This window comes from Pelotomaculum terephthalicicum JT (genome assembly GCF_022410535.1).
GTDB lineage: Bacteria > Bacillota > Desulfotomaculia > Desulfotomaculales > Pelotomaculaceae > Pelotomaculum_D > Pelotomaculum_D terephthalicicum.
This window is the reverse complement of sequence record NZ_JAKNBL010000023.1, coordinates 1-47014: the sequence shown is the minus strand read 5'-3', so window position 1 is coordinate 47014 and position 47014 is coordinate 1. Positions and strand designations below refer to the sequence as shown.

37 protein-coding genes, 1 rRNA gene, 5 pseudogenes and 1 riboswitch are annotated in these 47014 nt (G+C 44.5%); of the genes and pseudogenes, 38 read left to right on the top strand and 5 right to left on the bottom strand.

What is annotated here, in order from left to right:
- Window positions 1-121: 121 nt before the first annotated feature.
- Window positions 122-346 carry a hypothetical protein gene (locus L9W92_RS12790; protein ID WP_240084141.1) on the bottom strand — a complete coding sequence of 75 codons (225 nt, stop codon included), beginning with the start codon at window positions 344-346 and terminating at the stop codon, window positions 122-124.
- A gap of 106 nt (window positions 347-452) precedes the next feature.
- Between L9W92_RS12790 and L9W92_RS12785 the strand changes: the two are divergent.
- From L9W92_RS12785 to fdnG, 24 genes and pseudogenes are all read left to right on the top strand, one after another.
- Window positions 453-1466, top strand: a pseudogene (locus tag L9W92_RS12785) (efflux permease Rv1217c-related protein).
- 708 nt (window positions 1467-2174) lie between these two features.
- Window positions 2175-3533 (top strand): sigma-54 interaction domain-containing protein, encoded by a 1359-nt coding sequence (locus tag L9W92_RS12780; protein WP_240084139.1) that lies wholly within the window; start codon window positions 2175-2177, stop codon window positions 3531-3533.
- Window positions 3534-3780: 247 nt separating this feature from the next.
- Complete coding sequence (gene lpdD / locus L9W92_RS12775) at window positions 3781-4197, top strand: prenylated flavin chaperone LpdD (RefSeq protein ID WP_240084138.1); 417 nt, start codon at window positions 3781-3783, stop codon at window positions 4195-4197.
- Window positions 4198-4532: 335 nt separating this feature from the next.
- The gene (locus tag L9W92_RS12770; protein ID WP_240084137.1) at window positions 4533-5960 is read left to right on the top strand and encodes a UbiD family decarboxylase; all 1428 of its coding nucleotides are present in this window, start codon (window positions 4533-4535) and stop codon (window positions 5958-5960) included.
- A gap of 52 nt (window positions 5961-6012) precedes the next feature.
- Window positions 6013-6303: a hypothetical protein gene (locus tag L9W92_RS12765; RefSeq protein WP_240084136.1), complete on the top strand. Its 291-nt coding sequence runs from the start codon at window positions 6013-6015 to the stop codon at window positions 6301-6303.
- A gap of 31 nt (window positions 6304-6334) precedes the next feature.
- Window positions 6335-7648: a phenylacetate--CoA ligase family protein gene (locus L9W92_RS12760; RefSeq protein WP_240084135.1), complete on the top strand. Its 1314-nt coding sequence runs from the start codon at window positions 6335-6337 to the stop codon at window positions 7646-7648.
- Window positions 7649-7840: 192 nt separating this feature from the next.
- Complete coding sequence (locus tag L9W92_RS12755; protein ID WP_240084134.1) at window positions 7841-9106, top strand: benzoate/H(+) symporter BenE family transporter; 1266 nt, start codon at window positions 7841-7843, stop codon at window positions 9104-9106.
- Between the two features lie 71 nt (window positions 9107-9177).
- Window positions 9178-9804, top strand: a complete 627-nt coding sequence (locus L9W92_RS12750) for a UbiX family flavin prenyltransferase (RefSeq protein ID WP_240084133.1) — start codon at window positions 9178-9180, stop codon at window positions 9802-9804.
- Window positions 9805-9863: 59 nt separating this feature from the next.
- A complete protein-coding gene (locus tag L9W92_RS12745; protein WP_240084132.1) occupies window positions 9864-10391 on the top strand; it encodes a gamma carbonic anhydrase family protein in 528 nt (175 codons plus the stop codon).
- Window positions 10392-10420: 29 nt separating this feature from the next.
- A complete protein-coding gene (locus tag L9W92_RS12740; RefSeq protein ID WP_240084131.1) occupies window positions 10421-12085 on the top strand; it encodes an FAD-binding protein in 1665 nt (554 codons plus the stop codon).
- A 27-nt stretch (window positions 12086-12112) separates the two neighbouring features.
- Window positions 12113-12322, top strand: coding sequence for a hypothetical protein (locus L9W92_RS12735; protein ID WP_240084130.1), 210 nt, complete (start codon window positions 12113-12115; stop codon window positions 12320-12322).
- Between the two features lie 46 nt (window positions 12323-12368).
- Window positions 12369-13215 (top strand): annotated as a pseudogene (locus L9W92_RS12730) (alpha/beta fold hydrolase).
- Between the two features lie 433 nt (window positions 13216-13648).
- Window positions 13649-14479, top strand: coding sequence for an Mrp/NBP35 family ATP-binding protein (locus L9W92_RS12725; protein ID WP_240084129.1), 831 nt, complete (start codon window positions 13649-13651; stop codon window positions 14477-14479).
- 319 nt (window positions 14480-14798) lie between these two features.
- Window positions 14799-16769, top strand: a complete 1971-nt coding sequence (locus L9W92_RS12720; protein ID WP_240084128.1) for an aldehyde ferredoxin oxidoreductase N-terminal domain-containing protein — start codon at window positions 14799-14801, stop codon at window positions 16767-16769.
- Window positions 16756-17295, top strand: coding sequence for a 4Fe-4S dicluster domain-containing protein (locus L9W92_RS12715; RefSeq protein ID WP_240084127.1), 540 nt, complete (start codon window positions 16756-16758; stop codon window positions 17293-17295). The genes L9W92_RS12720 and L9W92_RS12715 overlap by 14 nt, the downstream gene beginning before the upstream one ends.
- A gap of 27 nt (window positions 17296-17322) precedes the next feature.
- Entirely contained in the window at window positions 17323-18474 is a 1152-nt protein-coding gene (locus L9W92_RS19195; protein WP_240084126.1) for a (Fe-S)-binding protein, read from the top strand.
- Between the two features lie 64 nt (window positions 18475-18538).
- Window positions 18539-18697 carry a hypothetical protein gene (locus L9W92_RS12705; protein ID WP_240084125.1) on the top strand — a complete coding sequence of 53 codons (159 nt, stop codon included), beginning with the start codon at window positions 18539-18541 and terminating at the stop codon, window positions 18695-18697.
- Window positions 18698-18741: 44 nt separating this feature from the next.
- Complete coding sequence (locus L9W92_RS12700; RefSeq protein ID WP_240084124.1) at window positions 18742-21840, top strand: FAD-dependent oxidoreductase; 3099 nt, start codon at window positions 18742-18744, stop codon at window positions 21838-21840.
- A gap of 32 nt (window positions 21841-21872) precedes the next feature.
- Window positions 21873-22727 (top strand): hydrogenase iron-sulfur subunit, encoded by an 855-nt coding sequence (locus tag L9W92_RS12695; RefSeq protein WP_240084123.1) that lies wholly within the window; start codon window positions 21873-21875, stop codon window positions 22725-22727.
- A gap of 245 nt (window positions 22728-22972) precedes the next feature.
- A complete protein-coding gene (locus tag L9W92_RS12690; protein WP_240084122.1) occupies window positions 22973-24184 on the top strand; it encodes a molybdopterin molybdotransferase MoeA in 1212 nt (403 codons plus the stop codon).
- 158 nt (window positions 24185-24342) lie between these two features.
- Window positions 24343-25578: a molybdopterin molybdotransferase MoeA gene (locus tag L9W92_RS12685; protein ID WP_240084121.1), complete on the top strand. Its 1236-nt coding sequence runs from the start codon at window positions 24343-24345 to the stop codon at window positions 25576-25578.
- A gap of 772 nt (window positions 25579-26350) precedes the next feature.
- Complete coding sequence (locus tag L9W92_RS12680) at window positions 26351-27475, top strand: radical SAM/SPASM domain-containing protein (RefSeq protein ID WP_240084120.1); 1125 nt, start codon at window positions 26351-26353, stop codon at window positions 27473-27475.
- 806 nt (window positions 27476-28281) lie between these two features.
- On the top strand, window positions 28282-28620 hold the full coding sequence (locus tag L9W92_RS12675; RefSeq protein ID WP_240084119.1) for a hypothetical protein: 339 nt from the start codon (window positions 28282-28284) through the stop codon (window positions 28618-28620).
- 585 nt (window positions 28621-29205) lie between these two features.
- Window positions 29206-32289: a formate dehydrogenase-N subunit alpha gene (fdnG, locus tag L9W92_RS12670; protein ID WP_240084118.1), complete on the top strand. Its 3084-nt coding sequence runs from the start codon at window positions 29206-29208 to the stop codon at window positions 32287-32289.
- Window positions 32290-32463: 174 nt separating this feature from the next.
- Here fdnG and L9W92_RS19190 read toward each other — a convergent pair whose 3' ends face one another.
- A complete protein-coding gene (locus L9W92_RS19190; RefSeq protein WP_286725645.1) occupies window positions 32464-32619 on the bottom strand; it encodes an IS3 family transposase in 156 nt (51 codons plus the stop codon).
- Between the two features lie 63 nt (window positions 32620-32682).
- On the opposite strand from L9W92_RS19190, the gene L9W92_RS12660 reads away from it, so the two are divergent.
- The 4 genes and pseudogenes from L9W92_RS12660 to L9W92_RS12645 all read left to right on the top strand — a co-directional run.
- Window positions 32683-32823, top strand: coding sequence for a hypothetical protein (locus L9W92_RS12660; protein ID WP_240084143.1), 141 nt, complete (start codon window positions 32683-32685; stop codon window positions 32821-32823).
- Window positions 32824-33156: 333 nt separating this feature from the next.
- Window positions 33157-33375, top strand: coding sequence for a spore coat associated protein CotJA (locus tag L9W92_RS12655; protein WP_240084117.1), 219 nt, complete (start codon window positions 33157-33159; stop codon window positions 33373-33375).
- A gap of 17 nt (window positions 33376-33392) precedes the next feature.
- Window positions 33393-33683, top strand: a complete 291-nt coding sequence (locus L9W92_RS12650) for a spore coat protein CotJB (protein WP_240084116.1) — start codon at window positions 33393-33395, stop codon at window positions 33681-33683.
- Between the two features lie 27 nt (window positions 33684-33710).
- A pseudogene (locus tag L9W92_RS12645) lies at window positions 33711-33809 on the top strand (manganese catalase family protein); the annotation flags it as partial.
- Window positions 33810-33905: 96 nt separating this feature from the next.
- On the opposite strand, the gene L9W92_RS12640 reads toward L9W92_RS12645, so the two are convergent.
- Both L9W92_RS12640 and L9W92_RS12635 read right to left on the bottom strand, forming a co-directional pair.
- Window positions 33906-34721, bottom strand: a complete 816-nt coding sequence (locus tag L9W92_RS12640; RefSeq protein ID WP_240084115.1) for an EFR1 family ferrodoxin — start codon at window positions 34719-34721, stop codon at window positions 33906-33908.
- A 202-nt stretch (window positions 34722-34923) separates the two neighbouring features.
- Window positions 34924-35040: riboswitch (molybdenum cofactor riboswitch) on the bottom strand.
- Between the two features lie 146 nt (window positions 35041-35186).
- Window positions 35187-36857 carry a serine hydrolase gene (locus tag L9W92_RS12635; RefSeq protein WP_240084114.1) on the bottom strand — a complete coding sequence of 557 codons (1671 nt, stop codon included), beginning with the start codon at window positions 36855-36857 and terminating at the stop codon, window positions 35187-35189.
- A gap of 220 nt (window positions 36858-37077) precedes the next feature.
- Between L9W92_RS12635 and L9W92_RS12630 the strand changes: the two genes are divergently transcribed.
- The 6 genes and pseudogenes from L9W92_RS12630 (at window position 37078) to L9W92_RS12605 (ending at window position 42766) form a co-directional block, all read left to right on the top strand.
- Window positions 37078-38484, top strand: a complete 1407-nt coding sequence (locus L9W92_RS12630) for an acetate--CoA ligase family protein (protein ID WP_240084113.1) — start codon at window positions 37078-37080, stop codon at window positions 38482-38484.
- Complete coding sequence (locus tag L9W92_RS12625; protein ID WP_240084112.1) at window positions 38474-39166, top strand: acetate--CoA ligase family protein; 693 nt, start codon at window positions 38474-38476, stop codon at window positions 39164-39166. Before L9W92_RS12630 ends, L9W92_RS12625 begins: the two co-directional genes overlap by 11 nt.
- A 331-nt stretch (window positions 39167-39497) precedes the next feature.
- Window positions 39498-39962 (top strand): annotated as a pseudogene (locus L9W92_RS19375) (recombinase family protein); the annotation flags it as partial.
- A gap of 36 nt (window positions 39963-39998) precedes the next feature.
- Window positions 39999-41087 (top strand): recombinase family protein, encoded by a 1089-nt coding sequence (locus L9W92_RS12615; RefSeq protein WP_240084142.1) that lies wholly within the window; start codon window positions 39999-40001, stop codon window positions 41085-41087.
- Between the two features lie 22 nt (window positions 41088-41109).
- A pseudogene (locus tag L9W92_RS12610) lies at window positions 41110-41625 on the top strand (manganese catalase family protein); the annotation flags it as partial.
- A gap of 100 nt (window positions 41626-41725) precedes the next feature.
- Window positions 41726-42766 carry an S-layer homology domain-containing protein gene (locus L9W92_RS12605; RefSeq protein WP_240084110.1) on the top strand — a complete coding sequence of 347 codons (1041 nt, stop codon included), beginning with the start codon at window positions 41726-41728 and terminating at the stop codon, window positions 42764-42766.
- Here L9W92_RS12605 and L9W92_RS12600 read toward each other — a convergent pair.
- Window positions 42745-42921: a hypothetical protein gene (locus L9W92_RS12600; RefSeq protein ID WP_240084109.1), complete on the bottom strand. Its 177-nt coding sequence runs from the start codon at window positions 42919-42921 to the stop codon at window positions 42745-42747. The two genes, L9W92_RS12605 and L9W92_RS12600, sit on opposite strands and share 22 nt — an antisense overlap.
- Window positions 42922-43131: 210 nt before the next feature.
- Here L9W92_RS12600 and L9W92_RS12595 point away from each other — a divergent pair, with 210 nt between their 5' ends.
- The 4 genes from L9W92_RS12595 to L9W92_RS12580 all read left to right on the top strand — a co-directional run.
- A complete protein-coding gene (locus tag L9W92_RS12595) occupies window positions 43132-44310 on the top strand; it encodes a M24 family metallopeptidase (protein ID WP_240084108.1) in 1179 nt (392 codons plus the stop codon).
- A gap of 238 nt (window positions 44311-44548) precedes the next feature.
- On the top strand, window positions 44549-45775 hold the full coding sequence (tyrS, locus tag L9W92_RS12590; protein WP_240084107.1) for a tyrosine--tRNA ligase: 1227 nt from the start codon (window positions 44549-44551) through the stop codon (window positions 45773-45775).
- A 169-nt stretch (window positions 45776-45944) separates the two neighbouring features.
- Window positions 45945-46601 (top strand): sporulation protein YunB, encoded by a 657-nt coding sequence (gene yunB / locus L9W92_RS12585; RefSeq protein ID WP_240084106.1) that lies wholly within the window; start codon window positions 45945-45947, stop codon window positions 46599-46601.
- Between the two features lie 321 nt (window positions 46602-46922).
- Window positions 46923-47014: ribosomal RNA gene (locus L9W92_RS12580) — 16S ribosomal RNA — on the top strand; the annotation flags it as partial.

The window sequence follows — 47014 nt, the reverse complement described above, 5'->3', positions numbered from 1 at the left end:
CCCTTGTAAATGGATTTGTGTCCATGGTAGCACATTTCCATTTCTTCCAGCTGAGTGCTGTATTTGGTGGCCATTTTTGCTGCATTTTTAGTGGCCGTTTTTGCTGCATTTTATTATACCGCTAACAGGCTTTTTCCAATCGGTCAATTTGGGGTAAAATTGTTTTGTTTAAGCCGTTTTTTAAGAGACGTTTAAGGTCATTATCCTTGGTTAGGTTTATAAAAATATCAATTAATTCAGCGGTATCATAACGGGCTATTAATTGCGTCCATAAAGAATATGCTTCCCCAGCATGGATGTCTTGATCTTGCCCTTCATTCGTTATTAAAGTTTTTAGTATCTTCATGTTGATAACCTCCTTAATATAATAGCCTTTGCAATAATTGTGTATTTTATTAACAAAGCCAGGAGTTCTCCGTCGGTAGTGGCTTTTCCATTCCCTCTAGCAGGACATGGGAATAGTTATGGCGATTTTGAATAACTTCGGAGGCGGCTATACCTTATTAAGATGGATTACTCCCATAGCATGGCAGCGGGTAACCCAACCGTTTGCCGGCAATCATGGCTGGGGCCTGCTGTATTGTGCTGTTTTTGCGGCTGTACCCGCCGTTATTGCTTATGTACTTTCTGCCCGCAGAGATCTGGGGGCAGGTGTTTTTTGGGCCCGTTCCGGGCCCCCGGAAGCGGTTTCCCATCTTTCCAGTCCTTTGGCGTTGGCTTGGAGGCTGCATAAGAGAAGTCTTATCGGTTGGCTGGTGGGGACAATATTGTATATTGTTGTGTTTGCGGCCATCTCTCCCGGTTTATCCAATGCCGGTGGAATGAGTGACTGGCTGTCGAATCTGGGCGGCACAAGTTGGTCTGATGAGGTGGGTTTGGGCTATGTCTTTATTAGCATCAGCATTTATCTGATATCACTTTTTGTGGCTGTTTATACCATGACCGCTGTATTGCGTCTGAAAAAAGAAGAAAATGAAGGCAGAGCAGAAATGCTGGTGGATAAGCAGGTCAGTCGGATTCGCTGGATGAGCAGCCATTTAATCGTAGCATCTTTATGTTCTGCTGCATTGCTGCTGGCCGTGGGCATTGCCGGGGGACTGGTTTATGGGCTTGCCGCCGGCGATTTAAACAATGAGTTTTGGCACATTTTTGGTATGAGCGTTTCAAAAATCCCACCTGTATGGATACTGTTAGGTGTAACAGCTCTATTGTATGGGTGATGGCCTCGCATAACAGCACTGGGATGGGTGGTTTGGTTATCGTTTAGTATATTGGAGCTTGCCTGGGAAACGCAGATCATTGATTGGTCACTAATGTGTATTTCTCCCTTCTCTTATGCCCACTATACCATTAATATTACAAATTTGCCGCTGCTTCCGTTGTTTTGGCTGATTTGCCTTTCTGCTGTATTGACGGGTATTGGATTGTTTGGATTTAGGAATAGAGATATTTTGACAAAAGCATAAACGGTTTAAAGCAGCTTATTAATCGTGGTTAACTCAGACTGTTAGGCGAGGCCACAAGTTTTGGTGCCGGTAGGTTCCAGAAAAAAAGGCACGGCAGACTGGGCAGGTGAATGCGGCCTGAACAACCGGGTAATATATTTGTCGAATTATATGGCAATTTGTTTAAAAATTTTTCTAGTGCAATAGAAGGCATACCATAGTAATATGACGAACTATCATAGTTAATATCTGGATGTATAAAATTAAAATAAAACCGGGTTAATATCTTAAATGAGATTGTTTATTTCCAAAGAAATATTGCATTATCGGACTGGTAGAGAACTGGATACATGTCACATCGTTATTTGTTAAAGCTAATTTTTAATGGCGTGGCCTATGGTGGCGGGAAATATGATCAGCCTTGGTAATGCACCTTCTAGCAACAAAAAGTAGTAAATCTTCTGTTAGTCCCGTCAGATAAAACCACAAAGCCTTCTTTTTCTAGATATAGAACTCTTGACTCAATTTGTCTTCTGCAATTACTAGAAACATGAAAAGACTTAATATTGCTTGTTTGCAATTTATGATGAGAGAGCTATGGCTATAATCCACCACACAATTTACGAAATTGTCGGATTAGTGTCAATAATATAAATAATATCAATAATGTGAATATAATATCACCCTGGCCTTGCAATGATGAGGATAATAACTCGGGGAGTGATATTCTTGTTTAATAGCCTTGTAGAAAGTATCGGTATACTGGGGCACGCAGTTTTAGACTCTTCCCCGGAGGGAATTCTTCTTGCTGATCACGAAGGCAATATTGTCTATGCCAATAATTCATACACATTAATTTGCAGAAATGACGGACAGAAAAGAATTGGTCAAAATATATTAAAAACGAACCCGTACGGAGCATTAACAGAGGTTATATTGACTGGTCAACCGGTTTTTGGCAAAAAACATTTACCACCGGGAGCCCAAACTGAAGTCCTTTCCAACGCCTTTCCCATCCACATTGACAACCAGTTTGTTGGGGCAATTGTATTCTTTCGTGGAGTCACGGAAGCGATGAGCATGTTAGATAAGTTAGCTAAAGCCCGAGAAGACATTCGGAGCTCTTCCGATAGGTCTAAGCAAATTGGACAGGCAAGATATGATTTTAATACAATAGCAGGTCAAACTCAATGTTTTAAAGAGGCTATTACTATAGCTCAGCGTGTTTCACAGACAGACTCAACCGTACTATTACGGGGAGAAAGCGGTACGGGAAAGCAGTTGTTTGCTGAAGCCATTCATAATAACAGCATGCGCCGGTATCAGCCGTTTGTTAATGTGAATTGCGCGGCCATTCCGGATAGTCTCTTAGAAAGTGAATTTTTTGGTTATGAAAAAGGTTCTTTTACCGGAGCAGGGCAGCAAAAAATTGGGACTTTCGAAGTAGCTAATCAAGGGACTATTTTTCTGGACGAGATTGGAGATATGGATTTGCGGCTGCAGGCCAAGCTGCTGCAGGTGCTCCAAAACGGAAAGTTCCGTCGTTTGGGGGGCACTAAAGAAATAAAAGTAAATACGCGTGTAATCGCCGCAACCAACCGGAACTTAGAGGAATTAATTGCCAAGGATTTGTTTCGTCTAGATTTATATTACCGGTTGAATGTAGTGAATATAGAAATTCCGCCGCTGCGTAAACGAATTGACGATATTCCCTTAATAGTGCAAAACTTGTTGCCTAAAATTAGTTGCCGGGTTGGTAGAGCGATAAAAGGTTTGGAAGATAAAGCTTTAGGCAAATTGGCAAACCACTGCTGGCCAGGAAATATTCGTGAATTGGAAAATGTTCTAGAAAAAGCTGGCACACTATGTGACAGGGAATGGATCAAGGCGGATGATATTTGCCTGTCACCACTGCCGTCTCAAAAACCTGAATCCATTGTCTCATTAGAGGAACTGGAAAGGTCGATGATAAGCCGTGCACTCGCAAAGTACGGCCCTTCCTTGGCCGGCAAAAAGGAAGCTGCTCAGGCGTTAGGTATCTCTTTAACAACATTATATAATAAATTGCGGAAATTTAAATGTGATTAACCCAAATAAGAACAGCAAAGTATTTAAATGATATAATATTATTATAAAAAATAGAATTATATATACAGGTATGAAATACAGGGTTGGTTTTCTAAAAGGTGACCAACGCTTTTAAGTATTACAAGTCTAAGGATAGAAGAGCGTAACAAAACGCTGAATTTGTTAGAAATAGAAATTGGCATATAAATTGCAATTAATATAATGCGCTTTTTACTTTATCAATCTCTTTTAGAGGGAGGGAATAAATTTGACGGAACAAGTGGTTTATGCCGCGGGTGATGGGAAATATAGAGTTGAATTGATGGTTTCAATTACCGGAGACGGTTTAGTCGCACATCTTTATGGCGGCGATAAGCCGCATGTAGGAGCAGTTGCAATAAGCCTGACTAGGCCAAGCATCTCCGACAATACTAAAGTCAGCTGTAACACGAGCGTGATACCTTTGTTAGGTCATAAAGATGACGAAGTGGCCAAGCCCATTGCGGAAAAAATAGCATTAGCCTTTGGTAAACCTGTAGTTGTGGTTGTAGGTATACACGTGGACAATGCCGGGCCGGAAGAAATTAAAAAAATTATGGAAAATTGTAACTATGTGGCGCAAATATTTATTGATGGACATCGACCAAGCTATTTATTGCCCAATAAAGTATATCTTGATTATTAATCAAAAATTTTTTATTAATTTTTATTAATAATTTATTAATTATAACAATTTAATATATTGTGAAATAAAAGAAAATTATAAATATTGAAATTAAATTTTCAAATATTTGAATTTCCTTGAACAGGTATAAGATACGGGGTTGGTTCTCTCAACAGAAACCAACCCTTTTAAATTCTGCAAGTCTAATGATAGAAGAACGTCACAAAACGGTGGATTTATTGGGAATAGGACTTGGTATATAAATTGCTGGTAATATAATCAGCTTTTACTTTTAAGGCAACCGCGGAGCCGAAGAAAGTCTAATAGCAAAAATAAGGCATGGAGGGGATGAACCAATGAAAGATTTGAGGCATTTTATCGGACAGCTTGAGCAAAATGAGGAATTAGTGCGGATCAAAAAGGAAGTGGATTGGGATATTGAGCTAGGAGCGATCAGCCGCCGGGTATACGACCAATACGGCCCGTGCCTTTGGTTTGAGAAGATCAAAGATTATCCACAGGGATACACCGTTATTAACGGTGAGTGTGGCACTTGGCGGCGGGTGGCCATTGCCATGGGATTGGATGCAAACACGCCGTTGCGGGAGATTTACGAGGAATATGAGAAGCGGATAGAAGGACGGGTTCAACCCAATATCGTTGATCGTAAAGCGGCTCCCTGTAAGGAAAATGTCTTCATCGGGGAACAAGCAGACATCTATAGGCTGCCGGCCCCCCTTATTCACGAGGGAGATGGCGGGCGCTATATCGGTACCTGGGACGCCGTGATAACCAAGGACCCGGAAACAAACTGGACGAACTGGGGCATGTACCGCTTCATGATCCACAATCAGAATTTTCTTGCCGGATGGCCCCAGACCACCAGCCAGTTTGCCATGATGCTGAACGAGAAATACGTGCCCAAGAATCAGCCTATGCCTGTAGCTTTAGTGATTGGCTCACATCCTCTCGATCACATGGTGGCTACCGCGCCTATGCGGCCTGGAGTAAATGAGGCTGAGGTGGCCGGATCTTTAAGAGGAGAGCCGGTCGATCTCGTTAAGTGCGAGACAAGTGAAATCATGGTGCCGGCCAATGCGGAAATCATTATTGAAGGAGAAATTCCCACAGACGCCATTGTACCGGATGGTCCCTTTGGAGAATACCCGGGCTTCCGGAGCGGTACCATGGCAGAAGGCGTGGCTTTCCGGATCAAAGCGATCACACACCGGAATAACCCCATTTTATCAATGACCGCCCTGGGCGCCCCGGTTGATGACAGTTCAATTGCTGCCTCTCTGACTGCGGCCGTGGGAATGAAATTAGGGCTGCAAAGGCGTGGCATCGACGTAACAGATGTATACGTGCCGCCTGAAGGAGTCACTCACCTGGTTATTGTCGGCGTGAGGACAGGCGGGATCGAAGTAACCAAGAAAGTGCTTGACTTCTTTATCGCGCGGCGGGTAATGGTTTCCAAAGTCATCGTGGTAGACAAAGATGTGGATGTCTTTGACATGAAACAGTGGATACATGCTTTTGCCACCAAGTGTCACCCGGGACGGAGTATCGTCGTGGAGCACTTTGTAGGGAAGTCCAATGCCCTCACTCCCTGTTACGATGCGGAAGAACGGCGCATCCTCAAGGGAGCGTTCGCGGCCTTTGACGCTACCTGGCCGTTGGAATGGCCGAAAGAAAACATCCCGCCGAGGGCTACTTTCAAAGAGATTTACTCGCAGGAAACGCAGGATAAAGTGCTGGCCAAATGGCATGAATACGGGTTTTAGAAATCCGGACACTTTTTGATTAATAAATGAATTTAAGGAGGCAGAGATTTATATGCCAAAAGAATATCTTACCTATGTTCGTAAGTATGCGGATCTTTATGAAGGTGAGCGCGACATATTTATTAAGGACCTGACACCGGGTCCGAGAAAATACGATACCAAGCAGGTTAGAGCTTTAGTAGCCCGCTCGGCCGAGAATTTGCCGGGAGCGGACACTCTCTGGGTACGTTCAGAAATGGGTGTGCTTGATCCGAAACCATGGGCGATTAAAATTTTGAAAGAACTGCCTGACTATGTAAAAGGTCGTCCTTATACCGACGTATTTAGCGTCATGAACAAGTAAACGGTTTATACTCCGAGAAAGGTGGGAGGTAATGTTTTACGATCCGGCAATTGAAACAGTTCCTCGTGAAAAAATACGGGACATCCAATGGCAAAGACTACGGGACATGCTGGAGAAGGTATACCAGGGCAACCGGTTTTACCAGGATAGGTTTAAGAAACACGGGGTAGCGCTTGAAGACATCCAAGATCTTAACGACATAACAAAGCTGCCGTTTACGAACAAAAAAGACTTCCAGAAGGATCAGGAAGAGCATCCCGTTTTCGGGACAAACTTAACGGAACCGTTCGAAAACTATGTCCAGTTCCACCAGACTACCGGCACCACAGGCAAACCCTTAAAATGGCTCGATACGAAAGACAGCTGGGCCTGGCGGGCGCGTTGCATGGCCCATTCACTGGCAGCGGCAGGTGTTACAAACAAGGATGTCCTGTTATTGCCATTTAACTTTGGCCCTTATACCGCTTTCTGGGGTGTATACGAAGCGGCGCAGCACTTGGATGTATTGACAATTCCCACCGGGGGGTGGACCACCGAGCAGCGTTTGAACAGCATAGTCGAAAACCAGGCCACCTTAATCATCGGTACACCTACTTATATGCTGCGCCTGGCCGAGGCGGCCCAGGAAGAAGGTATTGACCTGGCTAATTCAGCCATCCGGGTGCTTATCCTGGCCGGGGAGCCGGGAGCAATGATTCCGTCCGTGCGGGAAAAACTCGAAAAAGCCTGGGGTGCGAGAGTATTTGAGTACCCGGGATTAACCGAGACCGGCACCTATGCTTTTATGTGCGAACATGATAACCAGGCTCTGCACATTATTGAGAGCGAGTTTATCGTGGAAGTTTTGGATCCAAAGACCGGGAGAAGCGTTGCGGACGGTGAGACCGGCGAACTGGTGCTCACGAATCTGGGGCGCACGTGCAGCCCGGCCATCCGTTACCGGACCAATGATCTGGTGCGCTTGGAAAAATCGTCTTGCGCTTGTGGCCGGACCTTCGGCAAATTAATCGGAGGGGTCCTGGGGAGACAGGATGAAATGCTGATTATCCGGGGGGTAAACGTCTTCCCGAGCACTATGGGGAATATCGTGGAAGAGTTTCTGGAACTGGGAAACGAATATCAGATTACCGCTTACCGCCGGGGTGACATGGATGAATTAAAAATACAAATCGAGATGACTCCCTCGTCAAAAGATGTAAGTGAGCTCATTGCCACCGAATTAAAAAAACGCCTTAACTTGCGGGTTGATATACAGACAGTGCCCAAGGGGACACTCGCGCGTTCAGATTATAAAGGCAAAAGATTTATCGACGAGCGGAGTAAGCGGTCGAGTAGCGCGGGATAGTCAAATCTCAAAAAATTATACCTGCTAACAAGCTACAGATAAAAATTTGGCACGAAAATTCCGGAAGGGGGCTATATAGCACCGTCCCCTGAGATCTCCCATGGGGGGTGTTAAAAGAACCGCCCCCCCAATTTTTTTTAATTGGGAATTTCCCAAAGGTGGATAGTTCTATAAAAGATAGGAGGGTTTTGCGTGTCTAAGGGTTTACTAGAACGGGGCCCGGGGATTAGAGAATCCTTAAAAGCCCTGCCGCATAGTTTTAATATCAATAATGTCACCGCAGCCTTAATCGCAACAGTTTTTAGCTTGAGCGGGCCGATCATATTATTAATCAATATTGCTAATGAAGCCCATTTAACTGACCAACAGACTGTTACATGGCTTATGTCTATTTATTTTATCAGCGGTGCGTTAATGGTTTTTTTTTCTCTTTATTACCAGCAGCCCATAGCCATTGCCTTTTCTTTGCCTGGCATCATTGTAATAGGCAGTCTCATGAAAGTTTTTTCATTGAACCAAATGGTCGGGGGGTATATTTTTGGAGGGCTGATATTACTTTTTCTTGGCGTTACCGGTTTAATTAAAACTGTAGTTAAATATTTGCCTTTACCAATCATTATGGGAATGATTGCGGGGGCTTTGTTTAGTTACGCAATGGGAATTGTTACATCGGTTCAAAAGGATTATATAGGCGCTGGAATAACATTATTAGCGTTTTTTGTAAGCCGACTTTTTACAAAGAAGATCCCGCCTCAGGCGATCGCGCTGGTAGTTGGCGTAATTGTTAGCATATACCTCATGAAGTCGAAGATGGCAATGGGTGATCTATTTTATGCTCCTCTTTTAATAAAACCCGACTTTGGCTTTGCCGCAATATTATCCATAGGCGTACCACTGGTATTGCTGGGGCTTGCTGACTTTTTGAAAGGTTACGGGATTCTAACAGCCAATAAATTTGATGCGCCTGTTAATGCGATGATTACGTCTACCGGTATTTGCTCAACAATAGGCGCTTTTTTCCTGGCGCACAGTATTACAGTTGCCGGCCCGGTAACTGCGATAACCTCTTGTGATGATGCCGGGCCGAAGGACTACAGGTGGGTCGCGGGATTTTTAAAAGGGATTATTCAAGTTTTTGTTGCATTTATAAGCGGATTGTTAGTACCTTTTTTAAGGTCTTTGCCTGCAACTGTTGCCAACGTTTTAGCGGGGCTGGCAATGGTAAGCTTATTTATCACTGCGTTTGAAGTAGCTTTTAGTAGCAAGAATAAATTTCAAATGGGAGCCTTTTTCGCGTTTATCGTTGCCTACTCCAATTTTTCAATCTACAATATCAGCTCTCCGGTATGGTCATTACTGGTTGGTATAATCGTCTCATTAATTTTTGAGAGGGAAAACGTAAAGTCTTTTCTTCATCCCATTGTCGAAGCGGATGGAATAGCCAGTTCCCGTGGCTAAGTTAACAGGTTTTAGGTTTTTTAGGCTATGTCACAAGAATGATTAAACGATATGAGCAGGAGGGTGCAAACATGAATGTTCAGCGAATTATAGTCGCTATCACGGGGGCTACCGGAGCAATTTACGGTGTTCGGCTGCTTGAGGCTTTACAGGAATGTACGGGTGTAGAAACTCATCTTATCTTGAGCAGTTGGGCTGAAAAAACAATTGCTTTAGAGACAAATTACGATGTTGAGGCGGTGCGCAGAAAGGCCAATTTCTGCCATGAGCTGCGTAATGTGGGAGCAGCGGTTGCCAGCGGTTCTTTCCAAACCAGCGGTATGGCTGTTATCCCCTGCAGCATGAAAACACTGGCGGCAATAGCCCACGGACTGGCTGAAAACCTTATTATCCGTGCTGCCGACGTGATGTTGAAAGAACGAAAGAAGCTTATTTTGGTTCCACGGGAGACTCCTTTAAATGTGATCCATCTTGAAAATATGCTTGCAGTAAACAGGGCGGGGGCGCATCTGGTCCCGCCCATGCCTGCTTTCTACAACCACCCGGCTACCATCGACGATTTGGTTAATCATCTGGTCGGGCGAGTGATGGACCAGTTTGGCTTACCGCATAACCTGACCCGCCGGTGGGGTGAGGTTGCTCTGGTTGACTCGCATCCGGTGAAGTTTAATGAAATGGGTCAGGTGGCTCGTTCTTGAGAAGAGTATTATAGTGAAGAGCTTTAAGAATAAGCTTCATTTAGCCGGGGGGTTAATTTATGGCTTTATACCGTTTTGCCGGGCGAATGCCGATAGTAAGCGCAAAAAGTTACATAGGTGAAACTACTATGCTTATTGGTGATGTTAAAATCGGTGATTGTTGCTATATAGGCCCTGGAGCTATACTCAGGGGTGATCATGGTACTATTGAAGTGGGTTCGGGTACAGCTATTGAAGACGGTGTAATTATTCATGCATTTACTGGTGGTAAATGCCATATTGGGGAAAATGTAACTATTGGACACGGTGCAATAGTCCATGCGGAAGATATTGAAGATTATGCAGTAATTGGAATGGGAGCAATTCTAAGCCTGCATGCCAGAATCGGCTCATGGACTATTGTTGCCGAAGGAAGCGTGGTGAAAAACCGTCAAATTATTCCCGGCGGGGTTGTGGTGGCAGGTAATCCGGCTAATATTGTACGGGACGTAGAAGCTAGGGACCGGGAATTTTGGCTATGGGGTAAGCAACTCTATGTTGATCTTGCGAAAAAATATCTGCAGGATGGAATGGAACAAGTGGAATAAAAGATTTTAAAGAAAAGAGGTGTAAAGACATGGAGGTTTTAGAGATTATAAATACGGACGTTCTGGTTATAGGCGGCGGCGGTGCGGGTTTATGCGCCGCCATTTCATCTAGAAAAGAAGGCGCTGAAGTTTTGCTGATTAGTAAAAGCCGTCCGGGACGCGCAAACAACACCGCTATTTCGGACGGTTCTTTTTCCGCATCTACCGATGAACGTGATACACCTGAGCAGCATCTGTCAGATACACTTGTTGCAGGCAGATGGATTAACCGGCCTGAAATGGTCAGTACTATGACTTTGGGCGCACAAGAACAGGTGGAGAATTTATTGAGTTACGGTGTGCCGCTGCAAAAAAAGGATAACGGTAAATTAAGGATCGTTTCGTTACCCGGTCACTCTGTAGCCAGAAATGTAGTCACAGAAAAAAGTTTTGGAACAGATTTTACGCTTCCATTGTTTAACTTCGCAAAAAATTTGGGTGTTAATTTTCTGGCCGGCGTATTTGTTGTTCACCTTTGCCGCAATAAACATAGTGACATCGCGGGCGCACTGGTTATAGATCCGGCCCGCCAAGGACTTATTTTAATCCAGTCCAAGGCCACGGTGCTTGCCACTGGCGGGGCCGGACAGATCTATTCCCAAACAAACAATGCACCCGGCACAACAGGCGATGGCTATGCGTTGGCATTTCGTTCAGGCATCCCGTTGATAGACATGGAGTTTGTTCAGTACTATCCTACTTTTATGCTTGAACCTTCCCTTGCCAAGACGATGGTTATATACGAAATTTTAGTCTACCGGGGAGGCGCAAGGTTACTCAATAACCTGGGGGAAAATATTGCCCTGCGGCATGGCTTGAAAGATCCTTCGGCTATGACGAGGGACGCCTTAACCCTGGCTATTGCAAAAGAGATCAAAGAAGGCAGGGGGATTAATGGTGGAGTCTGGATGGATCTTTCGACCATCCCGGGGGATAAAATCAAGCGTTTTCAAAAATTTATTCCCAGGGGTTTGAAGAGAAAAAAGCTTTTCCTTGTTGCCCCGGTTGCCCATTTTTTTATGGGAGGCATACTGGTTAATGAGCGGGGAGAGACGGGAATCGAGGGGTTGTATTCAGCAGGTGAAGTAAACGGTGGCGTGCACGGGGCCAACCGGTTGGGTGGGAATGCCTTGACCGAAGCCTGGGTTTATGGTGATACCACCGGCCGGCTCGCTGCTCAGTACACCCGGCGCAAGAAAAAGGTTTTCAGTATTGAAAACCTTCAATCAACAATTAAAGATCTGGAATCTTATACGGAAGGGAAAAAACAGCTTTCAGTGGAAGAAGTGCGTAGTAGGTTACAACATCTGATGTGGAAGAAGGCCGGAATAATCCGGACTCGCGAAGAACTCTCCGGACTGGTTAGTGATATTGAAAAACTGAAAGTAAAGCTTTCTGATACTAAGGCAAGTGATTACAAGGAATTAATTAATAAACTGGAAACCGAAAATATGCTTTTAGTTGGAAAAGCAGTAGCGTTGACGGCTCTCTTAAGAAAAGAAAGCCGGGGTGCTCATTACCGTGAGGACTTTCCTGATGAAGGTGGAGAGCAATGGGTCAAAAATACTTATATTAAAGGCAATGAAGGATTCGAAATGTGCGCATCGATAAATCCGAAAAATAAATCTATAGTTATAGAGCGGTTGGGGCGATAGACGGATCTCCAGCAGGGAGGTGTAGTTTTGGCATCAACGGCTGGAGATCTCCAAAAGTTGTTGGACGTGTCTGCCGGTAGGCGGGAGGCTGATTATTATATTAAGGGTGGTTCGCTGGTAAATGTGCTATCCGGTGAAATATATCCGGCTAATATTGCAATTTGGCGGGACAAAATTGCTTACGTATGCGGAAGCGAAAAAATGGTAGGCACAAGCACCACGATTATTGAAGTTTAGAAAGAGTATAGGTATCACCTATTTATTAGCATTGAATAATTTGCTTATGAAGAAACCTTTACTAGATGGAGGGAACGGTGTGGGAGGATATTATATTAGAGTAGAACCAGACGTAAATATTTATGTGGAAAATCTCAACCCTGGGGGCGGAAAGCAGATCTTATTTTTACATGGTTGGCCGGCAAGCCATAGATTGTTTGAATATCAGTTTGAACAGCTTCCCAATATGGGATATCGATGCATCGGAATGGATATCAGAGGATTCGGCAATTCAGATAAACCTTGGAGAGGTTACGACTACGATCGATTGGCAGACGATGTTCGATTTGTGGTTGAAACACTTCAATTACAAAACTTCACACTCGGGGGCCACTCCATGGGGGGAGCGATTGCCATTCGATACATGGCTCGTCACAAAGGGTATGGGGTATCCAAACTTGCACTTTTTGCCGCTGCTGCTCCCAGCTTTACCAAACGTCCTGATTTCCCTTATGGTTTAGCAAAAGAAGATGTAAATAAGCTTATTCTGGATACGTATAATGACCGTCCTAATATGCTGCAGAAATTTGGAGACATGTTTTTCTTCCAGTATGTTACGGGACCTTTCTCAGACTGGTTCTTTCAATTGGGAATGCAGGCAGCAGGCTGGTCCACCGCAGCAACCGCAGTCTCGCTTAGAGACGAAAACCTGTTTTCTGATTTAGGGGAAATATGCGTTCCTACTTTAATTCTTCATGGTATTCATGACAAAATTTGTCCGTTCCCATTGGCTGAAGCACAAAAAAAAAGGAATTAAAAACTCAAAGCTTGTGCCATTTGAATATAGCGGTCACGGATTGTTCTGGGAGGAGCGAGATAAATTCAACAAGGAATTGACACAATTTATAGGATAGAAGTTATAGTCCTCCTGAATTATTCTGTTGGCTTTCTTTCAGAAAAATGCCGGCGGAGGTAATATTAACGGGGAGCATAGAAAAACGAAGAAAAATAATGAAATCCGGCTGTCCAAAGGTGGTAGTCAGGTATCTATATTCATACATTAATGTTTGATTATTGAAATGGTCTTAAAGGATTTTAATATTAAAAGAAGGATAAATTGAGTCTATGGTAATTATTGCTAATATTGTTTATGAGGTTGCTTAGATGTGAATATTTATAATTACTAAATTTGTTATCATAATATTATTGACATTGATGATTTTGTGTTGTATATATAGTTATGAAATACCGACCATAATATAATTTGGTTTCGCTTGTACTCTGAGTTATGATTATATGGTAATTAATATTTCTATTTGCTGCTGAAACCAAGGAGGAATTAAAATAATGCAGCAAAATTTAAATCATACTAGTAATGTTGAAAAAAACAGCAGATGTAGTCATGAAGGCAATACTGTTATTAAAAAATTGCCTGAAAACGAATCAAGCCATATCAAGAATGTTATCGCTGTAATGAGCGGAAAAGGCGGTGTGGGAAAGTCTTCGGTAACATCTTTGCTTGCAAGCGAATGTAGAAAAAAGGGCTATTCAGTGGGAGTGCTGGATGCGGACATCACCGGTCCAAGCCTGCCAAAGATGTTTGGCATAAAAGGTATGGCAAAAAGTAACGGCGTCGCGATATTACCTTTAAACAGCAATAACGGTATAAGAATCATGTCGCTAAATTTATTGACTCCCAATGAAGATGACCCGGTTATTTGGCGTGGGCCGGTAATTTCCGGTACAGTCAAGCAGTTTTGGACTGATGTCGCCTGGGGTGACCTTGATTACCTTTTTGTTGATTTACCGCCCGGTACTGGCGACGTGCCTTTGACCGTTATGCAATCACTGCCTCTAAATGGCCTGATAGTCGTTTCTTCACCGCAAGACCTTGCCGTCATGATTGTCAGCAAGGCGATTAAGATGGCCAAACTTATGAATGTTCCCATTCTTGGCCTGGTTGAAAATATGAACGGTGCCGTTTGTCCTCATTGCGGCGAAGAATTTGAGTTGTTTGGACCTAGTCAGGGCAAAGAAATTGCCCAAAAATTCCAGATACCGTTTATCGGCGGTTTACCGGTAGATCCCAATTTCTCAAAGCTTTGTGATCAGGGTAAGATTGAGGAATATGACAGTAACCTTTTTATTAATTTCATCCCGGAAAAGTTAACTCAATAAATAACATGAATCGGGTTGACGGGCTTGGGAATAATTAATATTTTCTTAAATTGACAAATACTTGTCAAGTTGCTATCACTATTTAATCCTTAGGGATTAATCCGGGATTAGTTCGTTGGTAGCTTTTTTCATCCTTTCTAGCTATTTTATTAATTATTTTTTAAATTATAATAATATTTAAGCTCACAACGGTTTTAAGGATCTCAAAGGTGGACAATCAAAGACGCAGCTAGCATAACGACCTGCGCAGCTAATGGGCCATGGCTGCGGAGCGGAGATACCTAAAGGGGCCTAATAAGAGACATAGAGGGGATTGAAAATGAGGTACGCGGAGACAGGATATTACTTAGAAATTGATTTGGCGACAGGGAACATCGAGAAGGTGGAAAGCGATCCGAGATTGACCGAACTGCACCTGGGAGGACTGGGCACCAATGTCAAGTTGTTCTGGGACAGAGTCCCCCCCGAAACAAAAGCGTTTGATCCTGAGAATCTATTTATTATCAGCTCTCCTCTTTTAGTCGGCACACCTGCCATGAGCTTTAACCGCACCTGTGTTACGACAATTTCTCCCCAGACAGACCTGCTGGCATATCCGATGATGGGGGGATTTTGGGCGGCGGAATTGAAGTATGCAGGTTATGACAAAGTAATCTTTCGCAACAAGTCACCGAAGCTAGTTTATATATGGATAAACAATGACAAAGTAGAAATACGTGACGCCTCACATTTAAAAGGTAAAGGCGCAGTAGAAACTCGGGAAATCATCAAAGAGGAGTTGAATGAGCCCAACGCCTGCGTGGCCGCTATCGGTCTGGCCGGCGAGAACCGTTGCTTCCTGGCTTCCATCGAGCAGGGCCGGTCCAGCGCCAGCAGACTCGGCGGCGGCGCCGTAATGGGCGACAAGAACATCAAAGCGATCGCCGTGCGCGGCACCAAAGACCTCAACCTGGCCCGGGGCGCCGAATTCATTGAACACGTGAATAGAGCGCAAGACTATATCAAGTACCGGAACGCCAACCCCATTCCCGGCGTTATGACCATTCTGGCCGGTATCGGATCGCCGCAGGAAATGGTGCATACCGACGAGAGGTGGCACACCGAGAACTTCATGTGGGGGAACTCCCGCCTCCGGAGAAGAGGCTTCTGGGATGAGAGAATCGGTGAAGAATGGCCACGGATACAATTAGAAGCGATCAAACGCTTAATAAGTTGCTATAACTGCCCGCAGCACTGCGGCGCGTTAATTTCCTTCCGCGACACACCCAGATACAAGATGAAATGCTTCACCAAAATGACCTATGCCATGGCCGCCTATGTGGACGAACTTGAGTTCAACTTCAGGATCGCCCAGCGCGCCACCGAATACGGCGTGGACGGATTCGGCACCCCGCAGATTCTGGCCTTTGCGGTTGAGCTCTATGAAGCCGGCATCCTGACCGACAAAGACTTTGAGGGATGCCCGAAAGATAAGGAAGGAAGATTCTACTGGCTGCTCGACAGAATGGTCCGGCGCGAAGGCATCGGCGACCTAATGGCCGACGGCCTGTATTGGATGGCCAAAAGGCTTGGCCCCGAAGCAGAAGCACTCGAGCACAACACCATCAAAAAGCACGAGCAGCTACCGCTTAAATTGGGGACCCTGGACCCCATCTATTACCTGATGTATACCACCAACGAGAAGATCAGCATCACCCAAATTGAAGGGAACTGGCCTCAGGGCGCTTTCCCCACCAGGGAAATGAGAGAAGAGTTCGTCAGAGACTGGCCCCAGCTGCCCGACGACCACTTCAAGCAGTACCTGCTCGACTGGAACCCGCGGGGAGAAAACTCTATACCATTTTTCCCGACCCCCTACATGTGCAGTGAAATCGTCGACTGGATGGAAATGCTGCACAACATCGACGACGCCCTCGGGCTATGCTGCGGCATGGGGTCATTCTGCCTGAAGCCCCCGTACCATATCCACAATTACCCGCTGTTAGTCTCAGCAGCGCTCGGGATGGACATAGACGAAGCCGGACTGAAGAAAATAGTCAACCGGAGCCGCAACCTGCATAGAGCGTACAACAATATGAAAGGCATGTCGAGAAAAGACGAGAAGCCGCCCGCAGACCACTGGAAGAGAAGATTCCCCGAACTCGAAGAAGAACTCCTGAGCACCTATTACAAATACAAAGGGTGGAACAACGACGGTATTCCTACCAAAGAAAGACTGCACGAATTAGATTTGGATTATGTTGCCGAAGAACTGACGAAGAGAGGGATACTAAAAGATGGCGAAGATTAAGAAAAAGATCAAAACAATTACAGTAGACGCAGATAAGTGCAATGGCTGCCGGTCATGCGAGCTAATCTGCTCCGCTTTTCACGCCACACCCAAATACAGCTCCATTAACCCCGCAAGGGCTCGCATACAGGTAATCCGCTACCCGATGAAAGACATCTGGCTTCCCATTTTCGCCGGAGAGTACGCGCCGGCAGAATGTATGGGCAGAGAAAAATATCTGATTGATGAAAAACAATACGACGAGTGTGACTTCTGCAGAGCCGCCTGCCCAGCCAGGGACAGGTTCAAAGAGCCCGATTCCGGGCTCCCGTTGAGATGCGACATGTGCGAAGACGAGCCCCCGCAAGAAAAACCTCTCTGTGTGCAGTGGTGCTTCAGTGACGTCCTCATTTACGAAGAAAGAGAAGAAGAAGTCGAAGAAGCAGAAGAAGTGGACGAAGCAGAGATCGGATTGAAATCGCTGGTGGACAAACACGGCTTGAATAAACTGGCGGAAACCTTTGCCCGCATGACACAGAAGGGCTAAAATACAAGTGAAAGAAGAGGTAAAATTGTGGAAACAGTAGCCCCCTTCAAAGAGGTCATAGGTGAAATAAAAGAGTACGGCGGAGAAGCCGTTAAATACTGCTATCAATGCGGCAAATGCGACACAGTTTGTCCCTGGAACAAAGTAAGGAAATTCAGCATGCGCAAACTCATCCGCGAGGCTGCATTCGGTTTGACAGAGATCGAACACGAAGAGATCTGGCGCTGCACCACCTGCGGGAAGTGCGCACAAATATGCCCCAGGGACGTCAAGCAGATCGAAAACATGAAAGCACTGCGCAGGATGGCTACGGGATACGGAGTTTTTCCCACCGCCATTAAGCCTGTCCGCGGTGTAAGCGCAGGCCTTACCGCAGAAGGCAACCCCTTCGGAGAAAGCCGGAAAAACAGAGCCGATTGGACAAAAGGACTCTCTGTAAAAACATTCGAAGAAGGGATGGAATTTCTATATTTCCCTGGCTGCTACCTCTGCTACGACCCGAGATTAAAGAAGGTAGCCCAAGCCACGGCCAATGTCCTCAATAAGGCAGGCGTAGATTTCGGGATCCTGGGCGACCAGGAAAATTGCTGCGGTGAAAGCATCCGCAAGACAGGCAATGAGGAACTATTCAAAAAATTAGCCAGAGAAAACATTAAAACCTTCATCGATAACGGGGTAAAGAAAATCCTGGTCAATTCCCCTCATTGCTACCACACCTTTAAGAACGAGTATCCCGAATTCAGTGCGAACTTTGAAGTGGTTCATATTTCCCAGTATTTATTCCAGCTGATTAACGAAGGAAGGCTTCCGATCAGCAAAGAATACGCCAAGAAAATCACCTATCACGACCCGTGCTACCTGGGCCGGCATAACGGCGTATATGATGAACCGCGCGAAGTTTTAAAGAAGATACCCGGATTAGAGCTGATTGAAATGGCGGAATCGCGGGAACAAAGCCTCTGCTGCGGCATGGGCGGAGGCAGGATTTGGATGGAAACCCATGCGTCCGACCGTTTCTCCAACATCAGATTAAAAGATGCTATTGAGGTGGGGTCTGAGGTGCTCGTTACCGCCTGTCCTTATTGCATCACCATGTTTGAGGACAGCAGGGCGGTTCTGAACTATGATGACGTTATCCAGGTTAAGGACATTACGGAGGTTATCCAAGAGGTGATCTAGATTGCGGAGAAGTTAAGCATGCAGGAAACGCGCGGCGTGACGGACATGAAGTTGTATCCCCTTAGTGGCGGAGTGCATACTTCAGCTCTGTCCGATACCAGAAACCTGCTGGTGGTGGCTCGCCCGTATGGGCATTGCCCTGGTCGGTCAGGCCCGCGGCAGCCGGCTGGCGTGTTTACCCGCCCGGAACGGCTTGCATGTTCAAAAAATTAAGTATGATTAACCCGGAGTGTACAGGAACATAAAACCTGGTGAGGTGATAGAAAAGTGGGAGAAGAACAATTGCTGCAAGAAAAAATTCAGCAAATTTGTGCAAGTCCTGGAGCCAGCAATTTTGGAGACGTATTGGTTGTTGGTGGAGGGATCAGCGGTATTCAAGCCGCTCTTGACCTTGCTACTGCTGGTTTTAAGGTTTACATGGTGGAAAAAGCGCCAAGCATCGGGGGCCATATGGCCCAGCTTGACAAGACCTTTCCCACCAATGACTGCTCCATGTGAATACTCGCGCCTAAGCTGGTCGAGGTCGGCCGGCATCCAAATATTGAAGTTCTCACCTATACTGAAGTTGACAGTATAGCCGGGGAAGCAGGCAACTTTAAGGTAACGGTAACTACAAAGCCCAAGTATATTATAGAGGATCTGTGCACTGGCTGTACCACCTGTGTTGAGTACTGCCCGGTGCAGTACCCTGATGTGTTTAACCAGGAAATATCGCTGAATAAAGCGGTCCATATCTATTTCCCGCAAGCGATTCCGCTTGTTGCATATATTGATGAAAGCTGTCTTTACCTGAAAGAAAATAAATGCCAGATATGCGTAGGAGTATGTAAAAATAACGCCATTGATTTAAAACAAGCGCCGGTAACAAAGGATCTGAATGTCGGGGCAGTGATTCTGGCCGCCGGCTTTGAGCCGTATGATCCCAAGGTCAGGGCGGAATATCACTACGGAGAGTTTCAGAACGTGATCACCAGTATGGACTTCGAACGGCTGTTGAGCTCCACCGGGCCGTACTCGGGAGAGATCCTGCGCACTTCCGACAAAAAGCATCCCCATAAACTAGCCTGGATTCAGTGCGTGGGTTCCAGACAGGTGATCGAGGGTGGCAACAGCTATTGTTCGGCTGTATGCTGCACTTATGCCCAGAAGCATGTGATTTTGACCAAGGATCATGACGCGGACGCGGAGTGTACGATATTCCATAACGATATTCGTTCCTACGGAAAGGATTTTGAACGCTTCTACGATCGGACCAATAACCTTCCCGGAGTGCGGTTTATCAGAAGCTACACTTCAATAGTAAAAGAGGACCCGGTAACCAAAAATGTCACCATCCGCTATTCTACGCCCGATGATGGTGTAAAAGAAGAAGAATTCGATATGGTGGTATTGTCCATCGGTTTGAATCCTCCCGTCGGCGCGCAGGAGACGGCCCAAAAATTTGGAATTGAGCTTACCGCTCATCAATATTGCAAGCTCAATCCAGCCAACCCGATGGAGACCAACAGGCGGGGTATCTTTGTAAGCGGAGGCTTCCAGGGTCCGATTGATATTCCCGAGTCGGTCTTCAGTGCCAGCGGGGCCGGCTCCCAAATCGGCGAACTGCTCGACTACAGGCGGGGCAAGCTTTCAATAGAAAGGGTATACCCGGAGGAAAGGGATGTTTCCGCAGAGGAGCCGCGGATCGGAGTTTTTGTGTGCCATTGCGGGGCTAACATCGGAAGGGTAGTAAATGTTCCTGACACAGTTGAATACTGCAAAACATTACCCTATGTTGTCCACGCTCAGGAGCAGCTGTTTTCATGCGCTACCAACTCCGCTAAAGAAATAACTGACGTGACAAAAGAAAAAGGGCTCAACCGGGTGGTTGTTGCCGCCTGCTCCCTCAGGACCCTGGAGCCGTTGTTCCGGGATACCGTCCGGGAGGCGGGCATCAATCAATATTACTTTGAAATGCCTAACATTCGGGAGCATAACTCCTGGGTCCACTCGAAGGAAAAGGAAGTAGCCACAGAAAAGGCCAGGGACTTAATCCGGATGGGGGTGGCAAGGGCTTGCAGCTTGGAGGCGTTGCAGGAGTTTGAACTGCCCGTAAACAAGGCGGCGTTAGTGGTCGGCGGCGGTGTAGCCGGCATGAGTTGCTCCCTTTCCATAGCCAACCAGGGACACGAGGTTTACTTGTTAGAAAAAGATTCGGACCTTGGCGGGATCACCCGCAGAGTTCATTCCACCCTGGATGGAATGGATGTTCAGGAATATTTGCAAGATCTTAAGCGCAAGATTTATCAGCACCCCTTAATCCATGTCTATACCAATGCCGTAATCACTGATGCCACCGGTTATGTGGGGAATTTCGTAACGACGGTGAAGTCTTCCAGAGGGGTCGCGGAGATTAAGCATGGCGCGGCTGTCATCGCCATCGGCGCTGATTTGTCCACACCTGACGAATACCTGTATGGAGAAGATGACAGGGTGATGACCCACCTTGAGTTGGAGGAGCGGATCCACGCAGGAGACGAAAAGGTCGCTAATGCCGAAAGTGTCGTGATGATCCAGTGTGTCGGCTGTAGAAATGAAGACAGAAATTACTGCAGCAGGATATGTTGCAGCGAGTCTATCAAGAACGCTTTGAAATTAAAAGAGATAAATCCCGAGATGGATATATACATCCTCTTCAGGGATGTCAGAACTTATGGATTAAAAGAGGATTATTACAGGGAAGCGGCAAGTAAAGATATTAGGTTTATCCGCTATGAGGAGAACGATAAGCCCGTGGTGGAACCTGGCGAGTCGGATGAGGGCAAGCCGGTTTTGAAGGTTACCGTAACAGATTTTGTTTTAGGGAATAAGATTGAATTGGATGCTGATGTGCTTGCTTTGGCCGCCGCTATTGTTCCCTCGGAAGAAACTAATAAATTAGCCGGACAATTTAAGGTGGTTTTAAGCCCGGACGGTTTCTTCAAGGAAGCCCATGTCAAATTAAGACCTGTTGAGTTTAACACGGAAGGCGTTTATTTGTGCGGGCTGGCTCACTATCCCAAGTTTTTGCAGGAAACGATTAACCAGGCTTATGGGGCCGCCGGCCGGGTTTTAACGCTTCTCTCACATGATATAGTCATAGCCTCCGGCTCTGTCTGCCAGGTGGATGAGAAGAAGTGTATGGGGTGCGGGGCATGCGCCTCAGTCTGCACGTATGGCTCCCTGGCGGTTCAAGAGACACGGCAGGGCAAGAAGGTTACAGTAAATCCCGTTCTATGTAAAGGATGTGGCCTCTGTAACGCAAAGTGTCCCACAGGGGCAATACAGTTAAAGCACTTTACCGATGATCAGATCACGAGCCAAATTGACGCGATGGTTGCGGAATAAAACCTTGATCACTAATAGGGAGGTGAGAGCGAATGAGTACAAAATTTAAACCGAAGGTAATAGGTTTCGTATGCCACTGGTGAGCATACGGCGCTGCTGACTTGGCTGGAGTTTCCAGACTACAATATTCAACTGAAATGAGACTTGTTCACGTCATGTGTTCCGGTAGGGTCGACATGGCACATGTGCTCCGAGCTTTCTCAAAAGGAATGGACGGGGTGTTTATCGGCGGTTGCCATTTTAATGATTGTAATTATAGTACCGGCGGGAATTACCATGCGCTGAACATGACGCTTCTAACCAAAAAAATAATGGAACACATAGGGCTGAACCCCGAGAGATTAAGAATGAGAGTTATGTCCGGCAGTGAAGGAAACCTTTATGCCGAGCATGTTAATGACTTTAATAAGAAAATTAAGGAAATAGGGCCATTTGCTGTAAGTGAAGGGATAGACAAGGAAGAACTAATTTCCAGGGTTGAAAAAGTTTTAAAGTTAGTGCCGTATATTAAAGTGATGATGAACGAGAAGCTGAGAGTGCCTCAAGTGAACCCGGAAGACCCGGAAGAATGTGACAAGTATTTCACAAGTGAAGAAATAGACAAGTTATTTAATGAAAAAATTTCGTACTATATTGAGCCGGATAAGTGCCAGGCCTGTATGACATGCGCCAGGAGATGTCCCGTGGGGGCGGTTATCAGCGCCAAGGGACAAGTTCACGTAATTGATCAGGAGAAATGTATAAGATGCGGAAATTGCATCGCAGGCTGCCCGCCCCGCTTCAGCGCGATCAAGAAAATTGAAGCCGGCGAGCCTGTTCCGCCTCCTCTTCCTGAAGGAGAGAGAACTGTAGTCAGAAAGGGTAAAGAGAAAGCGGAAGTTAGTTAAAGAATATGATTACGATTTGCATGCAAAGGCCCCGCGATTTTGCGGGGTCATATTTATTTCTCATTCATTAAGAACGATGAAGAGAGGAATGTGTGTCCCAATTTGCCGTTCTTTAAGAAATTATACAATCAGGTTGACACTACCGTGTATTTCATCTATTATCTAACAGGAAGGAGACAAGGATCATGTGCATACTTTTAAAAAAATACATAACACTAACTACACCTTTCTAATAGGAGGTTGCCATGAAAGACATGTCTCTCGGCCTAAAAGAGGCGTTGCATTTGACCCTGGAGGGCATAAAACCGCTTTCTACTGAGAACGTAACCTTGGTTGACAGTGTTGACCGTGTAGCTGCATCAGATCTCTATGTCCTAGTGAACTCCCCTTCCATGGATGCCTCCCGTAAAGACGGCTACGCGGTGTTAAGCCATGAGGTAGCCGAGGCAACTGTTGAAAACCCTGTCCGGCTGCGTGTCTTGGGTTCTATAGCCGCAGGCGGCGAAAAGGATATTCAGGTCAAGCCGGGGACAGCGGTGAGAGTATTGACAGGTGCCCGTATACCAACCGGCGCCGATGCCGTAGTGGCTGAAGAATTTGTGAAACTGATAGACAATGAGGTGCTGATAGAGGCCTTTGCTGAACCCAAGAATATCCTCCGGTGCGGCAGCGATGTTGCGTTACGGAAATGTATCCTTCGGACAGGCCAAAAAATATCTCCTGTTATAGCGGGTCTCCTTACCGCGGCAGGGCACAGTATGATCCCTGTCTTTAGAAATCCCGTTGTGGGGATTATCGGGACTGGCGATGAAATTGTCGAACCGGGTAAACCCCTTGCAGAGGGTGAGCTCTATGCCAGCAATATTATTACCTTAGCAGGTTGGTGCAATAAATATAAAATGAAGACCCGCATGACAATTGTAAAGGATGATCCTGATGCCATCTTTAGGGCCTTGAAGATATTTTCCGAAGAAACGGATGCCGTGATAACAAGCGGAGGGGCGTGGATGGGAGACCGCGACATGGTGGTACAGGTCCTTGAAAAGCTTGGATGGAAAGAGATATATCACCGGATTCGCATGGGGCCCGGCAAGGCAGTCGGCTTCGGCATGCTTGATAAAAAACCTGTATTTGTTCTGGCCGGCGGACCACCTTCCAACTTGATGGGCTTCCTACAAATCGCTTTGCCTGGTCTACAAACCCTTTCCGGTCATGCAAAACCGGGTCTGCCCATGATTAATGCCAGGCTAGCCTCTGAAATCGGGGAAGGTGAGTCCGACTGGACTGATTTTTTCTTCGGCACTCTTGAACATGATGAAGGGTTGCCGACCTTTCATCCAATGAAAAAACGCAGCCGCTTGAGTTCCATAGCTGAGGCCACGGCAGTGGCGTCAATACCTGAAGGACAAGATTATCTCCAGGAAGGATCGGTAATTTATGTTCAATTGCTGACTTAGGCGTTCAGGCTGAAGAACCCTGTCATGCTTATTTAGGATATTGTCTCGCAATGGACAATGACGTAATAGTAGCAAGTGTCACACACGGCGAATCAATAGCTAATTCTGTAAAACTATTAATATTATAGTAAGAAATATAGGCAGGTGTTTTCACTGTAATGAGAAATAATAATCTAGCGGTATCCATTGAAGAAGCGCTAAAAATTATTTTAAATTCTATCAGCCCTCTGACCTGCGAAAACATTTCCATCATGGAAGCATGCAATCGTGTTTTATATGAGGATATTGTATCGGATATAATAATACCTCCCGCGGATGATTCTGCAATGGACGGCTATGCTGTAATCGCAGAAGACACGCTTGGGGCGTCAATAAATCACCCGATAAAACTTCAAATTACAGGAGAAATACAGTCGGGCGGATCTGTTAACGGCAAAAAAGTTTCAAGAGGAACGGCGATAAGAATAATGACCGGCGCTCCGATGCCGGAAGGCGCTGATGCGGTAATTAAGTTTGAAGATGCAGCAGAAGAAGACGGTTATGTAAATATATTTCAAGAAACAGTTAAATACAAAAATTACAGATTTGCAGGGGAGAATATAAAAAAAGGAGACAAAGTGCTGCGCAAAGGCGACCGGTTGAGTTCCGTGGATGTAGGTATCCTTGCGTCGCTGAACTATAACACGGTAAAAGTATATAAGCAGCCGATTGTTTCAATTATCTCTACAGGCGATGAATTAGCCGATATAGGAGAAGAGATCAGAACCGGTCAAATCAGGAACGTCAATGCGTATACCATATACTCGGAAGTAAAAAAATATAACGCCATCCCATATTGTTTAGGCATTGCTAAAGACACCTTGAAAGATATGAAGGAAATATTTTTAAAAGCCTTAAAATCTGACGTCGTAATATCCACAGGCGGCGCATCAATGGGAAGGTACGATTTTGTTAAAGATATTTATCTTGCTCTGGATGTTGAAATACAATTTGAAAAGGTTAATGTTAAACCAGGCAAGCCGGTGATTTTTGGGAAAAAAGATAATCAACTGTTTTTCGGCCTGCCGGGAAATCCCGTTTCCACGCTTACATCGTTCATTCAATTTGTGAGACCTGCATTACTAAGATTAATGGGTGCCAATAGGATATTAAAGCCAATCGTTAACGCATTTCTTGAAGAAGATATCAATAAGAAATCGGGCAGGGTTAATCTATTAAGAGGCTATGCTACTATTAAAGATAATGAATTTTATGTTTCAACAACTGGTAATCAAAATTCAAGCGTGCTAACTTCAATGAGGGACGCAAATTGTCTGATCATAATTCCGGAAAATACAAAAGTAAAAGCGGGAGAAAAAGTGCGGATTCAATTGATTGAGCATGAGGAGATATAAATTGCCCATTTTTCATGTTCGACCGATATCGAAAGAGAGCCGCAGCCGCGCCCTTGACATGGAACCTCGCATCGGTGTTTCCAATTAAATTTCGCGTTGCTCATATTCCACCGCATCAGACGAAATCAGACGAACCCTCCGGTTCTTGCCACAAGATCGTCTTGGTTCTCTCCTGTTATACAGGGTCTATTTTCCTTTGACCCTGTCATACCAAGGAAAACTAGGCTTTATCTTATGTTGGTTTAGGAGGTAACATCTAAAGTATGTTGACATCAGGTACCATGGATGCTATAGTAAACTTATGGTAATAGTAAACTATGTGTATAGCCGCCATTCATATAAAATGTCCGCCATGCTCCCTAGTTGAGAGAGAAAATTTATCCCTGTGATCAATAAAGAGGCCTGATTAAATAAGCATGCTTGACGACAAATATGTCACAGTAAGTATCTCGGTCGCGTCAGGCAAGACTTCAGGGACATGAATACGGCCTGCGTTGAGGGAGGACTGCTCTATGTGAGAAAGGAGGGGAGAAGGAAAGGCAATATTTTCGTGGTCGTCCTCGCCCTCATCCTGAAAAACAGAGAAAAGTTTCTGAATGTAGCGCTTGGAAGATGTAGTTCTGCAGTTATTAAACCACCTTTTTTAGTTGACTTCTGCTATTGTTTGTCTTTTATAATTTTGTGAAGATGATGGTGCCCCGGTTTATTGTTAAAATGAATTGATTCCAACCTGTTAATTAGAAAGAATAAAGAAAGGCTAGGGAATAGAAATATGAGAAGACAAACAGAACATGTCAAACAATTAAAAAGAATGTATTCTAAAGAAGATGGAAGATTGCAGGGAGAAGGCGGTTGGGCGAAACTTCCTTTTTTCTGGTTCATCTTATTTTTGTCATACGAGTGCACAAGAAGGTGTGAATATTGTTATGCTTTTAATCAAGTCGGTGATGATAATAAAATGGAAATGGATGAAAATACATTTTCAAGATTGCTGGAGTGGATTCCTGAAGTCTGGAGAGTTAATAACATTAAAGTGAACACCGTTGGTTTTCTTGGTGGGGAGCCATTATTGAGGACCGACAGAATTAAAAAGGTTATGGATTCAGTCTATAAAAACACTGACGGCATGCAGGGGTATCTTTATACAAATGGTGATTTAATTGATTCCGTGAACTGGGATGATCTTGAAGATATCCAATGGATATACACAAATATTACAGACATTAGTATTGAGGAACTATCCAGAAGGATGAAGATAATCAGTGAAAGGTCAAATGTAATTAATCAAACAATAGTAGCCACAATGGACGATTATAACTTGGAGAGAGCTCTTGATATAACAAGATTCGGGATAGAAAATGGGTACCGTTTAAGATACCAAAAGGATATATACAGAGGGACGGATGCGGAATACAAACAAAGATTGTTAAAGAGATATCATGAATTGTGTGACTTATTGGAAAATTATATTATTAAGGAATACGATGTCCATACTACCTTCCTGCTGGATACTTTAATTCCCGCGTGGGATTTTGAATCTTCTCCATATATTTGCGGGAAAAGACTTGCCGCGGTATATCCCGACGGGACGGTTGGACCCTGTATCAGAGACCATTCATTTAAAACCGGAACAATTTTTGACGAGGATCCTTTAAGTATATTGCAATGCAGCGCATTTCATTATGACCTTACAAAACCGGATCTCCCGGATGAATGCAGGGAGTGTGAATGCAGGACCGCCTGTCAGGGAGGATGTCCGCATGATAAAATGTTGTTGACCGGCACCGCGTCAGGGAAATCTGTCGCATGTGAACTCCATAAAGAAATAATCCCAAGATTAAGACATTTGGATAAAATGAAAAACGACGTAAAATCGAAACCAATCATGGAATATTGAATGAACAACTATGGGTTATTTTTCCTTTTATTGATTATTCTTATTCCATATATAATGTTGAACTTTCCGCTGACCGATTTAAAGAAAATGAATTAGGCCAGACTCTGACTCTCGGCGAGTTTGAGCTGGCCTTTACAAATTTCAAGAAAAGTGAAGCAAAAAACATCCCTTTCTCATGCGCCCTGGGAGAAACAATTGGCTTGAGTTAACATTCTATTTATAATTCCCCCATAATAAGTAACTCTTTTACAGTTCTGAGGTAAATCCCCATAAAGGTTAACCCTTTTACAAATTCTATAATTATCGCCGCCTGGAGCGGGGTGATTTAAATGGCCGGCAAATCAGGGCAATATGGTAAAAATTTACTACTAGGAATTCCGCTGGTTATTAGACGGATTACCACTAAAATAACCGCATGCTTACAAAGCTGTTACTAGGCGCACTATAATCTAAATATTTGATAAGAGGGGTTTGTTTTGCTGTCCCCTTCCTGGGCTCTGGCACGATAGAGAACATCGATCTTGAAGTTGCGCTCCAGGATCAAGGAAAGCTTGTACGTTTCTCCTTGTTTGAAAAATAAATTATAAATAAAAAATTATATCTAAAACAGTTCATTTAGCAGGAATTTGTCGTGAGTTTAGCGAAGCATTTATTTTGTGAGTTTAGTGAAGTTTTTTTTCAGGAGATAGGGGGAGAAAAAATATAAACAGCAATATAACACCACAAGTACTTATTGACTTCTATAATAGATTGTCCCAGATTCACTGCCTGAAGAAAGCATTACTTATGCTCAGCCCGGATCACAGATGATAAATTACGCACAGGAAAATAGAATCCCTCTGTTAAATATCTGCACTCCCAAGGTGGACACCAACTTTTTTTTCGTTCTTTTAGAAAAGATTGGTGAAATTATTATAGCGCATTACCCTTACCTGGAAACCGAATGCCGGCAGGTGTTGTCGGCTCTTCCGTTAAACGCGTCTGACAGGGAAGTATTTGTTGACAAAGTATTATTTAAACCCGGGGCAAATTTGCTTGCTCTTCTCCAAAACGATGTCTCACCTGAGATATTCGGCTTCTTGATAACCCATACGGTTAAGCCTTTGATGAAACAGTCCGGGAAAATTACTTCACCGGGTATATAACCTTGAAGAATGGATGCAAAGCACATGCCCTGTTTGTGGAGGCAGGCCCAGCCTGTCCTTGTTGAAAAAGGAAAATGACAAAAAGGTATTTATATTGTGGATTATGCGAAGTTAAGTGGCGTTTTCAACGCCTGGGTTGCCCATATTGCGCAAGCCTGGAATCACAGTTTTTAAAAGTCGAAGGAGAAGACAAATACCGGAATTTATTATTGTGAAAATTGTTCCGGATATATCAAAACAATCGACGAGAAGAAAATTGACGGCACTGCTGATGTATTTTGTGAAAACATTTACACGGTCCATCTGGATATTATGGCTTTTCGTGAAGGATACGTAAACGCCCCTAGCCAATTGCCATTATCTTCCTCATCGTCAAACTAGGACTGAGCAGCTACAGATTTGGGAAGGGGATCGCTCAACAAAAAAATGCCCAGGAACTGGCTGAATTGAGAGATATTTATTCGGCAGTTTCGGTAGATACGTAATAAAATCAATAAATTCAGAACTTTGAGGAAAAGAGGTGGAATGCCTGAAGAACTACTTATTGGTTTATTCTAAAGTATAAGGAGGTTACTATTAACTAATATGAAAAAAGGTATTAGCCGCCGTGATTTCTTAAAGTATTTGGGAGTAGGCGCGGCCGGAACGGCTTTACTTGAAGGAGTCAGCGCAACACCTGCTTTAGCTGAAGAAAATTTGCATAGTTTTGATTTGGGTCCTTTAAAATTAAAGAAAACCAAAGAAACTGCTTCTGGCTGTTCTTATTGTGGATGTGGTTGTAGTATTATTGTTCATTCAGAAAACGATAAGGTGGTTTTTATTGAAGGGGATCCTGATAGTCCTATTAACGAAGGGTCTTTATGTCCCAAAGGGATGGCTCTCACGGATGTCTATACCATTGTAGATAAAAATCGTCAGCGTGTGCCCAACCCGAATCGGTTAACGAAGGTTCTTTACCGTGCCCCTGGCGGCACCAAGTGGGAAGAAAAAACCTGGGACTGGGCTATACCTGAAATCGCCAAGCGGGTAAAAAAGACCCGGGATGAACACTTTACAGAAAAAGACGGTAAAGGTGTCACGGTTAACCGCTGCATGGCCATCTGCCAGATGGGCAGCGCTAATATTAATAACGAAGAGGACTATATAATAAATAAGCTCATGCGGGGATCCCTGGGTGTGGTTGATCTTGACCATTGCGCCCGTCTCTGACACGCCCCAACCGTAGCCGGTCTGGCTAATACATTTGGTCGGGGAGTAATGACTAATAGTTTTGTTGATTATAAAAATACAGACATATTTTTAATTATTGGATCCAACCCGGCCGAAGCTCACCCCATGGCCATGCGTCACATTGGCAAGGCCAAGGAAAAAGGAGCCAAAATCATTGTCGTTGACCCGAGATTTACTAAAACAGCGTCCCAGGCGGATATTTACGTTCCTTTGCGTCCGGGGACAGACATTGCTTTTCTTTACGGTCTGATAAACTACGCCATTGAAAATGATCTTTACCAGCATGAGTATGTGAATAACTATACCAACGCTTCTTACTTAATCAGTCCTGATTATAATTTTGCGGATGGTGTTTTTTCCGGTTTAGAGGAAAAAGACGGCAAACTATCCTATAACACTGCAAGCTGGGCTTACCAAAAAGACGGCGATAATATTAAAAAGGACCCCACTTTACAGGATCCCCAGTGCGTCTGGCAAATCATGAAAAAGCATGTTTCCCGGTACGACATAAAAACGGTCAGTCAAGTCACGGGAACACCGGAAGATATTTTACGGAAGGCTTACTCTACTTATTGCGAGTCGGGAAAACCGGATAAAGCAGGCAATTTAATTTACGTACTGGGAATCACCCAGCACAGTTACGGAACTCAAAACACACGGGCAACCACCATGGTGCAACTCTTGCTGGGCAATGTAGGCATGCCCGGTGGCGGCCTTAACCCCCAACGGGGGCAATCAAATGTTCAGGGCGCCTGTGACATGGGGATGCTGTGGAATAATATTACGGGCTATCTTAATGTCCCCGATGCGACAAAACATCCCACGTATAAAGACTACCTGGAGGTGGAAACGCCCAAGGCGGGATACTGGTCTAACAAACCCAAATTCTTGGCCAGTCTGCTCAAGGCCTGGTACGGGGAAAAAGCCACCAAAGAAAATGACTTTTGCTATGACTGGTTGCCTAAATCAGACGGGAAAGACCATTCCCACATGTCTTCCTATGCCTCCCTGGCAGAAGGAGAAATTAAAGGTGTCTTTTGCTGGGCTGAAAATCCTTCCGTAGCCGGGCCGGATGCTAAACACGAGGTCAAAGCCCTGGAAAACGCGGAATGGATGGTCTGCGTTGATGTATTTGAAAACGAAACAGCCGCTTTCTGGAAGCGTCCGGGAGTAAACCCGGCGGATATAAAAACCGAAGTTTTCCTGTTGCCGGCAGCTCACATTTACGAAAAAGAAGGCACGAGAACAAACAGTTCACGCCATGTTCAATGGCGCTGGAAGGCTGTTGAACCGCCCGGCGAGGCAAAAAGCGATCTCTGGATTGCTGACCGGATATTTAAAGCTGTCCGCCAGGAATACCGGAGCGGCGGCAAATTTACTGATCCTATTTTAAACATGGTTTGGAATTATGATAAGCCGGGACAGGACGAGCCGGATATAGAAAAAATAGCGATTGAAATGAACGGTTATAATGTGGCGGACGGTCGGGTTTTAGGTACTTTTGGCGACCTTAAAGATGATGGTTCTACTGCCTGTGGTGTATGGATTTACGCTGGTTATTATTACATTGACCCCCAAGAGCAGAACCCGTTGTTAAAGGTGCCCGCTACCAAAAGGCACGGCACGGAGGATAAAAGCGGGCTTGGTGTATATCCGAAATGGACCTTTGTCTGGCCTTTGAACCGGCACATTGTTTATAACCGTTGTTCGGCTGACCCGGCCGGTCGGCCATGGAAAAAGGATAAAGCCTTGATGGCCTGGGACGGAACAAAGTGGATTACCAACGATGTTCCCGATTTCGGCATCACGGACGCGACTACAAAAGCGCCGATACCACCGGAAAAGACAGCCAATGCTCCTTTTATTATGCTTCCTGAAGGGCAGGCACGCTTTTTTGTTCCTTCCGGCTTGAAAGAAGGTCCTATGCCGGAACACTATGAACCGGTGGAAAGTCCGGTGAAAAATTTAATGAGTAAGCAGCAAAATAACCCTGTGGCTTATAGATGGAAAGGCGAATTTGCTAAATTGGCCGAAACCGGCAGCAAAGAGTTCCCTTACGTGGCTACCACCGTCCATTACATTGAACATTATCAAACCGGGGTAAGAACCAGATACAGCCCCATGCTGGTAGAATTGATGCCGGAAGAATTTGCCACCATATCGCCAACTTTAGCCGGTAAGCTGGGAATAAAACCTGGAGATGACATAATTGTAAGCAGCGCCCGGTCGGAAATAAAATTAAAGGCCAATGTTTTACCGATTGTTAAACCTTTAAATGTAAACGGCAGTCCCATAGAAATTGTTTCCTTGCCATGGAGCTGGGGCTTCATGGGATTATCCCAGGGAGCCATTGGGAACGAATTAACACCTTTTGTTGCTTGTCCTAACGTCGCTGTTCCCGAATACAAAGCTTTTTTATGCAACGTTAGAAAAGCATAATGGTATTATGTCAAGAAAGTAGACACAAAAGAAAAAAGGATTTTAGCGCCTGCAAGACGTCGGCTTGACATGGAGCCTCTGTGGGCATGATTTCCCGCGATAGGGCGATGGTTTGGTAGAAGCAACATCGCGTGGCAAACAGCCTATCATGCCCACCACTCCATGTAAAGTCTCCTACGATACTGCCTGAACATGGCTGTTGTAATACATACGTTCATATTGGTGCGGGGAAACATAGCCAATCGTCGAGTGGATTCGTTTCCGGTTATAGAACAGCTCAATATATTCGAACAGGCGTTGCTCCGCTCCGAAAAAGGATGTATAGTAAATGGTTTGATTCCGCTGTAACGGGCAAGCTATAAATGGATCTTTCCTATCAGGAGGATAAGGGCAATGCTGGAGAGCAACCCGAGCGCCTGGCAGGGTTCTGCCGGGGATAAAGAGGGTGACTGTTATGGTCATCCCCTTATTATTTTATGGCTATCCCTGCCAGAACCAAAGATGCTGATTTTACATCTGATTCTCCCCTTCTGAATTGATCCGACATCACATAAAGAGCAATATAAGAAGGTCAACCCGAAGGTATTACTTCGAGCTGTTTATGCAAAACTCTCTACCCTTGGTAAAGGCGGTCTCATCTTTTACGGTTGTGGGACCGGTGTTATTTACCTAGAACTGCTTAACTCATGTAATAAATATTTGTTCATTATTTATTGCCCTCTTTTTATTTTTAGACGTATTTAAAAGAATATTGGTTCAGCGTTAGAGTAATTAAATACATATTACCAAATAACACCACGGGTTGCGATGTGTACAAATTAGGTGATTCATTCATAAGATAAATTAACTTTGCAAGGAGGTTTTTCCATGTATTTTAATCAATATCGTCAGTCGTTAAATTACCCCCCTGCACCGAATATGCCGGGAATTCCAGATAAACTATCCTACCCCGGCGGCGCGATGCCACCGTTACAATTAGCCCGCGCCTATGTTCCCTGGCAGCATATGGGGCAGGTCTTTAGCCCGGCAGAAGCTTTAGCGCATGGTACTCTTTTCCCCGAACTGGTATCTCCTTATCCAGGTTAAATGAAGAGGTGAATCAAATGGATAATAAGCAAGAAGACAAGGTAAAAACCGAAAATGTGTATAATCAACAAATGCAACTGCTTTTGAAGATACAGGAATTGGAGTTTACTGCCATTGAATTGAACTTATACCTGGATACACATCCGGATGACCAGCAGGCTCTGAACTTATACAATTCGGTTGTACCCCAGTTAAGAAAATGTATTGAGGCATATGAGCAATACTGTGGCCCGCTATTTCATTTCGGAATGGCTACCAGTCAGTACCCCTGGCAGTGGATCAACTCCCCCTGGCCTTGGGAAATGTAAATCTTGACGTAAGGAAGGGATTAATTGATGTGGGTTTATCAAAAAAAATTAGAATACCCGGTAAGGGTTTCCGGTCCCAATCCCAAACTGGCTAAAGTGATTATTACTCAATACGGCGGGCCGGACTTATGGTTTTAAGGGAGTGTCAGGGGGACGGTTCGACTGACAATTATTAGTCCCACATTGCCAACGTAGATACTACCACGGCAAAAAAGTGGATGATTATAAAAATAACTCCGGCTCCTTGCGTTCTGCAAATTCAACTTCCAGTTCATGCTTATGTCTCAAAAAATCCTTATCGTCAAAATATTTGGCTTCATTGGGGCAATTTTTCACGCAGGCGCCGCATTTAATACAAATTCCATCCAGTTTAGAAACATCTTCATAATTAATGGAACCGACCGGACAGATACTTGGACAGAGCTTACAATCCATACAATCGCTGCTTGTTTTTGGGACAAACTTTCTAAAGTCCACAGGCATGCCATGTTCATCTATAGGCATGTAATATTTGCGATAAGGTTTATTTCCTTTTACCATGACACTTTGCAGATTATTGCCAGTGGTAATTTTGGCATATATTTTACTAGCAAAATCATTTATTACCGCCATATCTTTTTCATCAGGCCGGTTTTTAGCCAGAATTTTGGAGATCGAGTGTTCCCCGATAAATGCGCCCCCGGCAATAACTTTAAAGCCGTTTAGCTCCAGAATATCTTTCAGCTCAATCAAAGCATCGTCATAATCCCTGTTACCGTATAAAACCACAGCGACCGCCAGAGCACCGTTACCTGTAATAGAATTCATATATTTCAGTAATATGTTTGGCACTCTGCCGGCATAGACCGGCACTCCAATCACGACCAGGTCTTCCGCAGTAAAAGACACTGTTTCTTTTCTAACTCCCGGCAGGGTAAAATCAATAATGTTTACCGCTGTTTGCCCGCCGGCATTTTCTAAAATCTTTCCGGCCAGCCCGGATACGATCTTTTGGGTTGTACCAGTAGGGCTAAAATACATCGCATTAATTTTTTCCATAAACTAGTCCCACCCATTTCTTTACGTACTGTTAGCGGTATTCCGCTTGAAGGCCAATAAAATAATATAGTGTGCTCACTTTTGTCTTTGTGGTTTTGCAATAATAAAGCCCGTAATATACTTCTACCCCGCATGACATTTTCCTTGTATAAAAAATATTTAGCTCTTCATTAAAAAAACGGGCAATGATATCACAGAAGATCCACTAAAAAGGTTGTTACTATTGACTGGGGAGGCATACTGGTTTCCCAATATACCCTAACGGCCTGTTATCCATACTTTTCGCTTAGGCTAAACAGGCTCGGAGAATTTCTTTCAATATTACCACATTACCACATATCCTTCAGAATTCCTTCAAATTAAAACAGTTTTTCGGTAATTATTTTTTTGTTCATTTTTTGCAGATACTCAAAACGACATTATCAGCCGCCATCCCCGTTCTGTATAATTTATAAGTTTATCCGCTCAGGGTCGCAGAGTTATATTTATTTCATTCATTACCGGGTTGCAATAAACACAAGCGTCAAGTAATTTTGAGACTATGATTAAGGGTAGCATTACAAAGCCATGCTTGAGATATATTTGACTGCTTAACGCAATGGTGTTGTGATTTGCCTCAAGCCGCGCGTCTCCAATTTTCGCGCGGATTACTGTTACGCCTTTTGTCAGTATCAGCATGTCGATTTCTTTATCGAACTCAATGGTCGTTTCAAGCGCGTCTGCGATTGTTATCGCGGGAACGTATAAATCCTCCATACCCAGGTCAGGCAGAACCGGATAAAAAATTATTCTTCCATTAACTAAAATTTTATTATCATTGAGAATGGTGGTAATGACTCTAATCGTTGATCCTGGCGGACCGGCAAATGTCTTAAACAAGGTGTTTATTACAGCCTCTTCTATATCCGTGTAACCGCTGCTGAGAAATTCATAGTAACCACCGTTTGTCATAAAAATAACCCCGATTTTTTCATCACAGTCAAAGTACATATCACTAACCAGACCGCAGGCTTCACCGGCATGCCCCGTTAGTCTTCGTTCCGCCAGGGCGTCTGTAATATGAAAGCTCAGACCAATATATCTGAAGAAACCCTCCATCCCGTATCCATACCAGTGCATTTGGTGCATTAAATCCGCGGTGTGTTTTTGGAGAATGCGAACTCCGCCGTAGAGTCCCCCATTCATATGGGCGATCATGAATTTTGACAGATCCAATACGCTCGCTCTTACCGCCCCGGCTGGACCGATATAGTAGTTTCCCAGCGGCAGTTTGTATTCTTTTCTGGCGGGTCTCTCGCCTGTTTGGAAATAGTCGCATGCAGGATAAAACTTGCCGCCGCCGCTGGTTTTATATAGAACGGCAATTTTATGGAAATTTACTATGTCAGCAGCGTTATAACCCGCGTCCATTCCCAATGGCCAAAAGATATGACGAATGGTATAATCGTTGAAACGCTTGCCTGAGATCATTTCGACCAATGCGCCGATGATGCCGAAACCAAAATTAGAGTAAACGAATTGGGTTCCGGGCAAAAAGTCCCCCCAGGTCTTTTCACTGTATGCTTTCCCGCCGGGAACCAAAAGATCTCTTAAAAGTGGTGGTTGCGGGGAACCTAACGCCTGCTCGTAACCGCCAAAATCTAGAATACTGGAAGTATGAGTGAGAAGCATCCTGAAAGTTATCTTTGCGCTAGGGTATTTTGGGTTTCTGACCATATAACCCAGATAAATGCTTATATCGTCATCAAGGTTGAATAAGCCGCACTCCCAAAGTTGCATTAAAGCGGTGGCAGTAATGGTTTTGGAAATTGACGCGATTCTAAAAATAGTATCAGGGGTGACTAGCTTTTCTTTTTCCAGATCAGACCAACCATAGCCGTTCGCCCAAACCACACGATTATCTCTAATAAAGGCGGCGGCCACACCAACAATTTTTTTGCTGTTCATTTCAGCTAGAATTGCAGCGTCTAATTGATTTTGGGGCACGTTGATATATGGCTTGAAGAGAATGTCTCGCGGGGAATCGGCTGCAACGGCGCTTTCCGGATCAAAATCATGGTAATCAGGGTCTTGTCTCTTCCTTGGCTTTATCACGGTAAACCGGTTATTATTTAAACAGAATGTTCTGCGAAACATTTTTAACCCTCCCTAAGGAGTATCATATTATTTATCTCCCGTCTTTCTAATTTATGAATAAATTAGAAATTTGAGCAGTCTTGCTTTTTTAAAAAATACCTCCTGTTTTTTCAGGAAGGCCTCCATTATCAATAAAAAAATATTCCCATGTCTTGACAACAGGATGGCATTATATGTATCTTATCAACATTACATACTTTATCGCGGGGAGGCGAGTACCATGTCTGGCACGAGGCCGGTGGATCTGCGTCCTGTTTTCTATCCAAGGCGAGTGGCTGTGTTTGGTGTTACCGATACCCCTGACCGGGTTGGTTACAATGTTCTTGAAAGCATTTTGCATGGTGGATTTACGGGGAAGGTTTACCCGATCCACCCACGTCATGAACAGGTGCTCGGGTGCAAGGTTTATAAAAGTCTGGAGGATTTACCGGAGCCGGTTGATTTGGCGGTGATCTGCTTAAATCAGGACGCTACGGTAGAAGCTGTGGAGAAATGTGGACGCGCCGGCGTGCGAGGGGTTATATGCAATGCCGGTGGTTACAGGGAGACGGGAGAGGTCGGGCGCGATCTTGAGAAACGCCTGATTGCGGCGGCTGAAAAATACAGGCTGCCGATGATTGGTCCGAATACTCTCGGTATGATTAACAACGACGGTAATTTCTACAGTACCTTTTACCCGCTCAAAATACCCGCCGGAAAAGTATCAATAATTTCACAAAGCGGGGGGATCGGGCTGACAACCATTCACCTGGCTGTTGACGAAGGGATCGGCATAAACAAGTTTATCGGAGTGGGCAACTGTTCCAACCTGGGTTTCACCGATTGTCTTGATTACTTGGAAAACGATGATTCAACTGCCGTCATCGGGGTGTTTATTGAAGGCTCCGCCGATGCCGGCCGGTTCGTTCGCGCAGCCGGCAGGGTGGCCCGGAAAAAACCGGTGGTGGTTTACAAAGCCGGGCGGCTGGCGGAAGCCGACCGCTACACGCAGACCCATACGGGCAGTTCGGCCGGATCTTTTCAACTATACCAGGATATTTTACATCAGTACGGGGTTTTTACAGTAAACAATGTTTCCGAGTTGGTTGCCGCCTGTAAAGCTCTGGCGCTCCAACCGCTGCCGGAAGGTAACCGGGTGGGGATTCTGACGCACACCGCCGGGCCGAGTGTTGTCATGATTGATCACCTGGCGCCGGCCGGATGTGTCATTCCACCCTTGCATGAAAAAACCATCAGCCGGGTGAAGCAGATTATCGGTTCGGACAATCCGCCGGTTGTCCTGAAAAACCCGCTTGATGCGGCCGGCCTGGGCTTTAGCCGCCCGACTTATGGCGGTCTGGCTGAGGCGATGCTGGCAGACGACAACGTTGATTTGCTTCTCGCGGTGTACTGCCTGCATAAAACCTGGGAGCTTCCCGCGATTGAACTAATCAATGCGCATAAGAAATACGAAAAACCGTTAATTGTTAATTTTGTGGGGAACTGGCAGGGGTGCCGGGCGGATCAGGATTTCATGCAAAATGCCGGTGTGCCGCTTTACACCGCGCCGGAAAAAACCGCTGTGGCGGCAGCGGCGCTGGTGCATTACGGCATGCTGCGCAAAGGTGGTGCTGACCGTGACAGTTAATGAGATTGTTGACCGCGCCATCGCGTCAGGACGGAATCTGCTGTTTGAGGATGAAGCGGGAGCGCTGTTAATGGCGGCTGGTATTCCGGTAAACTCATGCCGGGTGGCGTCCGGTGAGGACGAAGCCGTGCGAATTGCGAAAGAAACCGGATTTCCGGTGGTGCTCAAAGTGCGCTCGCAGGCTATTACCCATAAAACTGATGCCGGGTGTGTTCGCCTGGGACTGAAAGATGAGGAAGCTGTGCACTTGGCTTACCGTGGTATTATGGAAAAGGCCAGGCTGATTGATCCGGGAGCGCAGGTGACAGTTCAGCCCATGGCTTCACCTGGCCTGGAATTACTCGTCGGTATGACTACTGATCCGCAGTTTGGTCAGGTGGTCGCTTTTGGTCTGGGGGGGACCCTGGTGGAATTGTTTAATGATGTTACCTTCCGCCAGGTTCCGTTGCTGGAAAAGGACGCGACAGATATGATTAATTCGATTAAGGGCAGCGCTCTTTTAAAAGGCTACCGCGGCCGCCCGCCGGTCGACATCAACGCGCTAACCGGCATCATCCTTCAGGTTTCCAGGCTAGTGGAGAAAGAGCCCCGGATTAAAGAGATCGATTTAAACCCTGTATTTGCCTATCCGCAAGGTATGCTAGCCGTTGACTCGCGCGTAGTTGTTAACCAAAACTTATAATTAATTTACGACGAAAGCTAATAACTTTATCTAACCTAAATTATTGACCTCCGGGTTTTTCCCGGGGGTTTTTGTATATACGAGAGAAATTTTTATGATGCACTTTTTAAATACAAACAGAATATTTTGCAATTACAGGGGGTGGTATTTATGAGCCAGGTGATAAAACAGACAGTGGAAATGCCTAACGATATCTATGAAAGCATGCTTAAAATTTTTATTAAAATGGCCCTTGAAAAAAATGGCAGAAGCCAAAGTCCGATAAGGTTCCTCAAAACCCAAAAATAGAAAAACCTTAATGAAGTTCAGGATCAGCTAAAAGGGTGATGGTATGTTTATCCCCCCTCACATAACAGGACAAAATTATCCAAAGCACGAAGATGCAAAAAAAACTCTTGAAGAGAAAGGACTTGAAATCGGGGGTTATATAAGAATATCAACTAAAAAGGACAGTCAGAAATCAAGCATTGGTAACCAGAAGAAATTACTTGAGCAATGGGCCGAAGTTAACGGATATAAGCTGACCAAAATATATATAGATGTTAAATCGGGTGAATATACCTATCTCAGGAATGAAATCAACCATATGTTCGAGGACTCTAAGCTGGGAAAAATCAAAGGTGTCGTATCCAAAGAGATTGCGCGTACCTCAAGGGATGTCATGGATATTATTACCATTAAGCGCACATTATCAGATTATGGCGCTTTTTTTATATCAATTAAGGAGAATTACGACAGCCGGACCGACGACGATGAGTTTCTCCTTATTTTACACGGCGCCTTAGCGCAGAAAGAAAGAAAAACCACTAGTTCCCGGGTTAGAGTAACCCAGTTGATCAAAGCAAAAGAAGGCAAAACAAATGTTCCGCTGCCTGCCTATGGCTACATGTTAAGTGAGGACAGACAGAAACTTGTTGTAAACCCTGAAACCGCAACTACTTATCGGCAGATAGTAGAAAATTTCTTAAGCGGTTGGGGTCAACTAAAAATTGCCAAATGGCTAAATGAACAAGGTATCAAAACCCGCAGAGGTGGCCAATGGTCCACTAACTCCATAAGGACAATACTTTCAAACCCGGTTTACCTGGGAGTCACGATCTATAACGTCACTACCTTAATTAGAGACAGTAAAGGCAGGCAGAAAAGAGTTGTCCGCCCCCGGGAGGAGTGGATAATCCGGGAAAACACACATGAGCCCTTGATAACTAATGACGAATTTAATAGAATACAAATGGTAATGGAGCATAGGAAAGAAAAATATCGGCATGAGTGGTCATGCGATAGAAAGTACCTTGGTTCAAGTATATTAAGGTGCGCAACCTGCAAGGGTAAAATATATGGATTTAAGATTAAACTCAAGAAAAAGAAAAAAAATAGTCAGTATAGATATTATTACAGGTGCTTGGGCGTTAATGGAAAGTGCGGAGGGAAGATAAAAAGTTGGGATATGCAAGCCATTGACGATAAGCTGCTTTTTTATATTAAATCCTTTTTCATGGATAAGGATAAACTTTTAAATACTATGAAAAGAAATATAAATCTTTTTTCTGACGACCCGCACGGCCTTATAAATAAAAGGGAAAAGCATAGACTTAAATTGGAGAAGGTAATCGAGGCCATTAAAAAACAACAATTAGCATATGAGCAGGATATCATCAATTTGGAAGAGTACAAGGAAAGGATGATTGAACTAAGGGAAGAAAAAAACACACTTCAACTGAGCATTGATAGTTTAAATCAAAAACTCGAAAGGTTGGATAGCGCCGAACACTTGGTTAACGAATTATTTGAGACAATAAGAGGCCACATCGAAAATATCAACGAACTTCCGATGAACACAAAGTTCACCCTTATCGGTCACTTTAGTGAGATATATATTGACGATAACGGCAATATTATTAATGCCAGGTTTCACATCTAGGGGCATATAAAACCATAAGTCCGGCGGGCCGGACGGGGAGTTGTCAGCGTCTTTACGATACCTGAACCAAAGATACACCATGCCTACAGACAAGGCTAAAGGGCTTTTAACGGACATAGGTACGGAAGAAATGGCTCACATGGAAATTGTTGCTACGATTTTTTATAAGCTAACCAGGGGAGTTAGTCCCCAGCAAATGCAGGCCGCCGGGCTGGGCGGGCATTACGCCCAGCATGACACCGCCTTGTTCTGGAGCGACCCTAACGGCGTGCCCTGGATAGCTTCTTATGTCGCTGCCACCGGCGACCCGGTTGCTGATCTGACCGAAGATATGGATGCCGAGCAAAAAGCACGGGCTACTTACGAGCACTTAATTCATTTGAGCGATGATCCTTTAGTCACCGATGTGCTTAAGTTCCTCCGGGAGCGGGAAATAGTGCACTTTCAACGCTTTGGTGAGACCCTGAATGATGTGCAAAGTTACATGCGCGGCAAGAAGGTGTTTTTAAGTACAGGCAAGGATATCGTGGAACCATAAGGATTTTGGGGTAATAATTTTGAGCCTTCGGGCTCTTTTATTATTCCTGGGAGGTGTGGTAAAATTAGATATAAAAGGCAAGTTAAATGGGGGGATTAGGGTGTATACCAAGCTCAGAAGAATTTTGACATTGATGGTTTTACCGGCTTTATGCTTGATTTCGCTTGGTGTACCGTCAGTAGGCATTGCCGCTAGTGATATTGTCGTTACTGTTTCCGATCCCGACAGTATCGGTGAAAAAACAAGCGAAGGAAATACGGTTAATACGGTAATGTCGACTCCCAAGGTTTCATTCGGTGAAAATAGGGTATTGGGAACTTTAAGGATAACCGGGAAAAAAGATGTAAGTGTTCCGGTAAAACCCGGGAATAAAGTGATGGTTTCCTTACCCGTTGGCGCATGCTACATGCGTACTCCTACCGCTGAAACTTATAAAAATTACGTTGAATGGCCCGATTTCTTGGATGGCGAAAAAAATCAGATACAGGACACCAAAAATGAACCGGGGATCAAATTCATCTCCGGTACACCCCGCTCCATTATTATAGAAGTTGGAAATATTGACACCGCCGGTAAAATTATGGTATTGGACTTTGTTTTTAATAAGGAAAACTATAGTAGGGTTAGAGTATCTCGATTAATTGATGTTGCGAAAGAGTATAATAAAAATCCTGATGAAAAAGTTACGCGGCTGGATTTTTTTAAGAGTCTGGCTGATTTGACTGTGCCTTTTCCCTCGTGTCCGTTAAAGATTGTCCAGGACGATAAAATTCTTGCAGAGCGTTTCTTGGACTTGAGCGAAATATCTCCGCAGGATCTGGATAAAATAAAGCCTCTCATAGATTCGGAGGTTATTGTCGGCTACCAAAATTTACTTGAACCGGGTAATTATTTGACCAGAGCGGAAGCAGCTAACGCAGTGGGCAGACTATTTCCCATATCAGAACAAAATACTGACTTTACAGATGATTTGCCCGCATGGGCGCTTGGCTTAAAAGCCGCCGCGGCCAGGGGCATTATAACCGGATATCCTGACGGCACCTTTAAGCCGGATCAATTTATTACTAAATCTGAAGTTCTGACAATATTGCAAAGAACGCTGGAGTCCTATGAGACAACTTACAAATCCTTTAAATCTTGAGCTATTTCCGCCACTTTGTCGGGCGGTAAAGAAATAATCTCATCCAAATCCTGCTCGCTCCATATTTCATTTACTGCGACTATGGCGTAATCCCGGCTGACACCATGCTCAATGAGCATGAGCATGACTTTTAATTCTTTGTTACTTCTGTCCATGTGTTTCCCTTCGTTTTTGTCCGTATATAATCCGGGTTGATATACTGTGCCAAGCGCGTACCCGTTAGTAATACTATATCACAAAATGAAAGTATTCCTTTAAAACAATAACTAAACATATATTAATTGCCAAAATAAAATAAATATAGTAATGTAGTTTCAGTATTATTTTTAATGTCGTACTATATTTGCCGAGAGGAGGTATAAGCCTTGCGTTACACACCAAAATCTGAGTTGGACCACAGGATTGCCAAACTGCAAAACGCTATGAAGCAGCATGATATTGATGGGGCAGTAATAATTCAGAACGCCGACCTCTTTTATTTTACGGGTACCATTCAACGTTCTCATCTTTTTGTGCCTTCCGAAGGCAAGCCATTGTTAATGGTCAAAAAAAGCCTGGAGCGGGCTAGAGAAGAATCCCCCATGGATAATGTCATCGGCCTGGACAGTCTGAAGGAATTTAACGCCGTATTGCAGAAATACGGCTACGGGCAGTTAAAAACATTGGGTTTCGAACTGGATGTGTTGCCCGCAAGCCAGTATATTCGTTACCAAAAGCTGGTTGAACCGGCCCGGGTGGTTGATATAAGCCAGCTTATACGCATTGTGCGGATGGTTAAATCGCCTTATGAAATAGAAATTCTTCAGGATATCGCGAAACTCCACGAGGAAATATTTTCTCTGGTTAAGCAGAACATCCGGGAAGGTATTTCTGAGTTGGAACTGACCGGAATTGTCGCGGCGGTTTCACGAGAAAAAGGACACTCCGGTATAATGAGGGTGCGGGGATTAAATCAAGAATTGTTTTATGTTCATTTGTTATCTGGTCAAAATACGTCCCCCAGCTATTTCGACGGTTCTGTGGGCGGAAAAGGGGTTAGTCCGGCGTTTGCGCAGGGTTCCGGCTTTAAATTGATTGGCCGTAACGAGCCGGTGCTGCTAGACTATAGTTTTGTTTTTGACGGGTATATGTTAGACCAGACCAGAGTATTTTGCCTCGGAAAGCTGCCGGAACACCTGGCCGGGGCCCACGCACTGGCGGTTGATATTTTGAGAGAGATAAAGAAGATTGCCAAGCCGGGGGTGGCTTGCGGCGAGCTATACGATGCGGCAAGGCAAATGGCCGGAGACAGCGCGTATGGAAAGCATTTTTTGGGCTTCCCCGAGCCTGTGGCATTTGTCGGCCACGGCATCGGCATCGAACTGGATGAACTTCCGGTGATCGCGCATGGATTTAATACTCCGCTGGAAGAAGGAATGGTTATCGCAATCGAACCAAAATTCGTCTTTCCCGATGGCGCGGTTGGGGTTGAGAACACCTTCTTAGTTGCAAAAGACGGTTTTGAGAATTTAACTGTTTTTGATGAAGGGATAATATATGTTTAAATAAATGATGTATCTCAAATTTATTCATTCCTTGGTCGAAGGTTTCGCTGTGACAGGCCGGAACCTTTACTTTTTTAAGCAGGCAGTCAACAATGATGGAGGTATGTTGAATGGGGATAATTATCACTTTTGGTGAATTGGATAGGTGATATGCCGGAGTTGTTTTGAAAATGTTTGATAACAGCCGGGATTGTATATATACTATTATAAAAATGCAAATATTTGTGGAGGGCAGGATATGGGCAGCGTATACGATACTTTGCTGGAAAGAGGATATATCAAACAAATGACCCACGAGGAGCCTTTAATCAATTTATTAAAAAATGAAAAAGTTACTTTTTATATAGGTTTTGACCCCACCGCGGACAGCTTGCATGTGGGACATTTTTTGCAACTGATGGTAATGGCCTATATGCAGAAAGCAGGTCACCGGCCTATCGCTTTAATCGGCGGTGGAACGGCCATGGTGGGGGACCCAAGCGGCAAAACCGACATGAGAAAAATGATGACGCCGGAAACTATCCGGCACAATTCTGAGTGTTTTAAAAAACAATTGTCAAGATTTATTGATTTTAGCGAAGAAAGGGCCATCATGGTTGATAACGGGGAATGGCTGCTGCAGTTAAATTATATAGATTTTCTCAGGGAAATAGGCATATATTTTTCTGTCAACAGAATGCTTACCGCGGAAAGCTATAAGAATAGATTAGAAAGAGGCCTGACTTTTCTAGAATTCAATTATCAGTTGATGCAAGCGTACGATTTCTTGGAGCTGTACAGAAAGTATAATTGTGTTGTTCAGTTAGGCGGGGACGACCAATGGTCCAACATTCTGGCGGGAACAGACTTGATCAGAAGAAAGGCAGGAGTGGAAGCCTATGGTTTGACGTTCACGCTGCTTACAACCAGTGAAGGTAAAAAAATGGGAAAAACAGAAACCGGAGCTCTATGGTTGGATGCCGAGAAAACCAGCCCTTATGAATTCTATCAATACTGGAGAAATATCAATGATCCGGACGTGGAAAACTGCCTGGCGCTGTTAACCTTTTTGCCGATGGAGGAGGTTAGGAGGCTTGGCGGTTTACCGGGAGAACAAATAAATGAGGCAAAGAAAGTGCTGGCCTATGAGGTTACTAAGCTTATTCACGGAGAGGATGAAGCTGTCAAAGCCAGGAGCGCGGCCGAATCTTTATTTGGCGCCGGAGATAATTTTGAAAACGTGCCCACGACTGCATTAAACGGGGAGCAGGTGTCCGGAGGCATAGGGATTTTAGAGGTAATGATTTTGGCAGGTTTAATTTCTTCCAAAGGAGAAGGAAGAAGGTTGATTACTCAAGGGGGCGTGTCGGTTAACGGCAACAAAGTGGAGGATATTTTTTTAACACTGACGAAAAAGGATTTTATTGATGGAAAAATGATGATTAGAAAAGGGAAAAAGGTTTATCATCAGTTTATCGTTAATTAATCCTGTATAATTTATCCTAATTGATATGTTATAGATCTCTGATATGGAGATCTTTTTTATTCCCTTTTTGCAATCGTTTCGCCTCGTTAATCATAAAATTAATGGAGAAGTGTTTTTTATCGCCGGCATGTTTGGGTAAAAAGGTTGACGCTGTCCCGGGGGTGAGCGCGTGTTTAAAAGGAGACGACCTTATAAGCAAATTTTTATTATTACTGCTGTCAGTATTTCAATGATAGGAATATTAATGTTGTTGGATATAAAATTAAGAGATGTTTTTTTTAACATAGCTGAAGTTAAAACTGTGCAGCTGGTTACCGAGGCAATACAGGAGTCATTACAGGAAGAAGCGATGAAAGAAAACATCCGTTATCAGGATTTGATTTATATTCATAAGGACAATGAGGGCAGAATAACCTTGATGCAGGCTGATACGCTTAAAGTGAACAGGATTGCGTCAAACACCTCGATGGCGGTGCAAGAAACATTAGAAAACCTGAGGCGGCAGTCTTTTAGTATACCCATTGGGCAAGTATTCGGTTTCCCTATTTTTGCTAATAGAGGGCCTAGATTAAGATATAGTATTATGCAGGTGGGATCGGTCAAGTTTAATATTACTGATAAATTCGAGTCTGCCGGGATTAACCAGACCAAGCATACAATCTACCTCAACCTGGATACCAACGTGCGCATCGTGGTGCCTTCTAAATCCGGTGAAGCGCTAATATCCACTCAAATGCCGTTGACGGAGAATATCATCGTCGGAAGTATTCCAGATACCTTCGTAACGTTGCCAGGCGGTATTTTAGGCAACGTACCCGGCAAATAAAAATATTTATTTATGCTAAAAATATTATAAAACGGCCTTGACAGAATACGACGGCTTATGATAAAGTTATAAACGTTGCGGCGCGGGTAAAATAAAAGTTAATTGAACCAGTAAATACCTGTTTACACGTGCCGGTGAAAAGTGATAAAATTACTTTTGTCGCCGCTCAAAAGACGGTGGACAAAAAAACAGGTCTTTGAAAACTAAACAGTGGATGGATGGAAATCAAGAAACACATGAACTCTCGTCGAAGCGAAAGCAAGAAGCGAGCAGTACATTCCGAGGAAAAAAAAGCGAGCTAGCAAATCAAATTTTCTATATTAAATGGAGAGTTTGATCCTGGCTCAGGACGAACGCTGGCGGCGTGCTTAACACATGCAAGTCGAACGGAGGTTACGAGGAAGCTTGCGAAT

Coding starts and splice junctions, on each gene's coding strand:
- L9W92_RS12675 (WP_240084119.1), top strand. CDS start 28,282: ATGATAAATTACGCACAGGAAAATAGAATCCCTCTGTTAAATATCTGC.
- L9W92_RS12790 (WP_240084141.1), bottom strand. CDS start 346: ATGAAGATACTAAAAACTTTAATAACGAATGAAGGGCAAGATCAAGAC.
- L9W92_RS12680 (WP_240084120.1), top strand. CDS start 26,351: ATGAGAAGACAAACAGAACATGTCAAACAATTAAAAAGAATGTATTCT.
- L9W92_RS12660 (WP_240084143.1), top strand. CDS start 32,683: ATGCTGGAGAGCAACCCGAGCGCCTGGCAGGGTTCTGCCGGGGATAAA.
- L9W92_RS12725 (WP_240084129.1), top strand. CDS start 13,649: ATGCAGCAAAATTTAAATCATACTAGTAATGTTGAAAAAAACAGCAGA.
- L9W92_RS12765 (WP_240084136.1), top strand. CDS start 6,013: ATGCCAAAAGAATATCTTACCTATGTTCGTAAGTATGCGGATCTTTAT.
- L9W92_RS12690 (WP_240084122.1), top strand. CDS start 22,973: ATGAAAGACATGTCTCTCGGCCTAAAAGAGGCGTTGCATTTGACCCTG.
- tyrS (WP_240084107.1), top strand. CDS start 44,549: ATGGGCAGCGTATACGATACTTTGCTGGAAAGAGGATATATCAAACAA.
- L9W92_RS12685 (WP_240084121.1), top strand. CDS start 24,343: ATGAGAAATAATAATCTAGCGGTATCCATTGAAGAAGCGCTAAAAATT.
- L9W92_RS12655 (WP_240084117.1), top strand. CDS start 33,157: ATGTATTTTAATCAATATCGTCAGTCGTTAAATTACCCCCCTGCACCG.
- L9W92_RS12770 (WP_240084137.1), top strand. CDS start 4,533: ATGAAAGATTTGAGGCATTTTATCGGACAGCTTGAGCAAAATGAGGAA.
- L9W92_RS12715 (WP_240084127.1), top strand. CDS start 16,756: ATGGCGAAGATTAAGAAAAAGATCAAAACAATTACAGTAGACGCAGAT.
- L9W92_RS12720 (WP_240084128.1), top strand. CDS start 14,799: ATGAGGTACGCGGAGACAGGATATTACTTAGAAATTGATTTGGCGACA.
- L9W92_RS12630 (WP_240084113.1), top strand. CDS start 37,078: ATGTCTGGCACGAGGCCGGTGGATCTGCGTCCTGTTTTCTATCCAAGG.
- L9W92_RS12650 (WP_240084116.1), top strand. CDS start 33,393: ATGGATAATAAGCAAGAAGACAAGGTAAAAACCGAAAATGTGTATAAT.
- L9W92_RS12740 (WP_240084131.1), top strand. CDS start 10,421: ATGGAGGTTTTAGAGATTATAAATACGGACGTTCTGGTTATAGGCGGC.
- L9W92_RS12750 (WP_240084133.1), top strand. CDS start 9,178: ATGAATGTTCAGCGAATTATAGTCGCTATCACGGGGGCTACCGGAGCA.
- L9W92_RS12745 (WP_240084132.1), top strand. CDS start 9,864: ATGGCTTTATACCGTTTTGCCGGGCGAATGCCGATAGTAAGCGCAAAA.
- L9W92_RS12600 (WP_240084109.1), bottom strand. CDS start 42,921: ATGGACAGAAGTAACAAAGAATTAAAAGTCATGCTCATGCTCATTGAG.
- L9W92_RS12635 (WP_240084114.1), bottom strand. CDS start 36,857: ATGTTTCGCAGAACATTCTGTTTAAATAATAACCGGTTTACCGTGATA.
- L9W92_RS12760 (WP_240084135.1), top strand. CDS start 6,335: ATGTTTTACGATCCGGCAATTGAAACAGTTCCTCGTGAAAAAATACGG.
- L9W92_RS12640 (WP_240084115.1), bottom strand. CDS start 34,721: ATGGAAAAAATTAATGCGATGTATTTTAGCCCTACTGGTACAACCCAA.